This is a genomic window from Curtobacterium oceanosedimentum (genome assembly GCF_040545555.1).
In the GTDB taxonomy this organism is placed as follows: Bacteria; Actinomycetota; Actinomycetes; order Actinomycetales; family Microbacteriaceae; genus Curtobacterium.
Genome location: NZ_JBEPMD010000001.1, coordinates 55,884 through 113,554, shown reverse-complemented (window position 1 = coordinate 113,554; position 57,671 = coordinate 55,884). Strand labels below are relative to the sequence as shown.

Genomic DNA, 57,671 nt, shown 5'->3' with positions numbered 1-57,671 from the left:
CACGTCCGGTTCGCGACGTCGAGTACGACGGCGGGTCCTCCGACCCGCAGGACCCCCTGTCGGGGACGTCCGGACCGGCTACCGCGACGCCGACCTGCTCGATCCCGAGCCGGGCACCGTGTGGAACGGAGACGACATCGACTCGACCTGGGTCAGCCCGGCGATCTTCGCAGCGATCGGCCTCGCGGTACTGACCTACCTGGTGTTCGAATGGGGGGACGCCGCACGACTGCGACGGTGGTGGCGGCGTCGCAGCGCGACGTCCGGGCGGTGACCGGTCAGCGAGCCCGGTGGAGCCGACCGGTGCCGCGCCCGGCTCCGCTGGGGGTCAGACCGTGGGCACCGGTGCAGTGATCGGTCCGGTCGACGGCGACGACGAGCGCAAGGAGGCACGACGGTCCGTCCGCCGTTCGACGCCGTAGCTCACCATCGTCACGAGCAAGCCGAGCAGCGCGAGCACGATGCCGAGCCACGCCGGCGCGAGGAACCCGAAGCCGGCAGCGATGACCGCCCCGCCGAGCGCGGCGCCGAGCGCGTTCCCGATGTTGAACGCGGAGTGGTTCAGCGCCGCCGCGATGGTCCGGGCGTCACCGGCGACGTCCATGAGACGCGACTGGACCGCCGGCGGGATCGCGGAGGAGGTCGCCCCGAGCAGGAACGCGCCGAGGAACACACCCCAGACCCACTGCGCCGTGAAGACGGTCACGAGCAGGGCACCGATGAGCGCGAGCATCCCGATGTAGATCGTGCGCTTGACGCTGTGGTCGGCGAGGTGACCGCCGAGCACCCCGCCGACGACCATGCCGAGACCGACGACCACGAGCACGAGCGGCACGGCGGACTCGGGCAGCCCGGTGACGTTCTGCACGAGCGGCGAGATGTACGAGTAGACGGCGAAGAACCCGCCGAAGCCCACGGCCCCGAGGCCCATCACGATCCAGAGCTGCGGCGACCGGAACGCCCGGAGCTCACGGCCGATGGTCGCGTGCTCGTCGGCGGCGCTGCGCGGGACGAACGCTGCGACGGCGAGGAAGGTCAGGGCGAACAGCAACGAGACGACGCCGTACGCGATGCGCCAACCGGCGTTCTGCCCGATCCAGGTGATCGCGGGCACACCGACCACGTTGGCGATCGACAGGCCGAGCATCACCATCGCGATGCCCTTGCCGCGCTTGCCCGGGCCCATGATCTCGCCGGCGACGATGGAGGCGATGCCGAAGTAGGCACCGTGGGGCAGACCGGCGACGAAGCGAGCGACGAGCACGAGGCCGAAGTTCGGCAGCACCGCGCTCGCCACCGTGGCTACCACGAAGCCGACGAGCAGCACGAGGATCAGGCCCTTGCGCGGGAACGTCGCCGAGATCGCCGCGATCGTCGGCGCACCGACCACGACGCCCAGGGCGTACGCGCTGACGAGCCAGCCGGCGTGCGCGACACCGGCGGCGGGGTCGGCGGCGTACTGCGCGGGCAGCAGGGCCTCGGCGATGTTCGGCAGCAGCCCCATCGCGACGAACTCGGTGGACCCGATGGCGAAGCCACCGAGGGCGAGGGCGATGAGGGCGAACGCGCGCTGCGTCGGCGTGGTGAGCGTCATGCGACCTGTCTGGATCGGGAGGAACGGAGGTGGGACGAGGGGCCGGACCCGGATGCGTGCCGGGACCTGACCGGACCGCCACGCCGCACGCTGTGTGTGCCCACGACGTCCCGCTGCTCCCGGTGTGCCCACGGCAGCGGTGCGGCACCCCTGTGGCGGCGGAGTCGGCAGCGGGGTCGGTCCGTGTTCGGCGTCGAACGGTCCGAGCACGCCTGCAGCGGCCCGTTCCAGCAGTGTAGACCGCTCCAAACGGCCGACGGAAGACGACGGGCCGAATCGATTCGACGTCAGCCGGACACGCCGCTGTGGAGCGGGAGCGGCTCCCGCCGGAGGAGCCAGCGCGACAGGTACCGTCGCTGCTCGACGGGCCTCAGGCCGCGCGGCGCTCCTGGCTCACGGACCCGGTCGAGACCGGCTCGGGCAGCTCGTCACGATGGGCCCACCCCGACCCGCACTCGGTGCAGCTCGCCCAGGCGTTGCCGCCCTGCTCGTCGCTGTCGATGACGACCGTCTGCAGGTCGCAGTCGGGGCACCAGCCGTCGTGCATCATCACGCGCTCCTCGTCGTCGTCGGGGTCGACCCGAGCCACCGGTGCGGCTCGATGCGGACCATGAGACACCCGACCACCGACAACACCGGGAGGCGCGCGGCGTGTCCTGCGCCTCCCAGCGGGCGTACGCTCGGCCCATGGGGTGGTGGATCGTGACCGGTGTCGTCCTGCTCGTCGCGGTGGGGCTGTGGCTGTGGATGCACCACCTGACGGACCTCGGCTCACGCTCGCGGCAGTACGAGGGCAGTGACCCCGAGATCGCCGAGGCCCTCCGGCAGGCCGAGCGCGACCGCAACAACGGCCGCATGTACCCCTGACGACGACCGGCTACTCACCGAGTGCCGCCTCGAGCCGCTCGAGCTTCCCGTCGATCTCGCCCGTGTGCCCGGGGCGGATGTCGGCCTTGAGGACGAGGGACACCCGCGTGCCGTGGGCGCCGACGGCCTCGGTGGCGCGCTTGACGACGTCCATCACCTCGTCCCACTCCCCCTCGACCTCCGTGAACATCGACGAGGTGCGGTTCGGCAGCCCGGACTCGCGGACGACCCGCACCGCTGCGGCGACCGCGTCGTGCACGGACCCGTCCGAGGATGCCGAGGGACCACCGGACGGTGCGACGGAGAACGCGACGATCATGCGTCCATCCTGCCCCGGTCGACTCCCCCGTGCACCGACGATTCGGACGCCGGCGTCGACGACGAGCCCGACGAGCCCGACGCACGCCCCAGTGGACGCCCCGACGGACGCCGAGCCAGCCGCACCAGCACGACCACCGCCCACACCAGCACGGCGACCTCGAGCACGTTCCGCACCGTGAGCACGGACACCATCCACGGGCGCACCGCGAGCAGCTGGTCGTAGAACCCCGGGTAGATCACCTGCGTCAGCAGTGCCAGGGGCAGCAGCCCGATCGCCACCGGCAGGAAGCGCCGTGCACTCGGGTGCCCGGCGACCAGTCCCCACACCACGGGCACCGCGTACCACCCGACGTACTGCGGCGACCCGACCTTGTTCACGGCGATGAGCGCCGCGACGAACAGCAGCGCGAGGACCGGCGCGACCTCGGTGCGACGGGCGCCACCGCGGACCGCGAGCACCGCGAGGACCAGGCCGCCGATCACGAGCAGTGCCATCAGCGGCGTCGACAGGGCTGCTGCGGCGTGGGTGCCCGCTCCGGACACCTCGAAGGTCAGGATCTCGCGGTCGTAGTACACCGCCGCCCCGGGCACCCCGAGTGCGGCCGCCCACATGAAGGGCGTCGCGAGCGGCGCCTCGACCTGCAGCGCCCGGTCGCTCTGCTCCGTGACGAAGGACAGCAGGTGCGGCGCTCCCCCGTAGAGCACGTCGACGAGCACGATCAGCCCGGTCACGACGAGTGCGCCGGTCACGACGGCGCTCCGGTGTCCCCGTCGGAGCAGCACCAGGACGCCGACGAGTGCAGCCGGCCAGACCTTGGTCCATGCCGCAGCGGTGAAGAGCGCCGACGCGACCGCCGGACGGGTCACGACGAAGGCCACTGCGACGAGGGCCAGGGCGGTGGCCACGGTGTCGATCCGTCCGAGTGCGATCGGTCCGAGCGCGAGCAGGAACACGAGCCACCACCACACGACCCGCACGCCGAAGGCACGGAAGCGCCACAGGAAGGCGCACGCCACGGCGTCGAGCAGCACCATGATGGTGAGCCAGCCGCTCGCGATCGCTGCGGTGCCGCCGAGCGCCGCCGCAGCCATCGGCACGAGCGCGAACACCGGGTACACCCAGTCGGTGTCGACCCCGACCCACGAGTGGTCGATCCGCCCGATCTCGATCCACCGCCGGTAGGCGAGGGTGACGTCACCCAGCGGCTGGTTCGGCGCCGTCGTGGCGAGCCACCACAGCACGGCGTGCACGAGCACGAACACCACGGCGAGCGAGACGCCCTCGACCCACCGGAACCGCTGCTGCACCGTGCGAGCGTAGCGGCACGACCCACAGGCTCCCCTGAGGAGGACGTGTCACCGTTCCCGGGTGAGCACCGACCCCCGCCAGCGCCCCGCCACCCGCAAGCCCCTCGTGTGGGCGGGGATCGTCCTGCTCGTCGCGGTGCTCGCCGTCGTCGGCGTCGCCGTCGGTACGAGCGTGTACACCTCGAACGAGAACGCGAAGGCCTCCGCGACGCCCTCGGTCGCCGCGAGCCGCGCTCCGTCGACGCTCGACCCGGCCGACCTGTCCGGCGACTGGACCGTGGGCGGGGACTCCGAGGCCGGCTACCGCGTCCACGAGGTCCTCAACGGCTCCGCCGTCACCGTGACCGGACGGACCGACAGCGTCACCGGTTCGGCCCGGGTCGAGGGGACCTCGATCACCGAGGCGACGATCACGGTGCAGGTCGCCGACATCGCCACCGACTCGGCGCAGCGCGACTCGTACTTCCGCGACTCCGCCCTCGACGTCTCGGCCTTCCCGCAGGCGACCTTCACGCTCACCGAGCCGATCGCCGACGCCGTCCCGAGCGGCTCCGGCACGACCGAGGTCCGGGCCGACGGCGAGCTCACCCTGCACGGCGTGACGAAGGCGGTCCGCGCCGACCTGCAGGTCGGGCTGGACGGCGACGGCGTCGCGGTGTCCGGTACGGTCCCGATCACCTTCTCGGACTTCGGGGTGCAGGCCCCCGACCTCGGCTTCGTGCAGGTCGACGACGCGGGCGCCGTCGAGTTCCTCGTGCACGCGACCCCCGCGTCCTGACGCGCCGGTCGGACGCGACCCCGCCTGGTCTCGCGACCCCCGCGTCCTGACGCGTCCCACCACCGGACGGGAGGCACGGCGCCCGCCCGCCCCGCGCCTCCCGGCCGTCATCCGGTCGCCGCGACGACGCAGAACGTCAGATCCGCTGTCGCTCGACATCGCATCTGTCGTTCCGCAGCGGGGAGCGCCGCGCCCGCGGCCCCACCCACCCACCCGGCCGCGCGCGCTACCCCCGCGCGTCGCCGTCGACGACCAGGTCCCGCACCACGCCGCTCAGCTGATCGATCAGCGCCGTCATCGTGAAGGGCCCACCCCGCGACGCCCGCCGCGCCGCGACGCCGTGCACGACCGCCGCCGTCGCCGCGAGGTGTGCGAGGTCCGACGGCGTGAGCGCCGCGCCCGACGCCTCCGCGGCGCCCTGCCGCGTGGCGACGAGCGCTCCGAGCACTCCGCCGAGCACGTCCCCCGCGCCGGCTGCGGCCAGCCACGGTGTCGCCGACGACGCCACGAGCCGGACCGACCCGTCCGGCGTCGCCACGTGCGTGTCCGAGCCCTTGAGGAGGACGACGCTCCCGGTCCGCTCCGCGGCGCGCAGCGCTGCCGTCGCCGGATCGCGCTCGACGGTCTCGCGCGAGGTGTCGAGCACCGGCGCGAGCTCGCCCGCGTGCGGCGTCAGCACCGCGAGCGGGCCGAGGTCGACGAGCGGGATCGCCCCGGCGTCGACCACGACCGGCACCCCGTCGTCCGAGGCGTGCCGGAACGCGTCGGCGGTGGACCGGTCGAGCTCGTCGAGCGAGTCCGCCGAGATGCCCGATCCGACCAGCCATGCCTGCACGCGACCGACACCGGAGACCACCTCGGGACGCCGGGTGAGCACGTGGTCGGTCGCCCGCGACGGCCCGACGTACCGGACCATCCCGACCCCGGTGTGCACCGCGGCGTCGACGCCCATCACGGCGGCTCCCGGGTACCGGTCGGAACCCGTCGCGACGCCGAGCACTCCCCGGCGGTACTTGGTCGACTCGCCGTGCGGTGCGGTGGTCCAGGCGGCGGAGTCGGTCGGGGCGAAGGGGACGAAGTCGTTCACGACCGCCACGTTACGGTGGAGCGCATGAGCCTGTTCCTGCCCGGTCGCGTGGTGGTCTTCGACTACGGCGAGGTGATCAGCCGGACGCCGCAGGGCGCGTGGGACACCCTCGTCGCGATGACCGGTGTGCCCGCGGACGAGCTGCTGCCGGTGTACCAGGAGCTGCGGCACGACCTGGACCGCGGCGACCTCACGGTGCTCGAGTACTGGCGCGCGATCGCGGCGCGGACCGGCCGCCGGTGGAGCCTCACCGACATCCACCGCTTCTGGGCCGTCGACTTCACCGGCTGGTTCGAGGTCGACCCCGAGGTCCTGGCGATCGTCGAGGAGCTGCACGACGCCGGCACGCGCCTCGCCCTGCTCTCGAACGCCGGCCGCGACTTCGGCGACCCGTACCGCTGGTCGCCGATGGGGTCGGTGTTCGAGACGGTCGTGGTGAGCGCCGAGGAGCACGTTCTGAAGCCGGACGCGTCCGTCTACCGCACCACGTGCGAACGCCTGGGAATCGCGGCCGAGCAGATGGTGTTCGTGGACAACAGGGCCGAGAACGCCGCCGGTGCAGACGCGATCGGGGCGGTCGGCCACCACTTCACGTCGCCGGCCGGACTGCGGGCCTTCCTGCAGGACCTGGCGGCACGGAACGCCGAAGGAGCACCCGCGTGACGCACACCCTGTTCGAACCGATCACCATCCGCGACCTGACCGTCCGCAACCGGCTCTGGGTCTCCCCGATGTGCCAGTACTCGGTCGAGCAGCAGGACGGCGTCCCGACGCCGTGGCACCTCGTGCACCTCGGCGGGTTCGCCAAGGGCGGCGCGGGAGCGGTCGTCGTCGAGGCCGCCGGCGTCGTCCCCGAGGGCCGGATCAGCCCGCAGGACGTCGGGCTGTGGAACGACGAGCAACGCGACGCCTTCCGGCCGATCGTCGACTTCCTGCACGCGCAGGGCGCGGCTGCCGGCATCCAGCTCGCGCACGCCGGGCGCAAGGCCTCGACCTACCGCCCATGGTCCGGGACGTCGGGCAGCGTGCCCGAGTCCGAGGGCGGTTGGGCGACGGTCGCCCCGTCCGCCGTGGCCTTCGACGGCTACGCGGTGCCGCGTGAGCTCGAGACCGAGGACATCCGTGTCGTCGCCCTCGCGTTCGCCGCTGCTGCCCGACGCGCGGTCGAGGCGGGCTTCGACCTCGTCGAGCTGCACGCCGCCCACGGCTACCTGCTGCACCAGTTCCTGTCGCCGCTGAGCAACCACCGCACGGACGCCTACGGCGGCTCGCTCGAGAACCGTGCCCGGGCGCTGCTCGAGACGATCGACGCCGTCCGCGCGGAGGTCGGTGCGGGCTTCCCCGTGGTCGTCCGGTTCTCGGCCACCGACTGGGTCGACGGCGGGCTCACCGTCGAGGACACCGTGCAGGTCGCCCGCTGGGCCGCCGAGCACGGCGCCGACCTGGCCGACGTCTCGACCGGCGGCAACGTCGCGAAGGCCCCGATCCCGGTCGGCCCCGGGTACCAGGTCCCGTTCGCCGAGCGGGTCAAGCGCGACGCCGGCATCGGCACGATCGCGGTGGGCATGATCTCCACGGCCTTCCAGGCCGAGCAGGTCGTCGCCACCGGTCAGGCGGACGTCGTGATGGTCGGGCGGGAGTTCCTCCGCGACCCTGCGTTCGCGCTCCGGGCCGCGGCCGAACTCGGCGTCTCCCTCGACTACGAGCCGCAGCAGTACCACCGCGCGCGCGTCACGGCGTAGGCCGGCGTCCGCGACGCGCGTCGCGCCTCCCGTCCGGTCGGCACGCACCGACGGGAGGCGCGACGCACTTCCTGTACTTCCTCTCGGCTCCGCCTCCGCGCACCCGGTACGATGTTGCTCACTGTGGACGATCCTCCGAATCCCTCTTCGCCTTCCCACTCATCCGGCGCTCACTCGGTGAGCAGCCCCGCTTCCCCTGTGTCGGGAGGTGGAGAATGAGTCCCCTCGACATCGTCATGCTGGTCGGCGGCATCCTGCTGACCCTCGGTACCGGTGTCTTCGTCGCCTCGGAGTTCGCGCTCGTGAACCTCGACCGCGCCGAGGTCGAGGCCCGGCGCGACCGCGGCGAGACCGGCCTGGCGCCCGTGATTGGCGCGCTGAAGGTCACGTCGACGCACCTGTCGAGCGCGCAGCTCGGCATCACGCTGACGACGCTGCTGACCGGCTACCTGCTCGAGCCCTCGATCGCGACCTTGCTCGAGGCACCGTTCCTCGCGATGCAGCTGCCCGAGGCGGTCGTCGAGACCGTCGGCTCGATCGTCGCGCTCGTCATCGCCACGCTGCTGTCGATGATCCTCGGCGAGCTCGTGCCGAAGAACTTCGCGCTCGCGCTCCCGCTGCAGACCGCGCGGCTCGTCGTCCCGCTGCAGATCGCCTTCACCACCGTGTTCAAGCCTGCGGTCGCCCTGCTCAACGGCACCGCGAACGCCGTCCTGCGCTCGATGGGCATCGAACCGCAGGAGGAACTGTCGGGTGCCCGCAGCGCCGAGGAGCTCAGCTCGCTCCTGCGCCGCTCGGCATCCGAGGGCTCGCTCGAGCAGGACACCGCGACGCTGCTCCAGCGCACGATCGCGTTCTCCGAGCTGGACGCGAGCGACGTGATGACCCCGCGCCCCCGGCTGTCGACCATCCGCGTCTCGGAGTCGGCGGACGACGTCCTCGCCCTGGCCCGCCGGACCGGCTTCAGCCGCTTCCCAGTCATCGAGGAGGACGCTGACGACGTCGTCGGCATCGTGCACGTCAAGCAGGCCGTCGCGGTCCCGCGCGAGAAGCGCCCCGAGGTGCCCGTCGGTGCCCTGATGACCGAGGCCGAGCGCGTGCCCGAGACCATGCCCGGCGACACCCTGCTCGCCGAGGTCCGGAGCCGCGGGTACCAGATGGTGATCGTCGTCGACGAGTACGGCGGCACCGCCGGTGTCGTCACGCTCGAGGACCTCGTCGAGGAGATCGTCGGCGAGGTGTCCGACGAGCACGACCGGGCCCGCATCGACGTCGTGCACTCCCGCAACTGGTTGACCTTCCCCGGGCTGCTGCGCCCCGACGAGCTCGAGGACCGTGCCGGCGTGACGGTGCCGGAGGACGGACCGTACGAGACCGTCGGCGGGTTCATCATGTCCTCGCTCGGGCGCCTGCCCGCGGTCGGTGACGAGGTCGCGCTCGACGACGGTGTGTTCCGCGTCGAGCGGCTGGACGGGCGCCGTGTCGACCGCGTCCGCTGGACCCCGAACCGCCCCGACCCCGTCCCGACGACGACGGGCAGCAGCACGACCGGCAGCACCGCGACCGCGCAGCGCCCGGCCACCGGGATCATCATCCCCGCCACGAAGGAGGGCTCCCGATGAGCGCCACGTCCGTGCACGACGGGATGGTCGTCCTCGCCGCCGGTGAGTCCGCGTCGAGCAGCTCCGACTGGTGGGGCATCTTCTGGCTCGTCGTGCTGCTGCTCGGCAACGCCTACTTCGTCGCCGCCGAGTTCGCCGTCATCTCCGCCCGCCGCTCGCAGATCGAGCCGCGCGCCGAGGCCGGTTCCAAGGCCGCGCAGACGACGCTCGCCGCGATGGAGCACGCCACCCGCATGCTCGCCACCACGCAGCTCGGCATCACGGTGTGCTCGCTCCTGATCCTCAACGTGTCCGAGCCGGCGATCCACCACCTGCTCGAGGCTCCGCTCGGGCTGACCGGCTGGAGCGTCGAGGTGATCGGCACCGTGGCCTTCGTGTTCACGCTGCTGCTCGTGTCCTTCCTGCACGTGGTGTTCGGCGAGATGGTGCCGAAGAACATCTCGTTCTCGATGCCCGACCGCGCCGCGCTGCTGCTCGTCCCGACCCTCTGGTACATCGGGCACGCGCTGCACTGGGTGATCGTCGGACTGAACGAGACCGCGAACGCCGTGCTCCGCCTGTTCAAGGTCGAGCCGAAGGACGAGGCCGTCAGCGCGTTCACCGTGGAGGAGGTCCAGACGATCGTCGAGCAGTCCCGTCGCGAGGGCACGCTCACCGACGACGGCAAGCTCGCGATGGCGTTCGAGTTCACGGAGAAGAAGGTCAAGGACGTCGCCGTGCCGATGTCCGACCTGGTCACGCTCCCCGAGGACGCCACCCCCGAGGACGTCGAGCGTGCGGTCGCCCAGCGCGGCTTCTCGCGGTACGTGCTCGTCGGCGACGACGGCGACCCGACGGGCTACGTGCACGTGAAGGACGTCATCGACCTGCGCCCGGACGAGTTCGACGTGCCGGTGCCGCCGAAGCGGATCCGGCAGCTCATCTCGCTCTACACGGACATGGACCTCGAGGACGCCCTCGCGACCATGCGTGCCGCCGGTCGCCACGTGGCGCGGGCGTTCGACGCCGAGGGACGCACGATCGGTGTGCTGTTCCTCGAGGACATCCTCGAGGAACTCGTCGGCACCGTCGAGGACGCGACCCGACGGCGCTGACCGCACCGACAGAGGACGGGAGGCGCGGTGCCAGCCGGCACCGCGCCTCCCGTCCGTCCGTCGGTCGCGGACCCGAGACTCGCGCTCAGCGACGTTCCTCGCGCTCCTCGGCCCGAGAGACGTCGCTCAGGCCGAGACTCGGGCCACCGGCGGGCCGGGCCGGCCGGCGGGCCGGGCGGGCGGGCGGGCCGGGCCGGCTACCAGCTCACGGGGAGCGGCTTGCCCTCCTCGTAGCCGGCAGCCGACTGGATGCCGACGAGCGCCCGGTCGGCGAACTCGGCGAGCGAGGACGCCCCCGCGTACGTCGCCGAGCTGCGGATGCCGGTGGTGATCATGTCGAGCAGGTCCTCGACGCTCGGCCGCTCCGGGTCGAGGTAGATCGTCGACGACGAGATGCCCTCGGCGAAGAGCGCCTTGCGCGCCCGCTCGTAGGGGTCGAGCCGCTCGAAGCGCTCCCGGACGGCCTTCGCCGACGCCATGCCCCAGCTCTCCTTGTACGCCTTGCCCGCGGCGTCGCGACGGAGCACGCCCGGTGCCTCGAGCGTGCCCGCGAACCACGAGCCGATCATGACGCTCGACGCGCCGGCGGCCAGGGCGAGCGCGACGTCGCGCGGGTAGCGGACGCCACCGTCCGCCCAGACGTGCGCTCCGAGCGACCGGGCGGCCGCGGCGGTCTCGAGCACGGCGGAGAACTGCGGACGACCGACGGCCGTCATCATGCGCGTGGTGCACATCGCCCCCGGGCCGACGCCGACCTTGATGATGGTCGCACCGGCGTCGACGAGGTGCGCGACGGCGTCGGCGGTGACGACGTTGCCGGCGACGATCGGCAGCCCGAGGTCGAGCGCCGAGACGGTGCGGAGCGCGCGGAGCATGCCCTCCTGGTGACCGTGGGCGGTGTCGAGCACCAGAACGTCGACCCCGGCCGCGGCGAGGGCCTTCGCCTTCGCGGCGACGTCGCCGTTGATGCCGACCGCTGCGGCGACCCGGAGGCGACCCTCCCCGTCGACGGCCGGCGTGTAGATGTCCTGGCGGATCGCGCTGGTCTGGCTGGTGGTGCCGACGACCCGGCCGTGTCGCACGACGGGCGCGAAGTCGACCTCGGCGGCCGAGAGCACGTCGTACACGTGCCGCGGGGTGCCGGCGTCCTCGGCGTCGATCGCCGTCGAGGGCCCGTGCAGCAGGTCACCGATCGTGGCGTCCGCACCGGCGGTGCCGAGTCGGGCGGCCGGCACACAGCCGAGGTACTCCCCCGCGCCGTCGCGGACGACGACCCCGCGGCCGGCGACGGGCAGGAGCTGCTCGAGTGCCTCGGCCACCGTGGTGTCGGCGCGCATGTCGTAGGCGGTGTCGAAGTCGACCGGCTGCTCCTTGACCCAGCGGATCGCGGCGTCGAGGTCCTGCAGGTGCATGTCCTGCGGCAGCACCCCGAGACCACCGCGGCGGGCGAGGGTCGCGGCGAGGCGCGGACCCGTCACCGAGTTCATGTTCGCGCTGACGATCGGGATCGTGGCGCCCGTGCCGTCGTTCGTGGCGAGGTCAACGTCGAAGCGGCTCGTCACCCCGGACCGGCTCGGCACGAGGAACACGTCGGAGTAGGTCAGGTCGTGCGTCGGCCGCGTCTCGTAGAACCTCATGGGTGCAATCGTACGGCCCCGCAGTCGCGCGGACACGTGCTCGGCCGTGCCGCCACGGTGCTCGCCGAGCCCTGCCGCCGCGGTGCTCGCCGAGCCCTGCCGCCGGCCCACCGTGTCGCCCGGCTGCACGACACCCGTCGTCCGTGCGACCGGCCCGGTGAGCGGGTCCCGTCCCGACACGCGCGAGCGCGGCCGGGAGGCGCGGCGCGCGTCCGACGGTCACCGAACGGTCGGCGCGGAACGGCTAGGCTGGCGGCCAGTGCGGAGCAGGGTTGCCCCGCACGACACACACGAGCATCTATCGACGGAGAGTGGGCGATCGGCTGTGTCGAGCCATCTGACGGGTACGGACGAGACCGCGGGCGAATTCGGGGCGAACGAGTGGCTGGTCGACGAGCTCTACGAGCAGTTCGTCGCCGACAAGGAGTCCGTCGACAAGTCGTGGTGGCCCGTGCTCGAGAGCTACCACCGCTCGCAGACCGGTTCCTCCGCCGCCGGTGGCTCCGCCCGGTCCGGCTCCTCCGCTCCCGCTCCCACGCAGTCGTCGTCGCAGTCGACCACGCAGCAGCCCGCCACGGGTGACGTCCCGGCAGAGGCGAAGCCGGGCGGTCCGATCCAGGCGAAGACGACCTCGCGGCAGCCGACCCCGCAGCCGATCCCGGCCGAGGCCAACGACCAGGCCGACGACCACGAGGAGACCCACGAGGACGTGGCGACCCCGCTCCGGGGCATGGCGAAGACGCTGGCCTCGAACATGGACGCCTCGCTCACGGTCCCGACGGCGACCAGCGTCCGGACGATCCCGGCGAAGCTGATGATCGACAACCGCATCGTCGTCAACAACCACCTGCGTCGTGCCCGCGGCGGCAAGATCTCCTTCACGCACCTGATCGGCTGGGCGATGGTGCAGGCGCTGAAGGACTTCCCGAGCCAGAACGTGTTCTACGAGGAGCGCGACGGCAAGCCCTTCGTGGTCGAGCCCGCGCACGTGAACCTCGGCATCGCCATCGACGTCCCGAAGAAGGACGGCACCCGCTCGCTCCTCGTCCCGAGCATCAAGCGTGCCGAGACCCTGACCTTCGGCCAGTTCCTCTCCGCCTACGAGGACCTCGTCAAGCGCGCCCGCGACAACAAGCTCACGCCGGCGGACTTCCAGGGCACGACGATCTCGCTCACCAACCCGGGCGGCATCGGCACCGTGCACTCGGTCCCGCGCCTGACGAAGGGCCAGGGGTCGATCATCGGCGCCGGCGCGCTCGAGTACCCGGCGCAGTTCCAGGGCTCCGCGACGAAGACCCTGGTCGAGCTGGGCGTCGGCAAGACCATCACGCTGACGAGCACCTACGACCACCGGGTCATCCAGGGTGCCGGGTCGGGCGAGTACCTGAAGAAGGTGCACGAGCGGCTCATCGGCGAGCACGGCTTCTACGAGGGCATCTTCTCGGCGCTGCGCATCCCCTACAAGCCCATCCAGTGGGCGAACGACATCAACGTCGACCTGGCGCACCGCGTCAACAAGACGTCCCGCGTGCAGGAGCTCATCAACAGCTTCCGGGTGCGCGGACACCTGATGGCGGACATCGACCCGCTCGAGTACCGGCAGCGCACGCACCCGGACCTCGAGCTCGAGAACCACGGGCTGACGTTCTGGGACCTCGACCGCGAGTTCGTCACCGGCGGCCTGGCCGGCACCACGACCGCACCGCTGCGCGACGTGCTCGGCATCCTGCGCGACGCCTACTGCCGCACCGTCGGCATCGAGTACATGCACATCCAGGACCCGGAGCAGCGTCGATGGGTCCAGGGGCACATCGAGGTGCCGTACTCGAAGCCGTCGAAGGACGAGCAGCTGCGCGTCCTCGGCAAGCTCAACGAGGCCGAGGCGTTCGAGACCTTCCTGCAGACGAAGTACGTCGGCCAGAAGCGCTTCTCGCTCGAGGGCGGCGAGTCGACCATCGCGTTCCTCGACACCCTCATCCAGCACGCCGCGGGCGCCGGCCTCGACGAGGTCGCGATCGGCATGGCCCACCGCGGCCGGCTCAACGTGCTGACGAACATCGCCGGCAAGACCTACGGGCAGATCTTCCGTGAGTTCGAGGGCTCGTCGCTGCCCGGTGCCGTGTCCGGCCAGGGCTCGGGCGACGTCAAGTACCACGTCGGCACCGAGGGCCTCTTCCGTGCCTCGGACGGCTCGAGCATCCCCGTGACCATCGCCGCGAACCCGTCGCACCTCGAGGCCGTCGACGGCGTGCTCGAGGGCATCGTCCGCGCGAAGCAGGACCGCACCCCGCCGGGCACCTTCGGCGTGCTGCCGGTGCTCGTGCACGGTGACGCCGCCATGGCCGGCCAGGGCGTCGTCGTCGAGACCCTGCAGATGTCGCAGCTCCGTGGCTACCGCACGGGCGGCACGGTCCACCTCGTCATCAACAACCAGGTCGGGTTCACCACGCCCCCGGAGTCCGCGCGCACGTCGGTGTACTCGACCGACGTGGCGAAGACGATCCAGGCGCCGATCTTCCACGTCAACGGGGACGACCCCGAGGCCGTGGCGCGTGTCGCGGAGCTCGCCTTCGCCTACCGCGAGGAGTTCCACCGCGACGTCGTCATCGATCTCGTCTGCTACCGCCGCCGCGGCCACAACGAGGGCGACGACCCCTCGATGACGCAGCCCCTCATGTACAACCTCATCGAGGCGAAGCGCTCCGTCCGCACGCTGTACACCGAGGCCCTCGTCGGCCGCGGTGACATCACGCAGGAGGAGTACGACGAGGCGCACCGCGACTTCCAGGACCGCCTCGAGCGCGCCTTCGCCGAGACCCACGAGGCACAGACCGGCACGATGCCCGTCATCACGACGGACGACGACGGCGCCGTGGACGGCCTCGAGCGTCCGACCGCGCAGCGCGACGACGCCGAGGTCGAGGTGCACGACACGGCGATCTCCGAGGAGCTCGTCCGGGCCATCGGCGACGCGCACAGCAACCCGCCCGTCGGCTTCTCGATCCACCCGAAGCTGCAGCAGCTCCTCACCAAGCGCACGGAGATGACCCGCTCCGGCGGCATCGACTGGGCGATGGCGGAGCTCATGGCGATCGGCTCGGTGCTGGTCGAGGGCAAGCCCGTGCGACTCGTCGGCCAGGACGCCCGACGTGGCACGTTCGTGCAGCGCCAGGCGGTCTTCCACGACCGGGTGAACGGGCAGGAGTGGCTGCCGCTCGCCAACGTCGCCGAGGACCAGGCCCGCCTGTACATCTACGACTCGCTGCTCAGCGAGTACGCGGCGATGGCGTTCGAGTACGGCTACTCGGTCGAACGTCCCGAGGCCCTCGTGCTCTGGGAGGCGCAGTTCGGCGACTTCGCGAACGGCGCGCAGACCGTCATCGACGAGTTCATCTCGTCCGCCGAGCAGAAGTGGGGCCAGCGCTCCGGTCTGGTGCTCCTGCTCCCCCACGGCTACGAGGGCCAGGGGCCGGACCACTCCTCGGCGCGCATCGAGCGCTACCTGCAGCTCTGCGCCGAGGACAACATGATCGTCGCGCGGCCGTCGACGCCGGCGTCGTGGTTCCACCTGCTCCGTCGCCAGGCGTGGGAGCGCCCGCAGAAGCCGCTCGTCGTGTTCACGCCGAAGGCCATGCTCCGCCTGCGTCAGGCGACGAGCCCGGTCGAGGCGTTCACGAGCGGGTCCTTCCGCGAGGTGCTCGACGACGACCGCGTGACCGACAAGGGAGCCGTGCGCCGCGTCGTGCTGCACTCGGGCAAGGTGCACCACGACCTCCGCGCCGAGCTCGACAAGTCCGGCGCGACAGACGTCGCCCTCGTGCGGCTGGAGCAGCTCGCACCGCTCCCCCTCGACGAGCTGCTGCAGGTGCTCGCGGGCTACCCGCAGGCCGAGGTCGTGTGGGCGCAGGAGGAGCCGGAGAACCAGGGCGCCTGGCCGTTCGTCTGCATGAACCTGTCGCCGCACCTCGACGGCCGTCCGCTCTCCGTGGCCTCGCGCCCGGCGAGTGCCGCACCGGCGACGGGATCGTCGAAGCGCTCCGCGGGTGAGGCCGCCGAGGTCATCCGCAAGGCGCTCGGCTGACCCACCACGCCCCCTGACGCACGATGCGCCCCGTGGGAACGGGGCGCATCGTGTGTCACGGGCGCAGGACCGACCGGCACGCAACAGCAGCACCGGCACGCTGCGCGGGCGCGGGGCTACCGGAGCTTCGTGTAGCGGACGCCGGCCTCGTGGTACCCACGCTTCTGGTAGAAGCGGTGCGCGCTGTCGGTCGCAGCGGCGGACACGGCGCTGAGGCGGTGCGCGCCCTGGTCGGTCGCCCACGTCTCGAACGTGTCGATGAGCGCGGAACCGGTGCCGTGCCTCCTGGCCGACGGGTCGACCACCAGCAGGAGGAGCTGCGCCGTGGGCTCGTCGCTCGCGTACGACCAGGTGACCTGCGCTCCGGCCACGGCGACCGCGCGGCCGTCGTCGCCACGGACCAGCCACGTGCGGTGCCCGGCCTCGGGCACGAGCCGCTCCAGCCGTGCACGCATGGCGGACTCGTCGACGACGTGCCCGAGCAGACGGACGAGGGCGGTGACGTCGGTGACGTCCGTGTCGGACCAGGTGGTGATCGACTCGGCGGTGAGGGTCATGGGGCGACCCTACCCAGCGTCGGCGCCGTGTGACGACGCGCCGCCGCGCGACGGCGTCGCCTCATCAGACCTGGTGCGTCGACTGCTCCACGCGGATCCGCGCCAGGATCTCCGTCCGGAGCTGGTCCGGAGCTGTCTCGGCGCAGGCGCGCTTGACGGTCTCCATGAGGACGACGCCCACGCGGTGCTCGCTCGTGCAGTCCTCGCAGGACTCCATGTGCTCGCGGATGTCCGCGGCGTCCTCGCGGCAGAGCTCGTCGTGGAGGAACTCCTCGAGCTCGGCCTTGGCCTTCGAGCAGTCGCAGCCGCTCATCGTGCGTCCTTCCCGTCGGTGCGACCAGCGGCCGCAGTCGTCTTCCGGCCCCGCCCGCGCATCGTCGCCGTCGACGCTGCGTCCGGGACGATGCCGGTCTCGCGCGCGTGGTCCGCCAGGAGCCCACGGAGGAGCCGGCGGCCACGGTGGAGACGGCTCATGACCGTCCCCACGGGGGTCTTCATGATGTCGGCGATCTCCTGGTAGGAGAAGCCCTCGACGTCCGCGAAGTACACGGCCATCCGGAAGTCCTCGGGGATCGACTGGAGCGCGTCCTTCACGGCGGAGGACGGCAGGTGGTCGATCGCGTCGGCCTCGGCAGAACGCGCGGACACCGACTGCGTGACGCTCTCGGCGCCGCCGAGCTGCCAGTCCTCGAGCTCGTCGATCGTGCCCTGGTACGGGTTCCGCTGGTTCTTGCGGTACGTGTTGATGAACGTGTTCGTCAGGATCCGGTAGAGCCACGCCTTGAGATTGGTGCCCTGCCGGAACTGCCGGAACGCCGCGTACGCCTTGACGAAGGTCTCCTGCACCAGGTCCGAGGCGTCGGCCGGGTTCCGGGTCATCCGCATCGCGGCGCCGTACAGCTGGTCCATGAACGGGAGCGCCTGGTCCTCGAACAGCGACCGCAGCTCGGCCTCGGAGACGGTCTTCTCGTCGGCGGGCTCGATGTCGGGCTCGAGGGCGTCCGCTTCCTCGGACACCGCGTCGAGCTGCGCCTCGGTCTCCTCGACCAGGTCGTGCGGTGCTGCCTGCGGTTCGTCGGTCGTCATCACGGACGAGTCTAGGCCGAGCCCGATCGTCGTCCGCACGGCCGGCAGCGCCGTCCGGGTGCGCTCGAGTGTGACTGTCGCCAATGGTCCTCCCGCGGGTGTTCAGTACCCTGGTGAACCGATGGCAGAGTCGACGCATTCCCAGCAGCCCGGTCCTTGGATCGCCCCCCTCGCCCGCGGGCCCCTGCGCGGCGACGTCGCCCTGCCCGGCTCCAAGTCGCTGACGAACCGTGAGCTCGTGCTCGCGGCGCTGGCCGACGGCCCCTCGACGATCCGCCTGCCCCTGCACTCGCGCGACTCGGCGCTGATGGTCGCGGCACTCCGCCAGCTCGGTGTCGGCATCGACGAGGTCGTCCCCGCGGACGGCGCAGCACCGAACCCGTACGGGCCGGACCTGCGGATCACGCCCGCGCCGATGCACGGTGACGTCGCCGTCGACTGCGGCCTCGCCGGCACCGTGATGCGCTTCCTGCCGCCGCTCGCCGCGCTCGCGACCGGCCCCGTGACGATCGACGGCGACCCGTACGCCCGGAAGCGACCGATGGGCGCGATCATCCGCGCCCTCGCCGACCTCGGCGTCGACGTGACGGACGACGGCGGCGGCGCCATGCCGTTCTCGTTCACCGGCACCGGAGCGGTCCGCGGCGGTCGTCTCGAGATCGACGCGTCGGCCTCGTCGCAGTTCGTCTCCGGCCTGCTGCTGTCGGCACCCCGCTTCGACGAGGGCCTGCACCTCACCCACGTGGGCGAGCGGCTGCCGAGCCTGCCGCACATCGACATGACCGTCGCGGCACTCCGCGCACGCGGCGTCCGGGTGGACCAGCCGGCCGTCGGCGAGTGGGTCGTGCACCCGGGCCCGATCGCAGCGCGTGACGTCGTCATCGAGCCCGACCTGTCGAACGCCGCGCCGTTCGCGGCGGCTGCGCTCGTCGCGGGCGGCACCGTCCGGATCCGCACCTGGCCGACCGACACCACGCAGGTCGGTGCCGATCTCGAGACGCTCCTGCCCCTGTGGGGCGCGACCGTCACGAGGGACGGTGACGACCTGGTGTTCGACGGCGGCGTCGGAGTGGCGGGTGGGGCCTCCCTGCCGGGTGTCACGCTCGACCTGACGCGCGGCGGTGAGCTCGCACCGGCGCTCGTCGCGCTGTCGGCCCTGGCCGACGAGCCGACCGAGATCACCGGGATCGGCCACCTGCGGGGCCACGAGACGGACCGTCTCGCCGCACTCGCGGCGGACGTGAACCGGTCGGGAGGCTCGGTGCAGGAACTCGACGACGGCCTGCGGATCACCCCGGCTCCGCTGCACGGCGGTGCCTGGGCCGCGTACGACGACCACCGGATGGCGACCGCGGGCGCCCTCGTGGGCCTCGTCGTCGACGGCGTCGCCGTCGACGACATCGGCTGCACCGCGAAGACCCTGCCCCAGTTCCCCGAACTCTGGGCAGACCTCGTGGCGACCGGTACGGGCCCTCGCGGGACCGTCGAGACGGGAGCGTGACGCCGTGAGCTGGTGGGACGACGCCGACGGGGACGACACCGACGAGGACGAGCCCTACGGGCAGTACGAGTCCAAGGTGCGGATCCGACCGAACCCGAAGGGCAACCGGCCCCGCACGAAGACCCGTCCGAGCTACGACGACGCCCCGACCGGCTGGGTGACGAACGTCGACCGCGGACGCTTCGGCGTGCTGGTGTCGGCCGGGCAGGACGACGAACGGGTGATCACCGCGACGAAGGCCCGCGAGCTCGGCAAGAAGTCGGTCGTGACCGGCGACCACGTGTCCCTCGCCGGGGACGTCTCCGGCGACCCGGGCTCGCTCGCCCGCATCGTGAAGGTCGCCGAGCGGTCCACCCTGCTGCGCCGGAGCGCCGACGACAGCGACGAGGTCGAGCGCGTGATCGTCGCCAACGCCGACCAGATGCTGATCGTCGTCGCCGCGGCCGACCCCGAACCGCGGCCGCGGCTCATCGACCGGTACCTCGTCGCGGCGTTCGACGCCGGGCTCGACCCGGTGCTCTGCATCACGAAGACCGACCTCGCCGACCCGGCGCCGTTCCTGGCGCACTTCGCGTGCCTGGACCTGCGGATCGTCACGAGCCGCTCCGACGACGTGCCGTTCGACGCGCTGCACGAGGTCCTGGACGACCAGGTCACGGTCACCGTCGGCCACTCGGGCGTCGGCAAGTCCACGCTCGTCAACGCGATCACCGGGTCGACCCGGGCGACCGGCGTCGTGAACGCGGTGACGGGCCGGGGGCGGCACACCTCGTCGTCCTCGATCGCGTTGCGGGTGCGCGACGGCGGCTGGATCATCGACACGCCGGGCGTCCGGTCGTTCGGGCTCGGCCACGTACAGCCCGAGAACGTCTTCCGCGCCTTCGCGGCGCACGCCGTCCCGGTGCGGGAGCCCGCCGACGGCATCCCGCTGTCGCAGGCGCACGACTGGGAGATCGTCGACCGGGTGCACGACGGGGAGCTCGGTCCGACGGGCGTCGAGCGGCTCGACTCCTTCCGTGCACTGCTCACCGGCATGGGCGCGGACGACCCCGGCGCGGACTGACCCCGGCGCGGACGACCCCGGGGTGGGACGACCCCGGGCGACGGCCCGGGGCGGACTGACCCCGGGCGGATCGGCCCCGCCGGCACGGGTGTACCGTTGCTCCTCGTGCCCGACGTTGCAGAACACAACACAGCCCGTCCGGATACGGTCCACCACGGCGACCACGCAGCGCCGCACCCGCAGCGGACGTCCCGGTCGACGGCGCTCGCGGCGGCGGTCCTGCGCCCCGAGCACCTCGGTCGCACGCTGCGGTCCTTCGGGTCGCACATCCTCGTCCCGCTGTTCCTCGCGGTCGGGATGAGCCTCGCCTACCTCGGCGCCTTCCACGCTCCGACCCCGCACGAGCTCCCCGTCGGCATCGTCGGCCAGGGCCCCAGCGCCCAGGTCTTCGCCCAGAGCGTCACCGACGGCTCCGACGGCCGGCTGGTCGCGCACGTGGTCGGGTCCACGGCCGAGGCCGAGCGGCAGGTGCGGGACCGCGACCTCGCCGCGGTCTACGCCCCCGCGACCGACGGTGCCGTGCTCTACGTCTCGACGGCCGCGAGCGAGACCACCGCGACCGCGGCGCAGAAGGTCTTCCTGCCGATCGCGTACGAGCAGCACCTGCCGTTCACCGTGCACGACGTCGTCCCCACCGGCGACGAGGACCCGACCGGCCAGGGGCTCTTCTTCCTGCTCGTCGGCCTGAGCGTCGGCGGGTACGCCTCGGCGATCGCCGTCGCCGCGGCGGCCGCGAAGCTCCGTGCGCTCTGGACGGTCGTCGTCGGCGCCGCCACCGCGGGGGTCGTCGCCGGCATCGGCGTGATCGTCGCCGGGCCGCTCTACGGCGTCATCCCGGACCACCGCTGGCAGGTCTTCCTGTTCGCCTGGCTGTACGACGCCGTCATCGTCGCCCTCGGCGTCGGCCTGCACCCGCTGCTCGGCCGGTGGACCACGCCGATCCTCACGATGCTCTTCGTCATGCTCAACTTCACGAGCTCCGGCGGGATCTTCCAGCCGTCGTTCCAGCCCGGGTTCTTCGCAGCGCTCAACGCGTTCTGGAGCGGGGCCGCCTGGCTCGGTGCCGCGCAGGACCTCGTGTACTTCCCGGGGGCGTCGCTCACACGGTCGGTGGTCGTGCTCGTGCTGTGGCTCGTCTTCGCCGTGCTGCTCGGGGTCCTCGTGCACGGGCTCGCCGCCCGGCGGACCCGGATCGCCCGCGAACGCGCCGTCTCGCGCTACGAGGAGGAGCAGGTGGTGGCGGCCTAGGACGCTACCCTGACCTCCGTGGACCTCAGCGCCGACCTGGACTTCGCCCGCTCCCTCGCCGACACCGCCGACGCGATCAGCCTCGAGCGGTTCCGCGCCGCCGACCTGCACGTCACGACGAAGGCCGACAGCACGCACGTCACCGATGCCGACCAGGCGGTCGAACGGGCCCTGCGCGAGCGACTGGCGGCCGAACGCCCCGACGATGCGTTCCTCGGCGAGGAGACGACGGCGGACACCGGCGCCGACGCCCTGAGCGAAGGCCACCGCCAGTGGGTGGTCGACCCGATCGACGGCACTGCGAACTACCTGCGGGGCGTGCCCGTGTGGGCCACCCTGATCGCCCTGGCCGTCGACGGCCGCCCGGTGCTCGGCGTCGTCAGCGCCCCGGCGCTCGGCAAGCGCTGGTGGGCTGCCGAGGGCCTCGGCGCGCACTCCACCGACGGCCCCCTGCGGGTCTCCGGCGTCGCGGAGCTGTCCGAGGCGAGCCTCAGCTACAACAGCATCCAGCAGTGGGACGAGGACGACCGGCTCGACGCCCTCGTCACCCTCTCCCGGAAGGTCTGGCGCACGCGGGCGTACGGCGACATGTGGTCGTACATGCTCGTCGCCGAAGGAGTGCTCGACGTCGCCGGCGAACCCGACCTGAAGCCGTGGGACATCGCGGCCCTCGTGCCGATCGTCGAGGAAGCGGGTGGTCGCTTCACCTCGCTCGACGGCGACCCGGGCCCGTGGCACGGCAGCGCCCTCGCCACGAACGGTCTCGTGCACGACGCCGTGGTGGACGTCATCCGGCGCTCGTAGTCCCGCGGACGGTCCGCACCGGCGGCGGACCGCGGTGTACCCCGCTTGTCCCCTGGGCGCACCCGCCTCCCCGCGTCGGACCCCCAGAAGGGGGCAGATACCCCCCGGACTGGGGCCAGGGAGGGCGGACAGTGTGCTGACGAGCACTCCGTCGGCGTCCGACCGGCGGGTTATCGTGCTCACGGCTGATCAGGCGCACCGGGTTCCCTAGACCCGGACCGAGTCGGGTCCGCCGTCCAATACTCGTCCGAAAAACCCTGACCCGAGGGGTGGTCCAGACGATGACTTCATCGTTCCCAGGCGGAAGCGAGTGCACCCTCACTCGTCGTCCGCGACATCTCACCGACAGCCCTGGTGCGCGCTCCGTCGCCGCCTCGCGTCCGTCCGTCGCCACGGTCCCTGCCCGTGCTGCCGTCCGGATACCGTCCGTCGCCGTGGCCTCCCGCCGCACCGCCGACCGGACGTCCTCCGCAGTCCTCGCCTCCGGACCCGGAGGCCGGTGAGTCATGGCACTCACCGGTCGCCGTCTCGAGGTCGACCGGATCGCGACCCTCGCTGCACTCCCTCGTGAGTGCGCGATGGTCGTCGTCGGCGACCCTGGTTCCGGACGCAGCAGCGTCCTCGACGCGGTCGCGGACCGCGTCTCCCTCCCCGTCGTGCGGGTCGGGGTCAACGGGAGCGAGTCCCGCTGGCCGCTGGCCGGCGTGACCTCCCTGTTCACCGCACTCGACGACCCGCGGGCCACCGCCCACATCGCGCACCTGCTGCAGGCCGGTGGCGCGACCAGCGGACTCGCCGCGGCGCACGACTTCCTCGAGGCCGTGCAGACCCTGACCCTGCCGCCGACGGTCGTCCTGATCGACGACCTCGACCGGATGGACGCCGAGAGCCAGGAGCTCATCGCGTTCCTGGCAGGTCGTCTCGCCGGCACGGCGCTGCGCCTGGTCGCCACGGTCCGGACCGTGCCGTCGGACGGCCCGCTCGCGGCGCTCCCCGTGCTGCGGCTCGAGCCGCTCACCACGGACGAGTCCCTGGCGCTGGCCCGGACGATGGCACCGGAGGGCGCGAACGACGGCGTCCTCGCGATCCTCGCCGAGGCCACGGGCGGCAACCCGGGCGCGCTCCGCGAGCAGTTCGACGCGTTCTCGACGGCGCAGCTCACCGGCACCGAGCCGCTCGTGCTGCCGTTGCGCCCGACCGCCACGACCGAGGCCATCGCAGCGCTGGCCCTCGACGCCGTCGAGGGCACCGCCGACACCGACACCGACGCGGGACGTGGTCCGGACGTCCTCGTGCGCCTCGCCCTCGTCCCCGTGGCGCGGACCACGGGCTGGGACCGCGACGCCGTCGACGACCTCGCCGACGCCGGGCTCGTCGTGGTGCGCGGGCAGACCGTCGCGGTCCGCGACCCGCTACTCCGGTCGGCCCTGTACTGGCGGACGTCCGCACGTACCCGGCGCACCCTGCACCGGGAGCTCGCCGCGGCGAGCGCCGAGACCGACCCCCGCGCCGCCGCGTGGCACCGGAGCTTCGTCGACGACGTCCCCGACGTGGTCGCACTGCTCGACGCCGCCGCGGGCTACGTCCTCGACGGTGCACCGCACGCCGCGGTGGCCCTGGCCGAGCGTGCCCTGCACGTCGGCTCCGGCGGCGAGGACGAGCGCGCGGCACTGCTCGCCGTCGTCGAGGCCCTGTTCGCACAGCGCCTGCTCGGGCTCGCCGCGCGCTACCTCACCGCGATGCGTCCGTTCCGGCGCGCAGCGGAGGAGGTCCGGCGGCTGCGGGTCCTGTACTCCGTGCAGTACCTGCGCGGTGAGACCGTGCACGCGGACGAACTCCTCGTGCCCGTGGACGCGGAGGCACCCGAAGCCCCCGCGACCGCCGGGCTCCTGGCGATGGTCGCGAGCTTCCGGGCAGAGACGTGGGACCTCGACCAGGCCCGTGACCTGCTCGCCCGCGTCGAGCAGCTCGGTGCGGTGATCACCCCGCGCACCGCGGAGATCGCCGGCGCCGTGCAGTGCCTGGTCGCCGCACTCGACGGCTCGCTGCCCGCCGACACGGAGCTCTACGACGGGCTCGCGACGCCCCGGCTGATGGCGATGTCCGATGCCGCCCTCCTGCTCGTCGCGCACGCGCTGAGCCTCGCCGAGCGGTACCGCAGCGCCCGGCGCGTGTTCGCCCTCGTCGTCGCCCGCGGGCAGGACACCGAGGCCGTCTGGGTCGAGGGCGCCCGCTACCTGTCCGCCGAGAACGAGCTCCGGTCCGGGAACTTCCGGCAGGCCCTACGCGCGGTCGACGCGTGGGAGGCCGGGAGCGCCCTGTCCGCCCAACGGCTGCGCGAGCCGTCGCGGGCGGTGGCGGTCGCGTGGCGGCACTTCGCCGAGGGCCGCACCCACGAGGCGCTCGAGGTGGTGGACCGTTGCCTGGCGCTCCGCTCCACGGTGCTGCTCTGGGGCACCACGGCCCGGTTGCATGCGCTGCGCGGACGGGTCCTGCTGCTCGACGGCCGGGTGGACGAGGCGGTGACCGCGCTCGAGGCGGCGGACGCGGTCGGTCGGTCGCTGCGCAACCCGACCGTGCTCCGGCACCTGGGCGACCTGGTCGAGGGCTACGTGCACCTCGGTCGGGTGGACGACGCCCGGAACGCGACGGCCCGCCTCGCGGCGGACCACCACGCACGGCCGTCCCGCTGGGGTGCGCTCGTGCTCGCCAGGAGCCTGGCGCTCGTCGCCGACGACGCGACGCGCGAGACGGCGCGTCGTCGCGCGCTCGAGCTGTTCCAGCCGCACGACTCGCAGTACGAGCGCGCCCGGACCTTCGCTGCCCTGGCGGCGGTGGGCACGGACGCCGAACGGCCCCGCCTGGGCGCCGCCGCGGCTGCCGCGTACGAGGCCGCCGGGCTCCGTCGACCGCTCGCGGCGCCGGCTCCGACGGCCGTCATGCCGCCCTTCGGGGCGCCGACCTCGCTGCGGTCCGGTCCGGTGCACTCCGCGCCGGTCCCGGGCTCGCCGCGGAGCGCGCCCGACGCGTCGGTGGTGCTCACCCAGCTGACCGCCGAGGAGCGCGCCGTCGTGCAGAAGGTGACGGAGGGCTACCGCAACCGCGAGATCGCCTCGTCGCTGTTCATGTCGCAGCGCACCGTGGAGCTGCGGCTCACGCAGATCTACCGGAAGGTCGGTGCGCGCTCCCGCTCGCACCTGGTGGCGCTGCTCACCTGATCGCGCGACCGGTGGACGCCCGGCGACCACCCCACGGACGGGAGGCCCGGTACCGGCTGGTACCGGGCCTCCCGTCCGTCACGCGCAGCGTCGGCCACCGAGCCGACTTGCGTGGGTCCGCACCGGCGGGCGGGCGGCTCGCACCGCTCACGCGGTGAACCGCAAGAGGCGGCCCGGACGCTTGTCACGGCGGTGCGGCAGGACGAGGCTCGTGGTGCACCGACCGCCGAGCCCTTCACGGAAGGGCCCGTCCGCGATCCCCGACCGTCCGGTACCCGACCCGCCGACCAACCGTCTCCGCCCCACCCGATCCGCGGGCGGGCACGGTCCGTCGACGGCCCCGGACCCGCGGCAGACCCGGCGGCGGTCGGTGCCGTTCCCCGGCACCTGGCCGGTCCCCCACCTGAACGGACACCGTATGTGCGGCATCATCGCGGCCCGCGTGAGCGACGACGTGACCCCCTTCCTGCTCGACGGGCTCGAGCGGATGGAGTACCGAGGCCACGACTCCGTCGGGGTCGCACTGCGCACCGCCGCCGGCCGGATCGCCACGGTCCGGTCGGTCTCGCGCGTCGCGGACCTCCGGGCGGACCTCGCGGCACGGGCCACGGTCGGGACGCCCGAGGAGGCCGCCACGGGTGTCGGGATCGGGCACACCCGCTGGGCGACCTGCGGGGCGGTGCGCGAGGAGAACGCGCACCCGCACGCCGACTGCTCCGGACGGATCAGCGTGGTGCACAACGGGACCGTCGAGAACGCGGCGAGCCTCCGGACCACGCTCGAGCGGCAGGGGCACGTGTTCCGGTCGGAGGTCGACTCCGAGGTGATCGGACACCTCGTCGAGCGCGCCCTGCTGGTCGACCCGGACCTCGTGCTCGCGGTGCAGATCGCGACCGCGCAGCTCCGCGGCTCGTGGGCGATCGTCGTGCTGGACGCCCGCGACGGCCGCATGGTCGCTGCGGCGCACCGGTCGCCGCTCGTCGTCGCGCGCTCCGCCCGGGGGGACTTCGTCGCGAGCGACGTCGGCACGATCGCCGAGTGGTGCGAGACCTTCGTGCCGCTCCGGGACGGCGACGTCGTGGAGCTCGGCGAGGCGTGGAGCTGGTCCTCGGAGGGGATCGCCGTACCGGTGCCCTTCCCCACGGCGTCACCGTTCGCCGCGAGTGCGCTCGAGGTCGACCTCGGCGACCACCCGGACCACACGGCCAAGGAGATCGCCGAGCAGCCCGGCGTCGTCACCGACCTCCTCCACCGTGTCCGGCACCGCACCGCGGACGGCAGCACCTGGGCGGGTCTCGGGCTCCCGGCGTTCGAGCGGCTCGCCGTCGTCGCCTGCGGTACCTCGCTGCACGCCGGTCAGGTCGTCGCCGGCACCGCGCGCACCCTGGGCGGTGTCCCGACCGACGTCGTCGCCGCCAGCGAGGTCGACCAGGTCGTCCTCGGTCGAGGCACCCTGGTGGTCGCCATCAGCCAGTCCGGTGAGACCGCGGACGTCCTCCGGGCCCTCGACCGGCTCGACGACCGGGTCCCGGTGCTCGCGCTGACGAACGACGTCCACTCGTCGCTCGCTCGCCGGGCCGACGCCGTGCTCGACTGCCACGCCGGGCCCGAGGTCGGGCTCGCCGCGACGAAGTCCTTCACCGCGCAGGTGGTCGTCGGCGTGACCGCGGTCCTGTCCGCCCTGGTCGCGTCGGACCGACTCGAACCGGCCCGTGCCGCCGCCCTGGTCGACGAGCTGTCGGAGCTGCCCGACCGGATGGCGACGGCCGCGGTGGTGGCGGCCGAGCGGGTCCCGCTGCTGGCCGCGACCGTGCGGGACGCTCCGGGGTTCCTCTTCGTCGGCCGCGGGCACGGGCTGCCCTACGCCGCCGAAGGCGCGCTGAAGGTGGAGGAGCTCGCCTACCGGTGGGTGCGCTCCTGCGCGGTCGGCGAGCTCCGGCACGGACCGCTCGCGCTCGTCGACGAGGGCACGCCGGTCGTGGTGGTCGACCACGGGGACCCCAGGATCCGGTCCGCCGTCGCCGAGGTGCGCGCCCGCGGCGGGTTCGTCGTCACGATCGGCGGTGCCGGCTCCGACCTGCCGGTGATCGCCGGACGCGCTGACGCCACCGACCTGGCGTGGGGACGGCCCCTCGCCCCCTGGGGACCGGTCGAGGCCGTCGTGCCGCTGCAGATGCTCGCCCGGGAGCTCGCCGTGCAGCTCGGCTGTGCGGTCGACAAACCCCGCGCTCCCGAGAGGTCGGTGGGGGTCGGATGGCCAGGCACACGCAGCGCAGCCGGGTGACGGTGTTCCTCGCCGTCCTGACGGGGCTCGCCGTCGTCGCGACCGTCGTCGTGGTGGTGCTCGTCGTGGTGGACGCCGTCCGCTGACGCCACGGCCCGCGCGGTCAGGGTCCTCTTGGTGGGCGCTGTCATCCTGGCGTCTTGACCGCAGCAGCCCCACCCCTCGTGTTCGTCGCCGTCCTGGTCGGCGCCGTCCTGCCGTTCGTGCCCCTGGTCGGCCGCGTCGCCCGGATCGCGGCGACCATCGTGCACGAGGTCGGGCACTGCGTCGTCGTGGTGCCGTTCGGTGGGCGCATCGACCGGATCGACCTGCACCCGGACGGCTCCGGCGAGGCGTGGGTCCGGCTCGGGCGGGTGCCGGGTGCGATCCGCTGGCTGGTGCGGATCCTCAACCTGTTCGCCGGGTACAGCGCGCCGGTCTGGGCCGGGGTGCTGCTGGTCACCGGCGTGCTGCACGGGTCGCGGTGGCTGCCCGTGGCCGTGCTCGCCGTGGTCGGTCTCGTGGCCCTCGCGTTCGTCCGGAACTGGTTCGGACTGCTCGTCGTGGTCGGCTTCGACGCGCTGGCGCTCTGGGTCGCGGTCCGTCCGTCGGAGGTCACCGTGCTGGTCGTCGCGGCGGTGGGTGCGGCGTTCGTGGTCGACGGGCTCAGGTCGCTCGTCCAGGTCGCGCGCTGGCTGCTGACCGGCGCGCGGGTGCAGACCGACTTCCACATCGCCGCGGCCGAGATGCGTGTGCCGGCGGTGCTGTGGTTCGTGCTGTTCGTGGTCGTCAACGGGGTCGTCGTGTGGCTCGTCCGGGAGCCGCTGCTCGCCTCCTGGGACACCGTCGCCGCCGGGGTGCGCGCGCTGTTCTGACGCCCGCCCCCTACCGCCGTGCTCGTACGACACCTCCGCTGTCGTACGACACCTCCGCTGTCGTACGACGACCACGATGTCGCACCAATCGCGCCTCCGAGCGACCCGCGCGACCAACACGACGTTTCCGCTGTCGTACGACGACCACATCGTCGCACCAGCCGCCCGACCAGGTGCACCAGAGCAGAGCCGGACGTGCCACGATCGTCGGATGCGCCCCGCCGATGCCCTCGCCGCGCTCACCGACGCGCCGTCGCCCGACCGAGAGCGGTTCACGGCGTTCGTCCGTGCCTCGGGGGACGCCGCGATCGACCGGACGCTCGGCCCGGAGCACCTGACGGCGTCGTGCTTCGTGTTCTCGCCCGACCGGTCCCTCGTGCTGCTCTGCCTGCACCGCAAGGGTCGCTTCTGGGTGCAGTTCGGTGGACACCTCGAGCCGCAGGACCACCACCTGGCGGGAGCGGCACGGCGCGAGGCGCGCGAGGAGTCCGGGATCGCGGGGCTCGAGCTCGACGACGACGCCGTGGCCGACCTCGACCGGCACGACCTGCACGGCGGGTTCTCCTGCGCCGCGCACTGGGACGTCGGCTTCGTCGCGACGGCGGACCCCTCGACACCGACGGCCGTGAGCCACGAGAGCGAGGACGTCCGCTGGTTCCCGGTCGACGCGCTGCCCGCCCCGCTCGCGTCCGGGCTCGACCGGCGCCTTGCCGCGCTGCTCGCCGGTCCCGCCGCACCGCGGGGCACCGGCGCGGACGATTAGCGTGTCGAGACGAGTACGGCCGCCGCGGCGCGTGGGTCGAACCGTGCCGCGAAGTCGCGCTCGTTGGGGACCCACACGTCGTTCCAGAGCCGCTCGTGGTCCCGTCCGAGCACACGGTCGCGGTGCTGGCCGCGGAGAACTGCCGTCTCGAGGTCCAGGTCACACCAGACGGTGAGGTCGATGGATGGCAGCGTCTCCGGGTGGAACAGTCCGATCAGGTCGACGACGAGCACCTCGCCGCCTGGGAGCCGTTCTGCGCGGCCCAGGCCCCGGGCCGACCAGTCGTACCGGCGGAAGGACCCTCCGGCCGACGCCCGGAACGGCTCGAGCACCGTGTCACGCAGTCGCACCCGGTCCACCCCGGACCAGTCGTCCGAGCGCGCGTGCGACAGCGCCGGGTCGAGGAAGTCGTCCCCGCGCATCCGCACCGCGCCCGGCAACCTGCCGACCAGTGCCCTGGCCAGCGTGGACTTGCCCGATCCGCAGAAGCCGGAGACTCCCACGACGACGGGACGACCCGCCGCTGCGCGGACTCGCCGGACCTCGTCGGCCAGGGTCTCGACGTTCGTCCTGCCACCATCCACGCGTCCACCCTGACAGAACTCGCCCGTAACCCGACGCCGCAATGCGCCGCCGACCCGTCCGGCCTGCGAGAGTACCCGCACGACGGACCACGCAGGAGGACCCCATGTCGAACGACGGCCACGGCTTCGCCACCGAGCAGGTGCACGGCGGGTTCCTGCCCGACACCGCGCACGGCGCACGGGTGCCCGCGATCCACATGACCTCGGGCTTCCTCTTCGACGACTTCGACCAGGCCCGGGAGCGCTTCGCCGGCACCGACGACGGGTACACCTACACGCGTCTGGGCAACCCGACGAACGCCGACGTCGAGCGCCGGGTCGCGCTGCTCGAACGGAGCGCCGAGGCGATCCTCGTCGGGAGTGGTCAGGCAGCGGTGACGGTGGCGCTCCTCGGGCTCCTGCAGGCCGGCGACCACGTCGTCAGCGCGCGGAGCATCTACGAGGGCACGAAGGGGTTGCTGCTGCAGAACCTCGCCCGACTCGGCATCGAGGTCGACTTCGTCGCCGACCAGCGCGACCTCGACGCGTGGGCCGCTGCGGTCCGCCCGAACACGAAGGCGTTCTTCGCCGAGACGATCCCGAACCCGAAGAACGACGTGCTCGACATCCAGGGCGTCGCCGACACCGCGCACCGGGCGGGCGTGCCGCTCGTGGTCGACAACACCCTGGCGACGCCGTACCTGGTCCGCCCGGTCGAGCACGGCGCCGACGTCGTGGTGCACTCCGCGTCGAAGTTCCTGTCGGGCCACGGCGCCGGCCTGGGTGGACTCGTGGTCGACGGCGGCCGCTTCGACTGGGGCCGCACCCCCGAGCGCTTCCCGCACCTGACCACCCCGGAGCGCGCCCTCGGCGGGCAGAGCTACGTCGAGCGGTACGGCAGCCGCGCGTTCGTCGTGTTCGCCCGCGACGTCGTCGCCGCGCGCATCGGCCCGTCGCCGTCGCCGTTCAACGCCTTCCTGCTGCGCCAGGGCATCGAGACGCTGTCGCTCCGCGTGGAGCGCCACGTCGCGAACGCGCTGGCCGTGGCGTCCTTCCTGGAGCGCCAGCCGGAGGTGACGAGCGTGGACCACGCCGGTCTCGCCTCCAGTCCGTACCACGACCTCGCCCAGCGCTACCTGCCCCGGGGAGCCGGGTCGGTGTTCGCCTTCACGCTCGCCGGCGGCGAGCCGGCGGCACGGGCCTTCATCGACGCGGTGCAGCTGATCAGCCGGATGACCCACCTGGGCGACGTGCGCTCGCTCGTGCTGCACCCGGCGACCACCACGCACGCCGGCCGCACCGCGGCCGAGCGGGTCGAGCTCGGCATCGGCGACGGCCTGGTCCGCCTGTCCGTCGGCATCGAGGACGTCGCCGACCTGCTCGCCGACGTGGAGCGCGGTCTGGCAGCGGTCCGCGCGGCCACCGGAGGCGACGGCGTCGGCCTGGAGGCACGCCCCACCCCCGCCACGGAGGTCGCGGACCTCGCACACGCGGTCCCCCAGGGGCCCGTCGTCGCGCAGGAGGTCTGACCGTGGGCGACCTGCAGCACTTCGGGTACTTCTTCTCGCGCGGGTTCGGCCCGCAGGCCTGGGGCCGCGCCGACTGGGACTGGGGCCACGACTGGACGAAGCCGGACCTGTACCAGCAGTCCGTCCGGGCGCTCGAGCACGCGGGGATGGACCTCGTCATCGCGGAGGACGCGATCTCGCTCGGCAGTCCGGCGACCCTGGACCTGCGGATCCGGCAGGCGTACGGCGGCCCGAAGCACGACCCGCTGCTGCTCGCGCCGTACCTGTTCGCCGTCACGGAGCACATCGGCATCGCGCCGACGGTGAACGCGGGCATCACGCCGCCGTACCTCGCCGCACGCCAGGCCGCGACGCTCGCGCACCTGTCCTCGGACCGGTTCGGGCTGAACGTCGTGACCGACACCGGCAGCGCCCGGCACGTCGGGGCGGCGCCGCTGCCGCACGACGCCGCGTACGACCGGGCCGAGGAGTGGATCACGCTGCTCCGACGGCTGTGGCACTCGTGGGGCGACGGCTACGTCGGGGACCCGACGGACTGGCACTTCGCCGACGGCGACGCGCTCGACGCGCTCCACCACGAGGGCGCGTACTTCACCGCCGACGGTCCGCTTAACGCCCTGCCGCTCGACGGTGACCCGGTCGTGGTCTCCCCCGGTGGGTCCGGGCGCGGACTCGGGTTCGCCGGGACGCACTCGGACGTGCAGCTCGCGCTCGCACCGCTGACGGCCGAGGCGGTCCGCGCGTACCGCTCGCGGGTGCTGACCGCCGCGGCCGACGCCGGGCGCAGCGCGGAGGACCTCCGGGTCCTGTTCGTGCTGAAGCCGGTGCTGGTGCCCTCGGTCGAGGAGGCCGATCGCATCGTCGCCGCGTCACGACACCCGTCGGACGCCGAGCTCCGAGCCGCCGCCGTCGCGTGGTCGAGCGACTCGGAGACGGACCTGCTCGCGCTCGACCTCGACGCACCGATCCCGGCGGGCACGTTCGGCGACCACGTGTCCGCGGGGACGGTCCGTGGGCTGGTCGGTGACACGCCGGACGCGCCCCTGCGGGAACTCCTGACCCGGAAGGCCCGGCTCGGACGGATCAGCGCGCACGAGGGGTTCGTCGGGACGGCCGAGGAGTTCGCGGACTTCGTCGAGGAACTCGGGGCGGACGCTGACAACGACGGGTTCATCCTGTCCGGGGACCTGCACCCGGCGCAGGTGTACCGGATGACGGGCGACCTCGTGCCGGTCCTGCGCCGCCGGGGGCTGCTGCGTCGGGAGTACGGCGACGGCGGCCTGCGGGCGAACCTGTTCGACTTCTGACCCCCGCCCCTCCCCCGCGAAACGCAACGTCGGCGGTTGCTCGCAGCGCTGTACCGCTGCGCAGAGCCGCCGACGTTGCGTCTTGCGGATCCGCGAGGTCCTACTTCTTCTTGCCCGACTTCTTCTTGCCCTTGTCCTTCTTCTCGTCGGACTTCTTCCCGTCGGACTTCTTCTTGTCGGGCTTCTTCTTGCCCTTGTCCTTCTTCTTGCTCTTGTCCTTCGTCTTCTCGTCGGGCTGCTCCCCGTCGGGCTGCTCCTCGACGGGCCGCTCCGCGCGGACGCCGGAGAGCGCCAGGCCGTCGACGGGTTCGACGACCACCGCGGCACCGGTGTCCGCGAGCACGTCGACCTCCTGCTCCGCGACGACCGGGACGAGCGCGTCCTCCACCCGCTCCACCACGAGTTCGGCGCCGTCCTCGGCGAGCCGGAGCAGTGCCTGCGCCGCCCGCACCCGCGTCGTGGTCCGGCGCGCCAGGACGTCGGCCCGCGCACCCTCGAGGAACCCGCGCAGCGCCCGCTCCACCGCCGAGCGACCCCGCGGCGCCGAGCGGTCGAGGCGGTCGAGCTCACCGGCGACGCCGGCGTCGTCGTCCTCGACGTGGTCGTCCCGCACCGAAGCGATGAGCGCCGCCACTGCCGACGCGGCGCGCTCGACCGCTGCCGAGCGCTGGTCGAGCACGACGAGCATCTCGAACACACCGCCGTACGACACCGTCTCGAGGCGCACGGGCTCGGCCCCCCGACCGCGGACGACGAGCCGCGACTCGGGCGAGGGCAGCCACGCGACGACCGCGGCGACGGTCGCGACGGACCCCACGGTCCGCTCGTACTCCGCCAGCCCCAGACGGTCCTGCTCTCGCAGACGGACCCGGATCGCGATCTCCTGCACCACGCGCACACCTCTCGTTCGAGAACGACACGAGCGGCCCCGTGCCTGACCCGGACAGTAGTCCCGGACTCCCCCGCACAGCACGAACGCCCCGTCGACGTCCAGGGGACGACGACGGGGCGCTCAGGTGGCGATCTCGGTGATCAGCGTGACAGCGGCCCGACGTCCGGCGGTGGTGGAGATGGGGGGAATCGAACCCCCGTCCATCGCTGCGCTTCGACGTCTTCTACGGGCGTATCCGGATGAGTCGTTCTGCTCGGCCCCGTCCTTTGCTACCGGCTTCTAGGACGACGGGCCCAGTCTCAGTGCAAGTCCCGCACGGCCCTGAGGCGCAACCGTGCAGCAAGTCCTCTGGATGACGCCGGAACTCAGGTTAGAAGACGATCACCTGGCCGACGGACTTCATGTGCTGGGCTGCTTACGCAGCGAGAGCGAAGTCAGTGCGCTTGGAATTGGCACTTGTTGTTTTCCACGGATCGTTCACGAGATGACCGTGGGTCCTCGGCCCGCTTCCCGTCGGCACACAGGCAATGTCGAAACCGATCATCCCCGTACGGGCCGTGACGTGCGAGCCGCTGTCACGCTGTTGAGTTGCCAACGCTCCTGGCGAGGAGCGGTCCCCCAGTCTAGCGGGGAGTGCTGGACGATGCCAACGCCGTTCGCCGTGGGCTCACTCGCCCATGCGGTTGCGCGAGCGCATGGCGCGCTCGGCCTCGCGCTTGTCGGTCTTCTCGCGCAGGGCCTGGCGCTTGTCGAACTCGCGCTTGCCCTTCGCGACCGCGATCTCGACCTTCGCTCGGCCGTCGTGGAAGTAGATCTTCATCGGCACGAGCGTGTACCCGCCCTGCGCGGTCTTGTGCGAGATCTTCACGATCTGCTGCTTGTGCAGGAGGAGCTTGCGCTTCCGCCGCGGCGTGTGGTTGTTCCACGTCCCCTCGGTGTACTCGGGGATGTGGACGGAGTCGAGCCAGGCCTCGCCGCCGTCGATGAACGCGTAGCCGTCGACGAGTGACGCCCGCCCCTCGCGGAGGGACTTCACCTCGGTGCCGGACAGCACCATGCCCGCCTCGTACGTGTCCTCGATGAGGTAGTCGTGGCGCGCGCGTCGGTTGGTCGCCACGATCTTCTCGCCGCGTTCCTTCGCCATGGTGGCTCCCTTCCGTGACCGGGGACAGATCCCGGTGCTGCTGCGCAGCCCTACAGCCTAGTGAACACGACGACCGCGGCGCACCTTCCCGGCGCGCCGCGGTCGTGGGGTGCGCAGGTCAGACGCGCAGGTAGCGGCGGATCGCGATGAACGCGGAGACGCCGGCGAGGAGCACACCGATCACGATCACCGCGGGGACCACCACGGCCGCGTCACCCATCCCGATGAACGCAGTGCCGGAGAACCGGCGCGCCAGGTAGTTCCGCACGAAGAACCAGACCACCGCGGTGATCGCGCCGCCGGCCAGGACCGCTCCGATCGCGGCGGCGATCACGCCCTCGAGCACGAAGGGTGTCTGGATGAACCGGTTCGACGCGCCGACCAACCGCATGATGCCGAGCTCACGCCGTCGGCTGAACGCGGACAGTCGGATCGTCGTCGCGATGAGCAGCACGGCCGCGACGAGCATCAGGGACGCGATGCCGATCGCCGTGTAGGACGACGCGTTGAGCAGGTTGAAGATCGGCTGCAGGTACCCGCGCTGGTCGACGACGCTCTGCACGCCGGCGACCTTCGACAGGCTCTCGACGAGGACGTCCGCCTGCGACGGGTTCTTCAGGTTCACCCAGAAGGTCTCGTTGAGGTACTCCGGCTTGACGAACTCGGTCGCGGGCGAGTCCTTGAACTGCTCCTTGAACCGCGTGAACGCCTGGTCCTGGTCCTCGTAGTACGTCTTCTCGATGTACGGCTTGAGCGTGGTCGAGTCGAGCTGCGCCTGGACCTGCTCGCGCTGGTCCTCGGTCGCCTTGGCGCCGGTGCAGTTGCCGGTGGTGTCGGTGTCGGTGCAGAGGTAGACCGCGACCTGCGCCCGGTCGTACCAGTACCCCTTCATCTGGTTGATCTGCATCTGCAGCAGGATCGCCGTGCCCACGAAGGTGAGCGAGATGAAGGTCACCAGGACGACCGAGACCACCATCGACGCGTTGCGCCGCAGGCCCGAGCCGACCTCGGACATGACGAGCCCGAGCCTCATCGGATGAGCCCCGGGATCGTCTGGATGCCGGTCGTGTTCGAGACGCCCGACCCGCGCTGGATCGGGAGCGCCTGCGTCTGGTACCCGCCGGACTGCTCGTCGCGCAGGACGGTGCCGTTCGAGAGCTCGATGACCCGACGCTGCATCTGGTTCACGATGCTGGCGTCGTGTGTCGCCATGAGCACGGTGGTGCCTCCCTGGTTGATGCGTTCGAGGAGCGCCATGATGCCGGCCGAGGTGGTCGGGTCGAGGTTGCCGGTGGGCTCGTCGGCCAGCAGGATCGCCGGCTTGTTGACGACCGCGCGGGCGATCGCCACGCGCTGCTGCTCACCACCGGAGAGTTCGTGCGGCATGCGGGTGGCCTTGCCGGCCAGGCCGACGAGCTTGAGCACGTCGGTGACGGCCTCGCTGATGAAGCCCTTGCTCTTGCCGATCACCTGGAGCGAGAACGCGACGTTGTCGAAGACGTTCTTGTTCGGCAGCAGTCGGAAGTCCTGGAAGACCACACCGAGGTTGCGGCGGAAGTACGGGACCTTGCGCGACGACAGGGCGCCGAGGCGCTGGCCGAGCACGTGGATCTGCCCGCGGGTCGGCTTCTCCTCCTTGAGCACGAGGCGCAGGAAGCTCGACTTGCCGGAGCCGGACGCGCCGACGAGGAAGACGAACTCACCCTTGAGGATCTCGAGGGAGAGGTCGTCGAGCGCAGGACTCGGGTTGCCCGAGTAGACCTTGGTGACCTGGTCGAATTTGATCATGACCGGATCAGGGTAGGTCGGCCGGGCCGGAAGTCAACCGAGGCGCGCGGCTCGACTCCGCCGCGAGGTCGCTCAGGAATCGTCGCCCTGCTTGCGCCAGCGGATGCCCGCGTTGATGAAGCCGTCGAGGTCGCCGTCGAACACCGACGACGGGTTGTTGACCTCGTGCTCGCTCCGGAGGTCCTTGACCATCTGGTACGGCGCGAGGACGTACGAGCGGATCTGGTCGCCCCAGCTCGCCGTGATGTTGCCGGCGAGCTCCTTCTTCTTCGCGTTCTCCTCCTCCTTCTTCAGGAGCAGCAGGCGCGACTGCAGCACGCGCATGGCGGCGGCGCGGTTCTGGATCTGCGACTTCTCGTTCTGCATGGACACCACGGTGCCGGTCGGCAGGTGGGTCAGGCGGACGGCGGAGTCGGTCGTGTTGACGGACTGCCCGCCGGGGCCCGAGGACCGGAAGACGTCGACGCGGATGTCGTTCTCGGGGATGTCGATGACCGCGGTCTCCGGCATGAGCGGGATGACCTCGACCGCGGCGAAGGACGTCTGGCGCTTGCCCGCGGCTCCGAACGGCGACATGCGGACGAGGCGGTGGGTGCCGGCCTCGACCGAGAGCGTGCCGAAGGCGTAGGGCGCGTCGACCTCGAAGGTCGCCGACTTGATGCCGGCTTCTTCGGCGTAGGACGTGTCCATCACGGTGGTCTTGTAGCCGTGCTGCTCGGCGTAGCGCAGGTACATGCGCAGCAGCATCTCGGCGAAGTCCGCGGCGTCGACACCACCGGCACCGGCGCGGATCGTGATCACCGCGGGGCGCTCGTCGTACTCACCGTCGAGGAGCGTCTGCACCTCGAGGTCCCCCATGGTCTTCTGGATCGCCTTGAGCTCGTCCTGCGCCTCGGCGGCGGAGTCGGCGTCGTCCGCCTCGTTCGCCATCTCGACGAGGACCTCGAGGTCGTCGATGCGCTGCTCGGTGTCGGTGATCTTCCGGAGCTCGGCCTGCCGGTGCGAGAGCGCGCTCGTCACCTGCTGCGCGTGCTCCACGTCGTCCCAGAGGTCCTGCGCGCCCGCCTGCTCGCTCAGCTCGGCGATCTCCCGCTGCAGCCGGTCGACGTCGACGACCGAGCGGATGTTGCCGAAGGTCTCGCGGAGGGCGGACAGCTGCTCGGTGAAGTCAAGTTCGACCATGGTCACCGATCCTAGCGGCGCACGTCGTGCGGAGCCGACCGAGCGACGGCCCGGAGGCGCGGCGCACGCCCGTCCCGTCGGTCACCGCCGGTCACCCGGCCGCGCGGACCGCCGGCTCACCGTCCGAGCGACGGCGCGCGGGACGCCATGCCCGCTCGGCTCGCCCGCGCCACCGCGTCGGGCAGCGCCGCGAGGAACGCGTCGACGTCGGCGTCGGTCGAGGTGCGTCCGAGCGTGATCCGCAGGGCACCGCGCGCCTCGTCCTCGGACAGGCCCATGCCGAGCAGCACGTGCGACGCCTCCGGGACGCCGGCCTGGCACGCGGACCCGGTCGACACCGCGACCCCCGCCGCGTCGAGCAGGAACAGCAGCGAGTCCCCCTCGCACCCGGGGAAGGTGAAGTGGGCGTTGCCGGGGAGCCGGTCGACCGGGTCGCCCATGAGCACGGCGGTCGGCACCGCTTCGAGCACCCCCGCGACGAGCCGGTCGCGCAGGATCGACGCGTCGTGCAGGCCGGCCGCCGCGGCGACCCCGAAGGCCGCCGCGGCCGGGGCGTCCTGCGTGCCGCTGCGGACCTGCCGCTGCTGACCACCACCGTGGATGAGCGGCTCGACCGTCGCACGGCGACCGAGGACCAGCGCCCCGATGCCGACCGGGCCGCCGGTCTTGTGCGCCGAGACGCTGAGCGTATCGAGGCCGGACGCCGCGAACGACACCGGGACCTGGCCGTAGGCCGCGACGGCGTCGCTGTGCACGGGAACGCCGGCGGCGTGCGCGAGCTCGACGATCCGGGTGACCGGCTGCAGGGTGCCGACCTCGTTGTTCGCCCACAGGAACGTGACCAGGGCGACGTCCGAGGCGTCGGCGAGCCGCGCCTCCAGGCCGACGAGGTCCACGCGACCCTGCGCGTCCAGCGGGACCACGTCGACGACGGCGCCCTCGTGGCGCTCGAGCCACTCGACCGTGTCGACGGTGGCGTGGTGCTCGCCCGCGGGCAGGACGATCCGCGGCCGGGGTCGGTCCTGCTGCCGCGCCCAGTACGTGCCCTTGATCGCGAGGTTGATGCTCTCGGTGCCGCCCGAGGTGAAGACGACCTCGACCGGCTCGGCGTCGAGCGACCGGGCGACCGCGGCGCGACCGTCCTCGAGCAGCATCTTCGCGCGCTGGCCCGCGCTGTGGATCGACGACGGGTTGCCCACCGTGGCGAGCGCCTCGGTGAACGCGGCGAGCGCCGCGGGCAGGACGGGCGTCGTCGCCGCGTGGTCGAGGTAGACCGGCATGACCCACTCCCCTTCCGTGTGCGTTCACAGGGTACCCGCGCCCCCTCGTACCCTGGTCGTCATGCACCGCACCGTGATCGACGAGACCCCCGGCTTCCGCCTCGGTGACGGCGCGCCCCGCTTCTCGGTGCGTTCCGCCTCGGCGACGGCGGTGACCCTCGTGGTCGTCGACGCCGACGGGCGCGAGACCCGCCACGCCCTGTCGCGGGTCGACGACACCGACCGCTGGGCGGCCGGGACGCCGGACGTGCGCCCCGGGGACCGCTACCACCTGCTGGTCGACGGGCCCGACGGCCCCCGTCACGAGTTCGATCCCGAGCGACCGCTGCTCGACCCGTACGCGCGGGGCATCGTCCCGTCGACGGCCGGCCCGGACGGCGGCGGCCCGCGGTGGACGAGCGTGGTCGTCGACGACGCCTTCGACTGGGGCGGTGTCGGGAAGCCGGACGTGCCCCTGGACCGGGCGGTCGTGTACGAGGCGAACGTCCGCACGGTGACCGCGGCCAACCCGGACGTCCCCGAGCACCTGCGTGGCACGTACGCCGGGGTGGCGCACCCGAGCACCATCGCCCACCTGCGCCGCATCGGGGTGACGACCCTCGAGCTGCTGCCGGTGCACGCCTTCGACACCGAGGCCTGGCTGCGCGAGGCCGGCCGCGAGAACGCGTGGGGCTACAACACGCTCGGGTTCTTCGCCCCGCACGCGGCGTACGCGTCGGCCGACGCCCGTGCCGCGGGCGCCTCGGCGGTGCTCCGCGAGTTCAAGGGCATGGTCCGGCTCCTGCACGAGGCCGGCATCCAGGTGCTCCTCGACGTGGTGTACAACCACACCGCCGAGGAGGGCCTCGGCGGTCCGACCTCGTCGCTCCGCGGGATCGACGGGGCGGAGCGCTACCGCTGGACCGAGGACGGCGCGTCGTACTACGACACCACCGGCTGCGGGAACACCCTCGACACGTCGGTCGAGGCCACCGCGGACCTGGTGGTCGACAGCCTCCGCTACTGGGCGCTCGAGGTGCAGGTCGACGGCTTCCGCTTCGACCTGATGGCAGCGCTCGCCCGCGACGCGCACCACGTGTTCGACCCGGCGCACCCGCTGCTCGAACGCATCCGGCAGCACCCGGACCTGCAGGACGTGCTCGTCGTCGCCGAGCCGTGGGACGTCGGACCCGACGGGTGGCGCACGGGCGCGTTCGGCGACGGGACGAGCGAGTGGAACGACGGGTTCCGGAACACCGTCCGGCAGTTCTGGCTCACCGACGTCGCCGAGGAACGGCGGAACGGCACCCCGCAGGCGGGCATCGGTCGCCTCGCGGAGGCCCTGACCGGGTCCCGGGGCACGTTCGGTCAGGAACGCGGTCCGCTCGCGAGCATCAACTTCGTGACGGCGCACGACGGGTTCACGCTGCTCGACCTGGTCTCCCACGACCGGAAGCACAACGCGGCGAACGGCGAGGACGGCCGGGACGGCTCCGACGACAACCGCTCGTTCAACCACGGGATCGAGGGCGACACGGCGGACCGGGGCGTGCGCGCCGCCCGGGGCCGCTCGATGCGGAACCTGGTCGGTACCCTCATGCTCTCCGCCGGCGTCCCGATGCTGACCGCGGGCGACGAGCGCAGCCGGACGCAGCACGGGAACAACAACGCCTACGTGGTGTCCGAGGACCTGACCGCCGTCGACTGGACGGACGACGAGGACGCCGAGGCCATGACCGAGGCCGTCGCGGCGCTCGCACGGCTCCGCGCCGCGCACCCGGCGCTCCGACCGACCCGCTTCGGTGTCGAGGGTCGGGAGACCCCCGGTGCCTCGCGGATGGCCTGGTACGGGCCGGACGGGCACCCGATGACGTCCGAGGGGTGGGACCAGCCGATCCACCGGGTCGTGCAGTACTTCGTCGAGTCGACGCCGGAGCACGAGCCGTTCGACCGGGTGCTCGTGGTCGTGCACGGCAGCGGGCGGACGCGAGACCTGACGCTGCCGGAACGCCAGGACGTGCTCGGGTACCGCTTGGCGTGGTCGAGCGAGAAGCACCGGGACCACGAGCGGCTCCGGCCCGGTGGCCAGGTCTTCACGGCGTACGGGCCGGGCATCCACGTCTTCGAGGTGGCGTAGGGCCGTTCCGCCGGCCGCGCTCGCCTCCTGCACAGGTCGTGTGACGCGCCCGACACTGCACAGGGAACGCGTTCCGGGGAACGCGGACGCTGCAGCCGGGTAGCGTCGGCTCCGTGGCCACCGCAGATCGACCCCGCCGACCGAAGATCGGACGCATCCCGATCACCCAGCTCGCGCCGACGACCCCGAACGGGTTCCCGGGCAAGGCGTTCGACGGCGAGGTGATCACGTTCGGCGCGACCGTCTTCCGCGAGGGCCACGGTGTCATCGGCGCCGACCTCGTGCTCGAACGCCCGGACGGGGGCACGCGCACGGTCCCGATGCTGCTCGGCGCCCCCGGCACCGACCGGTACGAGGCGACCGTGCAGGTCGACCACGTCGGCGTCTGGACGTGGCACGTCGAGTCGTTCTCCGACGACTGGGCGACGTGGTTGCACGCAGCCCGGCTCAAGATCGCCGCCGGTGTCGACACCGAGGCGACGCTCCTCGACGGCGCCGTCCTGCTCGACCGCCTCGCGGCCGAGACCGACTCGAGCGCCGCCGTCCGCGCCGCCGAGCAGCTGCGCGACACCGACCTCGAGCCGACGGAGCGCCTGGCGGCCGTCGACGACCCCCGCATCACGGGCGAGGTCGAGGACTCGCCGCTGACCTCGCTCCGGACGCACTCCCCCACGCAGCTCCTCGACGTCGAGCGGCAGCGTGCAGGCGTCGGCGCCTGGTACGAGTTCTTCCCCCGCAGCGAAGGGGCGAAGAAGAACCCCGACGGCTCCTGGCGGAGCGGTGACTTCCGCACCGCCGCACGCCGGCTGCCGGCCGTGGCGCGCATGGGCTTCGACGTGGTCTACGTCCCGCCGATCCACCCGATCGGCACGACCGCACGCAAGGGGCCGAACAACACCCTCACCCCGGGACCGCACGACCCGGGCAGCCCCTGGGCGATCGGAGGACCCGAGGGCGGGCACGACGCCATCCACCCCGACCTCGGCTCCGAGGACGACTTCCGCGACTTCGTCGAGACGGCGAAGAACAGCGGGATGGAGGTCGCCCTCGACTTCGCGCTGCAGTGCTCCCCCGACCACCCGTGGGTCCAGCAGCACCCGGAGTGGTTCACGGTCCGCGCCGACGGCTCGATCGCGACGGCCGAGAACCCGCCGAAGCGGTACCAGGACATCTACCCGGTCCAGTTCGACAGCGACCCCGAGGGCATCGTCGCCGAGGTCCTGCGGGTCCTCGAGCACTGGATCGCGTTCGGCATCCGCATCTTCCGCGTCGACAACCCGCACACGAAGCCGCTCTGGTTCTGGGAGCGGGTCATCCGCGAGGTGCGCGACCAGCACCCGGACACGGTGTTCCTCGCCGAGGCCTTCACCCGTCCGGCGATGATGCGCGCGCTGGCCGAGGCCGGGTTCCAGCAGTCGTACACGTACTTCACGTGGCGGAACACGAAGGAGGAGATCGAGGAGTACTTCACCGAGCTCAGCCACGAGACGAGCGCCTACCTGCGCCCGAACCTCTTCGTGAACACGCCCGACATCCTGACCGAGTACCTGCAGTTCGGCGGTCGCGCCGGCTACAAGGTGCGCGCCGCGCTCGCCGCGACCGGTGCTCCGACCTGGGGCATGTACGCCGGCTACGAGCTCTTCGAGGACGTCGCCCGCCCGGGGTCCGAGGAGAACATCGACAACGAGAAGTACGAGTACAAGCCGCGCGACTTCGCCCTGGCCGAGGCCGAGGGTGCGAGCCTCGCCCCGTACGTGACGATGCTGAACCGGTTCCGCCAGGCGCACCCCGCGCTGCGGCAGCTCCGGAACCTGCACGTCCACGACGCCGAGGACCCGGCGATCGTCGTCTACTCGAAGCACCTCCCCGGCGAGTTCATCCGCTCCGGCCGCGCCGACACCGTGATCGTCGTCGCCAACGTCGACCCGCACTCCGCCCGCGAGACCACCGTGCACCTCGACCTCGCCGCGCTCGGGCTGCCGAACGAGCAGCCGTTCGTCGTCCGCGACGTCGTCACCGGGCAGCGCTGGGAGTGGGGCTCGTCGAACTACGTGCGCCTCGACGCCTTCCAGGAGCCGGTGCACCTGCTCGTCGTGGAAGGACCCGTCCGATGACCGACCGAGACCCGAAGGGGACCCCGCCGATGGGCTCCGACCGTCCCACCCCCACCACGCCGGGCCGAGGCCAGGGGCCGAGCGTCCCGCCGGTACCGCCGCCCCCGCCGCCCGTGACCCGCACCCGTGCCCCCGGCGCGGTCCCGCAGGTCGACGAGCCGGCACCGCGGTACGAGCCGCGGGTGTCCGCGCCGCACGAGGACCTGCCCGGCGCCGCGCCGGCGGTGAAGGAGACACCCGACCGCGGTGTCCCCGAATCCGCGACGCTCGCCGGCGCCGCCCGCGACGACGCCCACGCGCCGGCGACCCCGGGATCCGAGGACACGACGGCGGCGTCGGCGGACGGTGCCGACGCTCCGCTCCCCGAGGGCGGGCGTCCGGACGGCCGGACCCCGACGGCGACCGCGGCCGACCTCGTCGCAGCGCCGGAGCCCGGCGCTCCGGCCGACGGCACCCCGGTCGACGGCGCCCCGGCTGACGACGCTCCAGCGTCAGGAGCCGGACCCCGACCGGCACCGGTCGAGGACTGGCTCCGACAGCAGGTCTCCGAGGGCCGCTGGTCGCAGCCGCACGACGTGCTCGGCCCGCACCCGGTCGACGGCGGGACGAGCGTGCGGGTGGTCCGCCACCTCGCCACCGCCGTCCGCATCGTCCGACCCGACGGCGACGACGTCGAGCTCACCCACGAGGGCGACGGCCTGTGGGCGGGCGCCACGACCGGCACGCTCGGTCGCTACCGCGTCGAGGCCGACTACGACCTCGACGAGTCCACCGACGCCGACGACGCGACCTGGACCACGGACGACGCCTACCGCTTCGCGCCGACGATCGGCGAGCTCGACCTCCACCTGTTCGGCGAGGGTCGCGACGAGCAGCTCTGGCAGCACCTCGGCGCCCACGTCCGCACGGTCGACGGTGTCGACGGTGTCGCCTTCACGGTCTGGGCACCGCGTGCCACCGCCGTCCGCGTGATCGGCGACTTCGAGGGCTGGGAGGGTCGCACCACGGCGATGCGCCGGCTGAACGACCTCGGCGTGTGGGAGCTCTTCTGGCCCGGTGCCCTCGTCGGCCAGCGGTACAAGTTCCAGATCCTCACCGATTCGGGCTGGGTCGAGCGGGCGGACCCGTTCGCGCGCCGAACCGAGGTCCCGCCGGCGACCGCGTCCGTGATCACGGCCTCCGACCACTCCTGGTCGGAGGGTGACACCGAGTGGATGGAGCGTCGGGCGCAGACGACGTCCCACGACGCACCGATGAGCGTGTACGAGGTGCACCTCGGGTCGTGGCGCCCCGGGCTCTCCTACCGCGAGGCCGCCGACCAGCTCATCGGCCACGTGCAGCACCTCGGGTTCACCCACGTCGAGTTCCTGCCGCTCGCCGAGCACCCGTTCGGCGGTTCGTGGGGCTACCAGGTCACCGGGTACTACTCCCCGACCGCCCGCTTCGGCACGCCGGACGACCTGCGGTACCTGATCGACCGTCTGCACTCCGCCGGTATCGGCGTGATCATGGACTGGGTGCCCGGCCACTTCCCGAAGGACGAGTGGGCGCTCGCGAAGTTCGACGGCTACGCCCTCTTCGAGCACCCGGACCCGCGCCGCGGCGAACAGCTCGACTGGGGCACCTACGTGTTCGACTTCGGACACCCGCAGGTCCGCAACTTCCTGGTGGCGAACGCGCTGTACTGGCTCGAGGAGTTCCACATCGACGGCCTGCGGGTCGACGCTGTCGCCTCGATGCTGTACCTCGACTACTCCCGCACCGAGTGGCTCCCGAACGTCCACGGCGGTCGCGAGAACCTCGAGGCGATCTCGTTCCTCCAGGAGACCAACGCCACGGCGTACAAGCGCTACCCGGGCATCGTGATGATCGCCGAGGAGAGCACCTCGTGGCCGGGCGTCACCCAGCCGACGAGCGCCGGCGGCCTCGGGTTCGGCCAGAAGTGGAACATGGGGTGGATGCACGACTCGCTGCAGTACGTCGAGCGTGATCCCGCGTACCGCGCGTACCACCACGACGAGATCACGTTCTCGCTGGTCTACGCCTTCAGCGAGCAGTTCACCCTGCCGATCAGCCACGACGAGGTCGTGCACGGCAAGGGTTCGCTCTACGGCAAGATGCCCGGCGACGAGTGGCAGAAGCTCGCGAACGTGCGGGCGTACCTCGCCTTCATGTGGGCGCACCCCGGCAAGCAGCTGCTGTTCATGGGCCAGGAGTTCGCCCAGCCGTCCGAGTGGGCCGAGGCCCGTGGGCTCGACTGGTGGCTGCTCGACGACCCCGGTCACCTCGGTGTGCAGGACCTCGTCGCGGCGCTCAACCGCGTCTACAAGGACACGCCGGCACTGTGGCGGCACGACTCCTCGCCCGAGGGCTTCGAGTGGATCGAGGGCGGCGACGCCCCGCACTCCACGCTCGGCTTCCTGCGCAAGGACGGTGACGACCGCCTCGCGGTCTTCGTGAACTTCTCCGGCGTCCCCGTCGAGCGCCGTTTCGGGCTGCCCGCAGCGGGCACCTGGCACGAGGTGCTCAACACCGACGCCGCCGAGTACGGCGGCTCCGGTGTGGGCAACATGGGCTCGGTGACGGCGGAGGAGACGCCGTGGGCCGGCCGTCCGGCGTCGGCGCACCTGGTGGTGCCGCCGCTCGGTGCGGTCTGGCTGCGGCTGGCCGACTGACACGACCACGGGACGCGGCCGGGAGCGGGCGCGACCACGAGACGGACGGGAGGCCCGGTGCCAGCTGGCACCGGGCCTCCCGTCCGTCGTCCGCCCGGCTGGGCCGTGGGTACCGACACCCCCGCGAGACGCCCGTTTCCGCACGAGACGCCCCCGGAGCACGCGGAACGCCCCCGTTCCCGGGGGCGTTCCGCGGTTCCTGGGGCGTCTCGCGGTGACGCCGGCGTCTCGTACCGGTCCCGGACGAGCGCCGTGAGCGTCAGTACAGCGCGCTCGCCAGCCGGCGCCGTGCTGCGACCACGCGAGGGTCGTCGACCCCGATGAGTTCGAAGTACTCGACGAGCCGGACACGCAGCGCCTCGCGCTCCGCGCCGAACACCGTCGGCACCAGGTCGAGCAGTCGGCCGAAGGCGTCCTCGACGTGCCCGCCGCTGACGTCCAGGTCGGCGACGGCCATCTGCGCCTCGACGTCCTGCGGCGCGGCGGCTGCGGCGCTCCGCAGCTCGTCGGCGGTGCGGCCGTTCAGCCGGTCGAGCAGGGAGACCTGCGCGAGCCCGGCGACGGCCATCTGGTCGTTCGGGTCCTGCGCGATCGCGGTCTTGTACTCCTGCACGGCCGCGGCGTAGTCACCGCGCTCGATCGCGTCGTACGCGGCCTGGTGGTGCGGGGGCAGCGGTTCCGGCTCGGGCTCGCCCTGGGGCTCCGCCGAGGCGGCACCGTCGACCGTGACCCGGCCGGTCACGCCGTTCTGCTCGGCGGCGGCGACGACCTGCTCGAAGACGTCACGCACCTGCGCCTCGGGCAGGGCGCCGACGAAGAGGCCGAGCGGACGCCCACCGATGACCGCTGCGACGGTCGGGATCGACTGCGCCTGGAACGCCTGCACGAGCTGCGGGTTCGTGTCCGCGTCCACCTTGGCCAGCACGACGCGGCCGTCGTACTCCGCGGTGAGCTGCTCGAGGATCGGCGACAGCTGCTTGCACGGCCCGCACCACTCGGCCCAGATGTCGACGATCACCGGGACGACCGACGACAGCTGCAGGGCGTCCTGGAACGTCTGGTCGGTGACGTCGATGACGAGCGACGGGACGGTCAGGTCGCCCTCGGGACCGGCGCCGCCAGCCGGGGCGCCGCCTTGGACGGCAGCCGGGGCTGCGGCGGCAGCACCCTGGGCCCCGGCGGGAGCGCCACCGGGCTGCGTCGGCCGCTGCGCACGGTCGACGAGGGACGACAGGTCGACGGCTCCGCGGAGACCGGACGGGGTCGGGGGGACGTTGGTCATTGCACCTCACTCGCTGCGGTCAGGCCCTGCGTGAACCCGAGCAGGACCACCTTCTCATCACTGCCGACCGGCGGGACGGAGAACAGCAGCTGGACGCTGTACGTCGCACTGATCCCCTTCGTGCTCGAGTCGACGCCGGAGAGGGCCTTGACCGCCCCCTCGGTGTTCACCTCGGCGCCCGCCGCGGTCGGCGTCACCTTCTCGACCTCGTCGAGCGACGCCGACACGAGCGCACCCGCACCGTCCGTCGCGATCGCGACGGGGCTGGCGTCGGGCACCTCGGACGAGTACTCGATCTTCGCGGTGTCCGGCAGCGACTCGGCCTTCTTGTCCTTGTAGGCCTTGCCGATGGTCGAGCGGAGCCCGTCCCCGTCGGAGGCGAAGAGCGAGGCCGATCCGCTCTCGGAGTCCTTCGCCAGGACGTCGCCGTAGGCCGCGGCGATGTCGTCCGGAGCGATGCGCAGGAGCTTGGTGTCGCCGGCGAGCCGTGCCGCACCGAGCGACGTCGGGGCCAGGCTCGGGATCTCCGCCGCTGCCTCGAGCGACACGTCGTAGGCGACCTTGTAGTCATCGCGGGCGCTCTCCTGCACCAGGGTGAGGGCCTGCGGTGCGGTCTTGGCGGAGCAGTCCTCGGCCACGACGGTGAAGATCGTGCGCGGCCAGGTGTCGGTCTGCTGCGGGAGGGCCACGCAGACCTGGCCGGCGGAGATCGCCGGCGGCGCGCCCACGTCGGCGTCCTTCTCGCGGATCGCGTAGTTGGCCTTGCGGAAGTCGAGCGCCGCCCCGGTGAAGCGGGACTCGAGCAGCGACGTGTCCCGGTCGGCGTCGGCCTTCGTGGCGACGTCGGCGACCCGCTCGACGATGCGGCGGATCTGCTGCTCGGTCGCGGCGGTCGGCTCGTCCGCGTCCGCGGTCCCGGTCGCCGAGGCGGTGGGGGTCGGGGTGGCACCGGAGCCCCCGCCGTGCGGCCAGTAGTCCGACGAGCACCCGGCCAGGCCGAGCGCACCGACGAGCACGATCGGGACGGCCACCAGCGAGCGACGGCCGCGTCGACCGCGCACCGGCACCTGCGCACCTGCGGCGGCCGCACGACGCGACGCCCGGACCCGCGGCGGTCGCGTCCCTCCGCTTCGACGACGCGGTCCGCGACCACGGCGCTGGTGCAGGAAGGCCCAGACGAGCAGCGCCACGCCACCGGCCAGGAAGAGCCCGCCGGCCACGAGCAGCGGCCCGACGGACGGCGTCGCGGTGTCCCGAGGCCAGGTCACGGAGACGTCGGTCGGTGCGGCGGACGACCCGTCGGCGAGGACCACCACGGAGACGTCGGCGGGCAGCCGGACGGTGAACTGCCCCGCGCCGTCCCACTCCTGGTACCAGAGGTCGCTGCCCTTCGGGTCGGGCACGGAGTCACCGGAACCCGTCGTACGGCCCACCAGGCGGTCCTGCTCGGCGTCGAAGCGCAGCGTGGTGTGCTTCGCGTCGCCGATCCACGCGTCGACGTCGGCGGTCTTGCCGTAGGCGGCGAAGACGGTGCCGGAGCCCGCGACGTTGATGCGCTGGTAGCCGGGGTTCGCGGTGAGCGTCGAACCCGGGATCACGGTCACCGGGGCCGAGGCCGAGCTCGACGACTGTGCGACGAGCGACGAGGGTGGCGCGAAGACGGTGCGCTGCCCGACCGCGAGACCGACGAGCAGCAGACCGATGACGAAACTGACGATCGCCAGGACGAATCGCACGGATCTTCTCCCTACCGCGCCGGGGGTGGGGGGATCGGCGCGCGAATCAGCGCTCCAGGATAGCGAGCCACCCTGGAAGTCGCATCCTCCACCGCTGTCCGCGGGCACAGTCGGGGCCGACGGGCCGCCACTAGACTCGTCCGCGGGCCAAGGGCTGGCCCTCCGCCGACCCCCAGGAGCAACACGTGGCGAACGACGAGGCCGAGTTCGGGACCGAGCTGCGCGGGTACCGCCGCGACGAGGTCGACCGCTCGGTGAACGAGCTCCGTCGGGAGCTCATCAAGTCGAACACCGACCGCGCCGAGGCCGCGAAGGAGATCCGTCTCCTGCAGGCCCGCGTCGCCGACCTGCAGGGTGAGCTCGACGAAGCCGGCACCCCGACCTACAGCGGTCTCGGCACCCGCCTCGAGTCCACCCTGCGCGTGGCCGAGGAGCAGTCCACCCGGCTGATCAGCCAGGCGGACATCGACGCCCAGCGTCTCCGCGCGTCGAGCCGGAACGAGGCCGAGCGGCTGCTGCGCGAAGCCCGACAGGAGGCATCGGCGACCCTCGAGGACGCCCGGTCCCGTGCGACCGACGAGCTGACCCGCGCCCGTGCCGAGTCGTCCGACACGATCGAGCGCGCCCGCGCCGAGGCGGGCCTGCTCACGCAGGACGCCCGCAACGAGGCAGCGGCCGTCCGCGGCGCCGCCGTCACCGAGGCCGCCGAGGTCCGGTCCGTCGCCATCCGCGAGACCGACGCGCTGCGAGCCCGGGTCGAGCGCGAGGCGGCCGAGCTCCGCGAGGACGCCCAGCGCGCCGCCGAGGACGCCCGTCGCGCCGCCGCCGACCTGGACCGCGAGACCGAGCACCGCCGCAGCGTGTTCGAGGCCGAGCACGCTCGCCGCACCGAGGACCTCGACCGTGAGGAGACCACGCGTCGCGCCGCGCTCGAACGCGAGCTCGCCGAGGCCCGTGCGGCCTGGGAGCGCGAGCGCGACGGACAGCGACGCGCCCACGAGCTCGCGCTCGAGACCGGTCGGGCCGAACTCGAGTCCGAGGTCGAGCGTGGCCGCGCGGCGCTCGAGGCGGAGACCGACCACCGTCGCCGCGAGCTCGACGCCGAACTCGGCGCCGCCCGCGCGCGCTGGGAGCGCGAGGTCGCCGAGGCCCGCGCCGCGCTCGACCAGGAGCTCGAGGCCGCCCGCGCCCAGCTCCGGGTCGACGAGGAACAGACCCGCGCCGAGAACGCCCGTCTGGTCGAGGAGACCGCAGCGCGGATCGCCGCCGAGCTCGAGGACCACCGCGCCCGGATCGAGCGCGAGCGTGCCGAGGCCGAGTCCGCGGCCGAGCGTGCCGTGCGGGAGCACACCGACGAGCTCGCCGCACGCCGCGAGCGCGAGCACGCCGAGGTCGACACCGAGATCGCCGACCGTCGCACGGCGGAGCTCTCCGACCTCGAAGCGGAACGCACCGCGCTGCAGCAGGAGGTCGCCACGGTCCGGGCCGACCTCGCGAAGGAGCGCGACGAGGTCCGTGCGGCGATCGTCCGCGAACGGGACGAGGCCCGCGCCGCGCTCGAGTCCGAGCTCGCCGCCCGGCGTGACGACGCCGAGCAGGACTACCTGCAGAAGCACCGTGAGACGGTGAGCGAGACGCAGCGGTACCTCGACGAGGCGAACCTGCAGCTCGCCGAGGCCACTCGCCGGGCTTCCGAGGCCCGAGAGCGCGCCGAGCGGCTGCAGCAGGAGGCCGACGACCTCGAGCGCACGAGCACCGCGCAGGCCCAGGAGCGCGCCCGCACGATCGTGAGCGACGCACAGGAGCGTGTCCACCGCATGATCGCCGAGGCCGAGGAGCGGTCGGCAGCGGCCATCGCCGAGTCCGAGGACCGCCTTGCCGCCATCCGCACCGAACGCGACGCGGTCGCCGGCTACCTGGAGAACCTGCGCGGTGTGCTCACGCACGCCACCGGGCTGCTCGACGACCCCACGGCGAACGGCCGACCGTCCGACGCCGACGCCGACGCCGACGCCGACGAGGACACGACCGCCCGCTGACGGCGGCACCGGTGACCCGGTCTGGAGGCGCACCCCGCGCCTCCACGCCGGGTCACGTCGTCCGCGGCACCTGTGGTGCCCGCCGGTCACCTCCGGCCGTCCGCTCGCCGCGCGCATGCGTGGCGGCGCTGGCCGGCCCGCAGTGGCGGCCGGCCGAGGCGGCCGCCCGCAGAGGCGGCCGGCTGCTCAGTCCTCGAGGTGCGTGGGCAGCGGCGCGCTGCCGGGCACCACCAGGTCCGCGACGGCGTCGAGCACCGTCCGGACGTACCGCTCCCCCACCCACAGGTGCTTCGCGCCCGCGACGGGCACGACGCGCACGTTCGGCGCGATCGCGAAGCGTCGTGCGGCCTCGTCCGGCTGCAGGAAGTCGTCGTGCTCGGGCACCAGCGCGACCACCGGCACGTCCAGGTCCGCCCAGCGGCGCAGTTCGTCGTCGGTCGTCCGGTGCAGCGGAGGCGACAGCAGGACCACGCCGGCGACGGTGCCGGCGGCCACGTGCTCGAGCCCGTGCTTGAGCGCGACCTCGGTACCGAAGGACCAGCCCAGCAGCCACGGTGTCGGCAACCCGCGCTCGACGGTCTCGTGCACGGCCGCTCGCAGGTCGAAGCCCTCGGACTCGCCGTCGCCGAACACGCCCTCCGAGGTGCCCCGCGGCGACGTGACGGACCGGAAGTTGAACCGGAGCACCGCGATGTCCGCCAGGGCCGGCAGTCGTGCCGCCGCCTTCTTGAGCACGTGCGAGTCCATGAAGCCCTGCGCGGTCGGGAGCGGGTGGAGCGTCACGAGGGTGCCCCGCGCCGGCCGGTCGAGCGGCTCGGCGAGCTCACCGACGAGGGTGAGGTGGTCGTCCGTCACCAGCTCGATGTCGGTACGGCGGGCGGGCAGCTCGGTGTTCGAGCGGATCTCGGTGCTCATGCGATGCTCCAGCAGTGGTGGTGCCAGTGACGGCGCGATGCCAGGTCGGCCGCGTCCCCGAGCACACCGTCGGCGCGCCAGACCACGACGTGCGCCACACCCGGCAGCACGGCGAGGCCGCAGCCCGGGCAGACGTACTCCTTCTGCGCGGATGCTGCGGACACCGGTTGCACGGTGTACGTGCGACCACGACGGACCTCGGTCCGCTTCCACGTGCTCATGAGACGGTCGAGGCCGGTTTCGTCCCCGGTCGGCTCGGGACCACGGCCGCGAGGGCGCCGCGGCCGGTTGCTGCGCGGCACCCCGGAACTGCCGATCAGTACCAGTTGTGGGAGACGCTGTGGCCCCAGGCGCCACACGGGGTGCCGTAGACACCGGAGATGTAGTTGAGACCCCAGGTGATCTGCGTCGCGGGGTTCGTCTGCCAGTCCGCGCCCGCCGTGGCCATCTTGCTGCCCGGCAGCGCCTGCGGGATGCCGTAGGCACCGCTCGGGTTGTACGCGTTCACGCGCCAGCCCGACTCCTTGTTCCACAGCGACACGAGGCAGTTGAACTGGTCGCTGCCCCACCCACGAGCGGCGACCATCTGCTGCGCGATGGCCTGCGCGCTGCCGGGGTTCGGCGTCGCGGCCGTCGCGGCGAGGGTGTTCGACGGTGTGACGGCCGAGCTCTTCGCTGCGGAGCCGGCCTGGTCGTCGGTGGTCTCGGCCGGCTGCTCCACGACCTTGGGCTTCGGCAGCGTGACCCCGTAGCCGTCGCGCGTCACGTCGAACGCAGCGTAGGTGCCGTGCGCCGTGAACTGCTGCGGCTCGACCGGCGCCTTCACGAGCACGGGCGCCACGACGGCGGCCTGGGCCACGTCGGGCTGCATCGGGTTGAAGAGGGAGCCACCCACGAAGCCGAACACGGCGAAGAAGGAGAGCGTGGGGATCGTCGCGCGCCGGCGCATGAAGGAGTTGAGGGTGCGGGCGGCCTTCGGCTTCGCCGGTGCGGCGACCGCACGGCGGCGCTGCACGATCCGCGGGTCGGCGACACCGGTCGGCGCGATCGGGCCACGCACGAGGACCGGACCGGTCGTCGGCGCCGCGGCCGTCGCCACGGGGGTCGGGCCCGTGACGGGTGCGCCCAGCGCGGCCGACGGCAGCGAGGCCGTCTCGACCCGCGGGGTCGCGTGGAGGACCGAGTGCCCCGTCGTGCGGAGTCGGTCGCGTGCCGCGCGGCGCTCACCGACGACCGAAGGGTCGAGGTGCTCGCGGGTACCGCGGTCGGAGCTGGAGTCTGCCGTGTGCCTGCCCATGAGTGGGACCAGGATAACGGAACGGTCACGAGATGAGAAGCACCCGTGACCCGCGCGTCGTCAGCGGACGGCGAGCATGACCTCGACGACGGCGTCGAGGAGGGCGTCCACCTGTGCTTCGCGGTAGCCGCCGTGCTTGGGACGGAACACCACCGACCGGACCTCGGTGAGGCTCAGGGGCTTGCCGTCACGGAAGTAGCCGGCGAGCCGCTCCGCGAAGGCGTCGACGTCCTTCGGGTGGTACCCGGTGCCGAGCGGGCTGGTGCGGGCGAAGCGCTGCCCTGCCGGGCGTTCGAGCCGTGCGACCACGTCCGAGGCCTTGGCGCGGGCCTCGGCGTACCAGGCCTTCTGGCCGACGTCGGCGATCTCGCGCTCCCGCTCCCGTGCGGCGAAGGCGTCCTCGAGCCGCTCGAGCGCTGCGTCGACGTGCGCCGTGGAGTACCCGCCCTTGCGCATCGAGAACGCGGTCGCACGGATCTTCGCCGCCTCGATGCCCGGGGCGGTGTCGCCCGCGGTGTAGGCACGACGGGCGTCCTCGAGGAACCGATCGACCTCGTCGACGTCGTACCCGAGGGACTTGCGGTCTGCGGAGGGGAAGGTCGTGGCCACGGCGACATTCTGCCAGCACCGGACCATGGCGCGACCTGGACGCGCGGCCCACCGGAGCGTCGGCCGTTCAGGTCAGTGGTTGACGATCAGGTACAGCACGTAGGCCACGGCAGCCGACGGCAGGATGCTGTCGATGCGGTCGAGCAGCCCGCCGTGCCCGGGCAGGAAGGACGAGATGTCCTTGATCCCGAGGTCCCGCTTGATCATCGACTCGGTCAGGTCACCGAGCGTCGCCGAGCCCGAGATGAGCACGCCGAGGACGATGCCCGTCCACCAGGGCAGCCCGAGCATGAGCCACGTCACGACGATGCCGACCAGGATGCTCGCCGCGACGGACCCGGCGAAGCCCTCCCAGGTCTTCTTCGGGCTGATCCTCGGTGCCATCGGGTGCTTGCCGAGGTTCAACCCGGTGGCGTACGCCCCCGTGTCCACGGCGACCACCACGAGGATGAACGCGATCACCCACAGCTCGCCGCGGGGCTGCGCGGAGAGCAGCACGATGCAGGCGCCGAGCAGGGTGATGTACGCCTGGACGAAGAGTCCGTTGGTCAGGTCACGGGCGACGTGCCCGGCCGGCGGCTTCTCACGCGTGAGCCCGACCTCGACGAGCCGCCACACCGCGATGAGGACGATGCCGCCGATGATCGCGAACAGTGCCGCGACCTGTCCGCCGAGGAACGCCGCCGGGACCATGGCGACCGCCGTCAGGACACTGGGCACGCGGGGCACGTCGCGACCAGCGAAGCGCATCGCGCTCGCGAGCTCGTACACCCCGACACCGAGCAGGAACGCCGCGACGACCATGAAGGCCGGCTTCCAGATGAGCAGCGAACCGAGCATCACGACCGCGAACGCCAGGGCGATGGCGATCGCGGCCGGCAGGTTCCGACCGGTGCGAGCGGTCAGGGCCTCGTTGCGCGCGCCGAACTCCGCCTTGCGCTGCTTGAGCTGCGCTTCGAAGTCGGCGCGCGCCGCACGGGCACGGGCGTCGAAGTCCTGTCGGAGCCCCTTCTTCGCAGTCGGGACCGGTTCCGGCGGGCGCGGTTCTGTGGGGCGGTCGCCGCCCGGCTCGGGGAGACGCATCAGACCTCGAGGAGTTCGGCTTCCTTCTTCTTCAGCGCGTCGTCGACCTGGTCGACGTGCTTCTTCGTCAGGGTCTCGAGGTCCTTGTCGCCGCGGGCGATCTCGTCGTCGGAGATCTCACCCTTCAGGGCGTCGAGGTCGTCCTTCGCGCGGCGACGGATGTTGCGGATGACGACCTTGTGGTCCTCGCCCTTGCCACGGACGAGCTTCACGAACTCCTTGCGGCGGTCCTGCGTGAGCTCGGGGATCGTCACACGGACGATCTCGCCGTCGTTCGACGGGCTGGCGCCGAGGTTCGGGAACGTCGCGATGGCGCGCTCGATCTCCTTGAGCGCCGACTTGTCGTACGGCGTGACGATGAGCGTACGCGCCTCGGGCGTCTGGAGCGACGCGAGCTGCGCGAGCGGGGTCGGCGTCCCGTAGTAGTCGACCGGGATCTTCTGGAAGAGGGCGGCGTTGATGCGTCCGGTACGGACGGTCGCGAAGTCGTCCTTGGCGACGTCGACGGCCTTCGCCATCTTCTCGGTGGCTTCGGTCAGGACATCACTGATCACGGTGGTTCTCCTTCGGTACTGCGTCGAGTCTAGTCAGCGTGCGGGTCAGTTGCTGACGACCGTGCCGATCCGCTCCCCGCGGATCGCGGCCGCGACGTTGCCCTCGCCCTCCATGCCGAACACGTGCATCGGCATGCCGTTGTCCATGCAGAGCGAGAACGCGGTGGCGTCGACGACCTTGAGACCCTGCAGCAGGGCGTCCTGGTACGTGACGTGGTGCAGCTTCTCGGCCGTGGCGTCCTTCTTCGGGTCGGCGGTGTACACGCCGTCGACACCGTTCTTGGCGACCAGGACCTCGTGCGCGTCGATCTCGAGCGCCCGCTGCGCCGCGACGGTGTCGGTCGAGAAGTACGGCAGGCCCGCACCGGCACCGAAGATCACGATGCGCCCCTTCTCGAGGTGCCGCTCTGCCCGCCGCGGGATGTACGGCTCCGCGACCTGCGTCATGCTGATCGCCGACTGCACCCGCGTCGCCGCACCGGCCTGCTCGAGGAAGTCCTGGAGCGCGAGCGCGTTCATCACGGTCCCGAGCATGCCCATGTAGTCGGCACGCCCGCGGTCCATGCCGCGCTGCGAGAGCTCGGCGCCGCGGAAGAAGTTGCCGCCGCCGACCACGATGGCCACCTCGACGTCCTGCGCGGCCTGCGCGATCTCCTTGGCGATGGTGCTGATGACGTCCGGGTTCACCCCGAGGGACCCGGCCCCGAACGCCTCCCCCGACAGCTTCAGCAGGACCCGGCGGCGTCCGGTCTTCTCGTTCGTCATGTGGCGCACCCTTCGTCGAATGTCTCGTGGGAATCTACCCGGCCGCAGCCGGTCCGGCGGAGGAGGCCGTGCCTCCAGGCCGGGTCCGCGCGTGTCGCAGCGCGCAGAAAACGGGGCCCGGAACCGATGTGGTTCCGAGCCCCGTCACGGGTTCGTTACGCGCCGACCTTGACGCGGGCGAAGCCCTGGATCGTCAGACCGGCGTTCTCGGCGGCCTTCGCGACGGACAGCTTGTTGTCCTTCGCGTAGTCCTGCTCGAGGAGCGCGACCTGCTTGCGGTACGCGTTGAGGCGACCCTCGACGATCTTCGGCAGGGCGGCCTCCGGCTTGCCCTCCTCGCGCGTGATCGCCTCGACGGTCGCGCGCTCCTTCTCGATGGCCTCGGCCGGGATCTCGTCGCGGGTCAGGTACGTCGGGTTCGCGAACGCGACGTGCTGGGCGATCGAGCGCGCCTCGGCGGCGTCGGAGCCCGCGTACGCGATGACGACGGCGATCTGCGGCGGCAGGTCCTGGCTGGTCTTGTGCAGGTAGACCTCGAAGGCGTCGCCCTCGACACGGACGACCGTGCGCAGCGCGAGCTTCTCGCCCAGCGCGGCGGCGGCCTCGTCGATCGTCTCGGCCACCGTCTTGCCGTCGAGCGGCGCGGCGTTGCCGGCCTCGACGTCGGACGCACCGGCGGCGGCGACCGCGGCGACGACCTTGTCGGCGAGGGTGGTGAACTTCTCGTTCTTCGCGACGAAGTCGGTCTCGCTCGCGAGCTCGACGACGGTGGCGGCGCCACCCTCGGTCGTCGCGACGACGACACCCTCGGAGGTCGCGCGGTCGTCGCGCTTGGCGACGGCCTTCGCGCCCTTGATGCGGAGCAGCTCGACGGCCTTGTCGTAGTCGCCGTCGGCCTCGACGAGCGCGTTCTTCGCGTCCATCATGCCGGCCCCGAGGTCCTCACGGAGCTTCTTCACGTCAGCAAGGCTGTAGTTGGCCATTGACTGGAGTCCTTTCTGGACTGTGGTTGTGGGGAGAGAAGGAAGGGGCGCCGAGCCGACCGGCCCGACGCCCCCGGTGACTACTCGGCCGAGGTGGCTTCGGCGTTCTTGGCCTCGTCGGCGATCGGCTCGCCGATCTCCTTCGCGGCGACCTGCGCGTCGGCGTCGTTCTCCTCGACGGGGGTCTCGGCTGCGGGAGCGGCCTCGGCTGCCGGAGCAGCCTGCTCGCCACCCTGCTCACCGGAGAGGAGCTCCTGCTCCCACTCGGCCAGCGGCTCGGCCGTCTCCTCGTCGCCACCGTTGTGGCGG

General features: G+C 72.4%; 49 protein-coding genes and 1 other RNA gene (1 of these 50 only partly in view). 22 read left to right on the top strand and 28 right to left on the bottom strand.

Features of this window, described 5'->3' with window-relative positions:
* Positions 1 to 118: 118 nt before the first annotated feature.
* Positions 119 to 274, top strand: a complete 156-nt coding sequence (locus ABIC52_RS00535) for a hypothetical protein (RefSeq protein ID WP_354026366.1) — start codon at positions 119 to 121, stop codon at positions 272 to 274.
* A gap of 54 nt (positions 275 to 328) precedes the next feature.
* On the opposite strand, the gene ABIC52_RS00530 is transcribed toward ABIC52_RS00535, so the two are convergent.
* Together ABIC52_RS00530 and ABIC52_RS00525 are read right to left on the bottom strand one after the other, a co-directional pair.
* Positions 329 to 1,594, bottom strand: coding sequence for an MFS transporter (locus tag ABIC52_RS00530; protein ID WP_126891881.1), 1,266 nt, complete (start codon positions 1,592 to 1,594; stop codon positions 329 to 331).
* 370 nt (positions 1,595 to 1,964) lie between these two features.
* Positions 1,965 to 2,183, bottom strand: coding sequence for a hypothetical protein (locus tag ABIC52_RS00525; RefSeq protein WP_209677386.1), 219 nt, complete (start codon positions 2,181 to 2,183; stop codon positions 1,965 to 1,967).
* A gap of 98 nt (positions 2,184 to 2,281) precedes the next feature.
* On the opposite strand from ABIC52_RS00525, the gene ABIC52_RS00520 reads away from it, so the two are divergent.
* Positions 2,282 to 2,461, top strand: coding sequence for a hypothetical protein (locus ABIC52_RS00520; RefSeq protein WP_209823496.1), 180 nt, complete (start codon positions 2,282 to 2,284; stop codon positions 2,459 to 2,461).
* A 10-nt stretch (positions 2,462 to 2,471) separates the two neighbouring features.
* Here ABIC52_RS00520 and ABIC52_RS00515 read toward each other — a convergent pair whose 3' ends face one another.
* Together ABIC52_RS00515 and ABIC52_RS00510 are read right to left on the bottom strand one after the other, a co-directional pair.
* Positions 2,472 to 2,780, bottom strand: coding sequence for a thiamine-binding protein (locus ABIC52_RS00515; RefSeq protein WP_126891884.1), 309 nt, complete (start codon positions 2,778 to 2,780; stop codon positions 2,472 to 2,474).
* Positions 2,777 to 4,090 carry a hypothetical protein gene (locus ABIC52_RS00510; RefSeq protein ID WP_354026365.1) on the bottom strand — a complete coding sequence of 438 codons (1,314 nt, stop codon included), beginning with the start codon at positions 4,088 to 4,090 and terminating at the stop codon, positions 2,777 to 2,779. The genes ABIC52_RS00515 and ABIC52_RS00510 overlap by 4 nt, the downstream gene beginning before the upstream one ends.
* Positions 4,091 to 4,151: 61 nt before the next feature.
* Between ABIC52_RS00510 and ABIC52_RS00505 the strand changes: the two genes are divergently transcribed.
* A complete protein-coding gene (locus ABIC52_RS00505) occupies positions 4,152 to 4,868 on the top strand; it encodes a YceI family protein (RefSeq protein ID WP_126891886.1) in 717 nt (238 codons plus the stop codon).
* Positions 4,869 to 5,094: 226 nt separating this feature from the next.
* Here ABIC52_RS00505 and ABIC52_RS00500 read toward each other — a convergent pair whose 3' ends face one another.
* Positions 5,095 to 5,955, bottom strand: coding sequence for an ADP-dependent NAD(P)H-hydrate dehydratase (locus ABIC52_RS00500; RefSeq protein ID WP_354026364.1), 861 nt, complete (start codon positions 5,953 to 5,955; stop codon positions 5,095 to 5,097).
* Between the two features lie 24 nt (positions 5,956 to 5,979).
* Between ABIC52_RS00500 and ABIC52_RS00495 the strand changes: the two genes are divergently transcribed.
* The 4 genes from ABIC52_RS00495 to ABIC52_RS00480 all read left to right on the top strand — a co-directional run bounded on the left by ABIC52_RS00495 (position 5,980) and on the right by ABIC52_RS00480 (position 10,413).
* Entirely contained in the window at positions 5,980 to 6,618 is a 639-nt protein-coding gene (locus ABIC52_RS00495; protein ID WP_209677396.1) for an HAD family hydrolase, read from the top strand.
* Entirely contained in the window at positions 6,615 to 7,697 is a 1,083-nt protein-coding gene (locus ABIC52_RS00490) for an NADH:flavin oxidoreductase/NADH oxidase (RefSeq protein WP_354026363.1), read from the top strand. The genes ABIC52_RS00495 and ABIC52_RS00490 overlap by 4 nt, the downstream gene beginning before the upstream one ends.
* Before the next feature lie 215 nt (positions 7,698 to 7,912).
* Positions 7,913 to 9,319: a hemolysin family protein gene (locus ABIC52_RS00485; protein ID WP_354026362.1), complete on the top strand. Its 1,407-nt coding sequence runs from the start codon at positions 7,913 to 7,915 to the stop codon at positions 9,317 to 9,319.
* A gap of 23 nt (positions 9,320 to 9,342) precedes the next feature.
* Positions 9,343 to 10,413 carry a hemolysin family protein gene (locus ABIC52_RS00480; RefSeq protein ID WP_126891234.1) on the top strand — a complete coding sequence of 357 codons (1,071 nt, stop codon included), beginning with the start codon at positions 9,343 to 9,345 and terminating at the stop codon, positions 10,411 to 10,413.
* Positions 10,414 to 10,610: 197 nt separating this feature from the next.
* Here ABIC52_RS00480 and guaB1 read toward each other — a convergent pair whose 3' ends face one another.
* A complete protein-coding gene (guaB1, locus tag ABIC52_RS00475; RefSeq protein WP_126891228.1) occupies positions 10,611 to 12,050 on the bottom strand; it encodes a GMP reductase in 1,440 nt (479 codons plus the stop codon).
* A gap of 325 nt (positions 12,051 to 12,375) precedes the next feature.
* Here guaB1 and ABIC52_RS00470 point away from each other — a divergent pair, with 325 nt between their 5' ends.
* On the top strand, positions 12,376 to 16,131 hold the full coding sequence (locus ABIC52_RS00470; RefSeq protein ID WP_354026361.1) for a multifunctional oxoglutarate decarboxylase/oxoglutarate dehydrogenase thiamine pyrophosphate-binding subunit/dihydrolipoyllysine-residue succinyltransferase subunit: 3,756 nt from the start codon (positions 12,376 to 12,378) through the stop codon (positions 16,129 to 16,131).
* Positions 16,132 to 16,247: 116 nt separating this feature from the next.
* Here the strand turns inward: ABIC52_RS00470 and ABIC52_RS00465 are convergent, their stop codons facing one another.
* The 3 genes from ABIC52_RS00465 to ABIC52_RS00455 all read right to left on the bottom strand — a co-directional run bounded on the left by ABIC52_RS00465 (position 16,248) and on the right by ABIC52_RS00455 (position 17,774).
* Positions 16,248 to 16,688 (bottom strand): GNAT family N-acetyltransferase, encoded by a 441-nt coding sequence (locus ABIC52_RS00465; RefSeq protein ID WP_126891227.1) that lies wholly within the window; start codon positions 16,686 to 16,688, stop codon positions 16,248 to 16,250.
* A gap of 64 nt (positions 16,689 to 16,752) precedes the next feature.
* A complete protein-coding gene (locus ABIC52_RS00460) occupies positions 16,753 to 17,001 on the bottom strand; it encodes a zf-HC2 domain-containing protein (RefSeq protein ID WP_209677402.1) in 249 nt (82 codons plus the stop codon).
* Entirely contained in the window at positions 16,998 to 17,774 is a 777-nt protein-coding gene (locus tag ABIC52_RS00455; RefSeq protein ID WP_354026360.1) for a sigma-70 family RNA polymerase sigma factor, read from the bottom strand. The genes ABIC52_RS00460 and ABIC52_RS00455 overlap by 4 nt, the downstream gene beginning before the upstream one ends.
* A gap of 121 nt (positions 17,775 to 17,895) precedes the next feature.
* Between ABIC52_RS00455 and aroA the strand changes: the two genes are divergently transcribed.
* From aroA to ABIC52_RS00415, 8 genes are all read left to right on the top strand, one after another.
* Positions 17,896 to 19,275 carry a 3-phosphoshikimate 1-carboxyvinyltransferase gene (aroA, locus tag ABIC52_RS00450; RefSeq protein ID WP_209823480.1) on the top strand — a complete coding sequence of 460 codons (1,380 nt, stop codon included), beginning with the start codon at positions 17,896 to 17,898 and terminating at the stop codon, positions 19,273 to 19,275.
* A gap of 4 nt (positions 19,276 to 19,279) precedes the next feature.
* A complete protein-coding gene (rsgA, locus tag ABIC52_RS00445; protein ID WP_126891223.1) occupies positions 19,280 to 20,338 on the top strand; it encodes a ribosome small subunit-dependent GTPase A in 1,059 nt (352 codons plus the stop codon).
* Positions 20,339 to 20,443: 105 nt separating this feature from the next.
* Entirely contained in the window at positions 20,444 to 21,586 is a 1,143-nt protein-coding gene (locus ABIC52_RS00440) for an ABC-2 transporter permease (protein WP_354026359.1), read from the top strand.
* Positions 21,587 to 21,604: 18 nt separating this feature from the next.
* Positions 21,605 to 22,390: an inositol monophosphatase family protein gene (locus tag ABIC52_RS00435; protein WP_174234709.1), complete on the top strand. Its 786-nt coding sequence runs from the start codon at positions 21,605 to 21,607 to the stop codon at positions 22,388 to 22,390.
* 506 nt (positions 22,391 to 22,896) lie between these two features.
* Positions 22,897 to 25,608 (top strand): ATP-binding protein, encoded by a 2,712-nt coding sequence (locus ABIC52_RS00430; RefSeq protein WP_209677408.1) that lies wholly within the window; start codon positions 22,897 to 22,899, stop codon positions 25,606 to 25,608.
* Between the two features lie 418 nt (positions 25,609 to 26,026).
* On the top strand, positions 26,027 to 27,892 hold the full coding sequence (gene glmS / locus ABIC52_RS00425; RefSeq protein ID WP_126891219.1) for a glutamine--fructose-6-phosphate transaminase (isomerizing): 1,866 nt from the start codon (positions 26,027 to 26,029) through the stop codon (positions 27,890 to 27,892).
* A 140-nt stretch (positions 27,893 to 28,032) separates the two neighbouring features.
* Complete coding sequence (locus ABIC52_RS00420; protein ID WP_126891218.1) at positions 28,033 to 28,746, top strand: M50 family metallopeptidase; 714 nt, start codon at positions 28,033 to 28,035, stop codon at positions 28,744 to 28,746.
* Positions 28,747 to 28,957: 211 nt separating this feature from the next.
* Positions 28,958 to 29,509, top strand: coding sequence for an NUDIX hydrolase (locus ABIC52_RS00415; RefSeq protein ID WP_126891217.1), 552 nt, complete (start codon positions 28,958 to 28,960; stop codon positions 29,507 to 29,509).
* Here ABIC52_RS00415 and ABIC52_RS00410 read toward each other — a convergent pair.
* Positions 29,506 to 30,093, bottom strand: coding sequence for a uridine kinase family protein (locus ABIC52_RS00410; RefSeq protein ID WP_238638133.1), 588 nt, complete (start codon positions 30,091 to 30,093; stop codon positions 29,506 to 29,508). The two genes, ABIC52_RS00415 and ABIC52_RS00410, sit on opposite strands and share 4 nt — an antisense overlap.
* 104 nt (positions 30,094 to 30,197) lie before the next feature.
* Here ABIC52_RS00410 and ABIC52_RS00405 point away from each other — a divergent pair, with 104 nt between their 5' ends.
* Positions 30,198 to 31,601: an O-acetylhomoserine aminocarboxypropyltransferase/cysteine synthase family protein gene (locus ABIC52_RS00405; RefSeq protein WP_354026358.1), complete on the top strand. Its 1,404-nt coding sequence runs from the start codon at positions 30,198 to 30,200 to the stop codon at positions 31,599 to 31,601.
* A gap of 2 nt (positions 31,602 to 31,603) precedes the next feature.
* Positions 31,604 to 32,908: an LLM class flavin-dependent oxidoreductase gene (locus ABIC52_RS00400; RefSeq protein ID WP_354026357.1), complete on the top strand. Its 1,305-nt coding sequence runs from the start codon at positions 31,604 to 31,606 to the stop codon at positions 32,906 to 32,908.
* Between the two features lie 100 nt (positions 32,909 to 33,008).
* Here ABIC52_RS00400 and ABIC52_RS00395 read toward each other — a convergent pair whose 3' ends face one another.
* The 7 genes from ABIC52_RS00395 to ABIC52_RS00365 form a co-directional block, all read right to left on the bottom strand.
* A complete protein-coding gene (locus ABIC52_RS00395; RefSeq protein WP_354026356.1) occupies positions 33,009 to 33,800 on the bottom strand; it encodes a hypothetical protein in 792 nt (263 codons plus the stop codon).
* A 170-nt stretch (positions 33,801 to 33,970) separates the two neighbouring features.
* Positions 33,971 to 34,348, bottom strand: a transfer-messenger RNA (tmRNA) gene (ssrA, locus tag ABIC52_RS00390).
* Between the two features lie 119 nt (positions 34,349 to 34,467).
* Positions 34,468 to 34,944, bottom strand: coding sequence for an SsrA-binding protein SmpB (smpB, locus tag ABIC52_RS00385; RefSeq protein ID WP_126891214.1), 477 nt, complete (start codon positions 34,942 to 34,944; stop codon positions 34,468 to 34,470).
* Positions 34,945 to 35,062: 118 nt separating this feature from the next.
* Complete coding sequence (ftsX, locus tag ABIC52_RS00380; RefSeq protein WP_126891213.1) at positions 35,063 to 35,977, bottom strand: permease-like cell division protein FtsX; 915 nt, start codon at positions 35,975 to 35,977, stop codon at positions 35,063 to 35,065.
* On the bottom strand, positions 35,974 to 36,732 hold the full coding sequence (gene ftsE, locus ABIC52_RS00375) for a cell division ATP-binding protein FtsE (RefSeq protein WP_066654786.1): 759 nt from the start codon (positions 36,730 to 36,732) through the stop codon (positions 35,974 to 35,976). The genes ftsX and ftsE overlap by 4 nt, the downstream gene beginning before the upstream one ends.
* A 72-nt stretch (positions 36,733 to 36,804) precedes the next feature.
* Positions 36,805 to 37,914: a peptide chain release factor 2 gene (gene prfB, locus ABIC52_RS00370; protein ID WP_126891212.1), complete on the bottom strand. Its 1,110-nt coding sequence runs from the start codon at positions 37,912 to 37,914 to the stop codon at positions 36,805 to 36,807.
* Positions 37,915 to 38,030: 116 nt separating this feature from the next.
* Positions 38,031 to 39,194 (bottom strand): cysteine desulfurase family protein, encoded by a 1,164-nt coding sequence (locus ABIC52_RS00365; protein WP_354026355.1) that lies wholly within the window; start codon positions 39,192 to 39,194, stop codon positions 38,031 to 38,033.
* A gap of 61 nt (positions 39,195 to 39,255) precedes the next feature.
* Here ABIC52_RS00365 and ABIC52_RS00360 point away from each other — a divergent pair, with 61 nt between their 5' ends.
* The 3 genes from ABIC52_RS00360 (at position 39,256) to glgB (ending at position 46,099) form a co-directional block, all read left to right on the top strand.
* Positions 39,256 to 41,310 carry a glycogen debranching protein gene (locus tag ABIC52_RS00360; protein ID WP_354026354.1) on the top strand — a complete coding sequence of 685 codons (2,055 nt, stop codon included), beginning with the start codon at positions 39,256 to 39,258 and terminating at the stop codon, positions 41,308 to 41,310.
* 113 nt (positions 41,311 to 41,423) lie between these two features.
* A complete protein-coding gene (locus tag ABIC52_RS00355) occupies positions 41,424 to 43,424 on the top strand; it encodes an alpha-1,4-glucan--maltose-1-phosphate maltosyltransferase (protein WP_354026353.1) in 2,001 nt (666 codons plus the stop codon).
* Entirely contained in the window at positions 43,421 to 46,099 is a 2,679-nt protein-coding gene (glgB, locus tag ABIC52_RS00350) for a 1,4-alpha-glucan branching protein GlgB (protein ID WP_354026352.1), read from the top strand. The genes ABIC52_RS00355 and glgB overlap by 4 nt, the downstream gene beginning before the upstream one ends.
* A 259-nt stretch (positions 46,100 to 46,358) precedes the next feature.
* On the opposite strand, the gene ABIC52_RS00345 is transcribed toward glgB, so the two are convergent.
* The gene (locus tag ABIC52_RS00345; RefSeq protein ID WP_354026351.1) at positions 46,359 to 47,381 is read right to left on the bottom strand and encodes a tetratricopeptide repeat protein; all 1,023 of its coding nucleotides are present in this window, start codon (positions 47,379 to 47,381) and stop codon (positions 46,359 to 46,361) included.
* Positions 47,378 to 49,117: a DUF8094 domain-containing protein gene (locus ABIC52_RS00340; protein ID WP_354026350.1), complete on the bottom strand. Its 1,740-nt coding sequence runs from the start codon at positions 49,115 to 49,117 to the stop codon at positions 47,378 to 47,380. The genes ABIC52_RS00345 and ABIC52_RS00340 overlap by 4 nt, the downstream gene beginning before the upstream one ends.
* A 185-nt stretch (positions 49,118 to 49,302) precedes the next feature.
* On the opposite strand from ABIC52_RS00340, the gene ABIC52_RS00335 reads away from it, so the two are divergent.
* On the top strand, positions 49,303 to 51,156 hold the full coding sequence (locus tag ABIC52_RS00335; protein WP_354026349.1) for a DivIVA domain-containing protein: 1,854 nt from the start codon (positions 49,303 to 49,305) through the stop codon (positions 51,154 to 51,156).
* 186 nt (positions 51,157 to 51,342) lie between these two features.
* On the opposite strand, the gene ABIC52_RS00330 is transcribed toward ABIC52_RS00335, so the two are convergent.
* From ABIC52_RS00330 to rpsB, 9 genes are all read right to left on the bottom strand, one after another.
* A complete protein-coding gene (locus ABIC52_RS00330; RefSeq protein WP_354026348.1) occupies positions 51,343 to 52,071 on the bottom strand; it encodes an alpha/beta hydrolase in 729 nt (242 codons plus the stop codon).
* Positions 52,068 to 52,373 (bottom strand): Rv1322 family protein, encoded by a 306-nt coding sequence (locus ABIC52_RS00325; RefSeq protein ID WP_354026347.1) that lies wholly within the window; start codon positions 52,371 to 52,373, stop codon positions 52,068 to 52,070. Before ABIC52_RS00325 ends, ABIC52_RS00330 begins: the two co-directional genes overlap by 4 nt.
* 14 nt (positions 52,374 to 52,387) lie before the next feature.
* Positions 52,388 to 53,086, bottom strand: a complete 699-nt coding sequence (locus tag ABIC52_RS00320; protein ID WP_435526053.1) for an aggregation-promoting factor C-terminal-like domain-containing protein — start codon at positions 53,084 to 53,086, stop codon at positions 52,388 to 52,390.
* A 342-nt stretch (positions 53,087 to 53,428) separates the two neighbouring features.
* A complete protein-coding gene (locus ABIC52_RS00315) occupies positions 53,429 to 53,977 on the bottom strand; it encodes a DivIVA domain-containing protein (protein WP_174234750.1) in 549 nt (182 codons plus the stop codon).
* Positions 53,978 to 54,049: 72 nt separating this feature from the next.
* Positions 54,050 to 55,060, bottom strand: coding sequence for a phosphatidate cytidylyltransferase (locus tag ABIC52_RS00310; RefSeq protein ID WP_209677430.1), 1,011 nt, complete (start codon positions 55,058 to 55,060; stop codon positions 54,050 to 54,052).
* Entirely contained in the window at positions 55,060 to 55,614 is a 555-nt protein-coding gene (gene frr, locus ABIC52_RS00305) for a ribosome recycling factor (protein WP_354026346.1), read from the bottom strand. The genes ABIC52_RS00310 and frr overlap by 1 nt, the downstream gene beginning before the upstream one ends.
* Before the next feature lie 45 nt (positions 55,615 to 55,659).
* Positions 55,660 to 56,379, bottom strand: a complete 720-nt coding sequence (gene pyrH / locus ABIC52_RS00300; RefSeq protein ID WP_058729969.1) for a UMP kinase — start codon at positions 56,377 to 56,379, stop codon at positions 55,660 to 55,662.
* Between the two features lie 155 nt (positions 56,380 to 56,534).
* Complete coding sequence (tsf, locus tag ABIC52_RS00295; protein ID WP_066654809.1) at positions 56,535 to 57,362, bottom strand: translation elongation factor Ts; 828 nt, start codon at positions 57,360 to 57,362, stop codon at positions 56,535 to 56,537.
* A gap of 80 nt (positions 57,363 to 57,442) precedes the next feature.
* Positions 57,443 to 57,671, bottom strand: partial view of a 30S ribosomal protein S2 gene (gene rpsB, locus ABIC52_RS00290; protein ID WP_126892277.1) — the final stretch only. Its footprint extends 680 nt past the window's final position; only the last 229 of its 909 coding nucleotides appear in the window; the start codon falls outside the window, past its right edge; it ends in the stop codon at positions 57,443 to 57,445.

What these genes read in the sequence shown, in the direction of transcription:
- ABIC52_RS00530 (WP_126891881.1), bottom strand. Translation starts at nt 1,594, where the DNA reads ATGACGCTCACCACGCCGACGCAGCGCGCGTTCGCCCTCATCGCCCTC.
- ABIC52_RS00520 (WP_209823496.1), top strand. Translation starts at nt 2,282, where the DNA reads ATGGGGTGGTGGATCGTGACCGGTGTCGTCCTGCTCGTCGCGGTGGGG.
- ABIC52_RS00515 (WP_126891884.1), bottom strand. Translation starts at nt 2,780, where the DNA reads ATGATCGTCGCGTTCTCCGTCGCACCGTCCGGTGGTCCCTCGGCATCC.
- ABIC52_RS00495 (WP_209677396.1), top strand. Translation starts at nt 5,980, where the DNA reads ATGAGCCTGTTCCTGCCCGGTCGCGTGGTGGTCTTCGACTACGGCGAG.
- ABIC52_RS00485 (WP_354026362.1), top strand. Translation starts at nt 7,913, where the DNA reads ATGAGTCCCCTCGACATCGTCATGCTGGTCGGCGGCATCCTGCTGACC.
- ABIC52_RS00480 (WP_126891234.1), top strand. Translation starts at nt 9,343, where the DNA reads ATGGTCGTCCTCGCCGCCGGTGAGTCCGCGTCGAGCAGCTCCGACTGG.
- guaB1 (WP_126891228.1), bottom strand. Translation starts at nt 12,050, where the DNA reads ATGAGGTTCTACGAGACGCGGCCGACGCACGACCTGACCTACTCCGAC.
- ABIC52_RS00465 (WP_126891227.1), bottom strand. Translation starts at nt 16,688, where the DNA reads ATGACCCTCACCGCCGAGTCGATCACCACCTGGTCCGACACGGACGTC.
- ABIC52_RS00460 (WP_209677402.1), bottom strand. Translation starts at nt 17,001, where the DNA reads ATGAGCGGCTGCGACTGCTCGAAGGCCAAGGCCGAGCTCGAGGAGTTC.
- ABIC52_RS00455 (WP_354026360.1), bottom strand. Translation starts at nt 17,774, where the DNA reads ATGACGACCGACGAACCGCAGGCAGCACCGCACGACCTGGTCGAGGAG.
- aroA (WP_209823480.1), top strand. Translation starts at nt 17,896, where the DNA reads ATGGCAGAGTCGACGCATTCCCAGCAGCCCGGTCCTTGGATCGCCCCC.
- ABIC52_RS00430 (WP_209677408.1), top strand. Translation starts at nt 22,897, where the DNA reads ATGGCACTCACCGGTCGCCGTCTCGAGGTCGACCGGATCGCGACCCTC.
- glmS (WP_126891219.1), top strand. Translation starts at nt 26,027, where the DNA reads ATGTGCGGCATCATCGCGGCCCGCGTGAGCGACGACGTGACCCCCTTC.
- ABIC52_RS00415 (WP_126891217.1), top strand. Translation starts at nt 28,958, where the DNA reads ATGCGCCCCGCCGATGCCCTCGCCGCGCTCACCGACGCGCCGTCGCCC.
- ABIC52_RS00405 (WP_354026358.1), top strand. Translation starts at nt 30,198, where the DNA reads ATGTCGAACGACGGCCACGGCTTCGCCACCGAGCAGGTGCACGGCGGG.
- smpB (WP_126891214.1), bottom strand. Translation starts at nt 34,944, where the DNA reads ATGGCGAAGGAACGCGGCGAGAAGATCGTGGCGACCAACCGACGCGCG.
- ftsX (WP_126891213.1), bottom strand. Translation starts at nt 35,977, where the DNA reads ATGAGGCTCGGGCTCGTCATGTCCGAGGTCGGCTCGGGCCTGCGGCGC.
- ftsE (WP_066654786.1), bottom strand. Translation starts at nt 36,732, where the DNA reads ATGATCAAATTCGACCAGGTCACCAAGGTCTACTCGGGCAACCCGAGT.
- prfB (WP_126891212.1), bottom strand. Translation starts at nt 37,914, where the DNA reads ATGGTCGAACTTGACTTCACCGAGCAGCTGTCCGCCCTCCGCGAGACC.
- ABIC52_RS00365 (WP_354026355.1), bottom strand. Translation starts at nt 39,194, where the DNA reads ATGCCGGTCTACCTCGACCACGCGGCGACGACGCCCGTCCTGCCCGCG.
- ABIC52_RS00360 (WP_354026354.1), top strand. Translation starts at nt 39,256, where the DNA reads ATGCACCGCACCGTGATCGACGAGACCCCCGGCTTCCGCCTCGGTGAC.
- glgB (WP_354026352.1), top strand. Translation starts at nt 43,421, where the DNA reads ATGACCGACCGAGACCCGAAGGGGACCCCGCCGATGGGCTCCGACCGT.
- ABIC52_RS00345 (WP_354026351.1), bottom strand. Translation starts at nt 47,381, where the DNA reads ATGACCAACGTCCCCCCGACCCCGTCCGGTCTCCGCGGAGCCGTCGAC.
- ABIC52_RS00330 (WP_354026348.1), bottom strand. Translation starts at nt 52,071, where the DNA reads ATGAGCACCGAGATCCGCTCGAACACCGAGCTGCCCGCCCGCCGTACC.
- ABIC52_RS00310 (WP_209677430.1), bottom strand. Translation starts at nt 55,060, where the DNA reads ATGCGTCTCCCCGAGCCGGGCGGCGACCGCCCCACAGAACCGCGCCCG.
- pyrH (WP_058729969.1), bottom strand. Translation starts at nt 56,379, where the DNA reads ATGACGAACGAGAAGACCGGACGCCGCCGGGTCCTGCTGAAGCTGTCG.
- tsf (WP_066654809.1), bottom strand. Translation starts at nt 57,362, where the DNA reads ATGGCCAACTACAGCCTTGCTGACGTGAAGAAGCTCCGTGAGGACCTC.